Raw genomic sequence first — 41,774 nt, forward strand, 5'->3', positions numbered from 1 at the left:
CGATCGAGCAGATCGTGATGCTCTGCCACGAGATGGCCCGGCAGATCGTGCAGGATCCGATCGTGCGGGCCGGGATTCGCATCACCCTCGAGCTCAGTGCCGACGATCGTGGCCCCGCGGGCCCGTACTTGGATTGGATCGCCGCCTGTCAAGGGTTGGCGGCGCGTGCGGTCGACGAGGGCGACCTTGTGGACACTATCGACCCGCCGGCGTTCGCGCGGTTCGTCATCGGCGCGTTCACCGGGGTCCAGACCGTGTCTCAGGTCCTGACTCATCGCGTGGATCTCGAGCAGCGGGTGGACGAGATGTGGGGGTTCCTGTTGCCGGGGATCATGCCGACCGCCCGGCATCCCGGCATGATGCGGATCCGGGCTGCCCGCACCGACGTTCCCGTCACTGGATCGCCCGACCGTCAGGGGTAGTGCGCTCAGCGCCGGAACGACCGCGCATGTTCGCAGACCGATAAGTGCGCCATCGCACTCCGCCGGCGACAGCGAGCGGAACAACGATGGGATGACTTCCGGGCCGGTGTTCGTGCAGGTCTGCTCGCGTGCCGGGTGCTGGTCCGCAGGAGCGCCGCGGCCGATGTCATCGGGGAGATCATCGAGGACTATGCGGCAGTGAGGCGCACCCGGTGGTGGTGGGCACGAGTGGGCGCTGGTGCATCGGTGGGCGGTCGCGGTCGACGATGCGCCGGTTGGTCTTTTCCCGACACTGAGGGCTTGACCATCGATCCGAGTCTCCACCACCCCCACCGCGGACCGGACCGCGATGTGCCCTCTCCTCGGGGTGGGCCGGATTTCACTCGCTGCTGGTTGACCGCAACTTGTCGTTGCGGAATTGTTATCGGACCGGTATAAATATTCACATCGTGTGCTGTGTGTCGCGATTCTCTGAACAATCGAACTGGAGTTACAAAGATGGACCTTGCTTTCTTGGCCGACTTCTTCTCGAACGTCTCCACCCTTCTCGGCGTCCTCGACTTCTTCTCGGGTTCTGCTGGGTCGCTCAGCGGCTAGTAGCGCTGGCCAGTAACTGAACTGGCGCTGCGGTGGCAGAAAGGGCTCCTGAGTCTACCTGCGGCCCCTTTCGCTGTACTGGAGCTTCCGGTTGTGTCTGCGCCGCGCTCGGTTCCTCGCGGGAAATGCCGTGAATGTCATTTTCCGTGCGGATGGGCCGACCGTTCAAGATCATTTTCTGATCCGGATGCTGACCTATCTCGATTCGGTAACTCGAAACTTTGAGATCCGAATTGTGTGTGTCGTCGAGTTGGGAGAACACGGGGCTGCCCTCAGCGAGAGGTGCCTCTCGTCGCGTGGCTGCGCGCCGAGGGGTGTCACGGCGCCGATCGCGGCGGCCCTTACACCCGACGCAGCGGTGTGTGCCCTCGTGGCGGCTTAGGGCCTCGCGGTCACGGTCTACGAGGTCGCCGAACTCGACCGCGTCTCGCAGGCAGCCAGTGGCCACGTCCGGCGCCCCTGCGATGCACATCGGCACCCGCGCCCAGGGATACCAGTGCGGTCTGCACGCGTCGTCGCCGGCGGAGATTCGGCGGCACTGCTTCGGCGGGACCGCGGCGATCTTCTACGTTCGCCCGGCCGTTGCGCCCGTCCGGGGTGAACACGTCGCCGCGCAGGCGGGTGGCCAGCACGTGCGACCCTTCTTGCTTCTCGAGCCAGATTCGCAGGGACTTCACCTGACTGTAGGCCTCGTCCGCGGTGAGCTACGCGAACGGCATCTCCGCGTCGAGCGCGCGTTCGATCATGTTCTGCGCCAACACGGTTTTGGTTGGCCATTGCAGCCCTCGCACACACCCAGACTCCGCCGGCGGCGGTCACCGCGAGGGCGGTGTTTTCCCGGCTGTTGGGGATGGGTCCGGTGATGTTGCCGTCGGCGTCGCGCTGATGGTGATGGTCTGCCCGGTCTTTGCGGGCGTGGCGGTGGGGGTGGGGGTGGGGGTGGGGGTGAATGAGTTTCGCTGGGCTTGCGGTTCTGGAGCTGCGCGAGTCCATCCGAGCCATGTCGTGCTCGGACTGCGACCGGTGGCTGCACCTTCGAGGTCGCCGCCTCGAAGTGGAAACGGAGGTACAGGTAGCTGCCGCCGACAACACCACCGACTGCTTCGGCGGTGGTGTTCCCGATCTCGGATGGTGTTCGTGCAGGTCGGGTCGCGTACCGGGCCGGGTGGTGCTTATGCTCGATCTCGGGAGTTCCGCCGAGCGAAGAGGTGTGTCAGCATGGCCCGAAACAGCGGAAATCGGCCGCTCGGTGGCCCGGAGTTGACGGTCGGTGTCCGGGTGCTGGTCCGCAGGAGCGCCGGGGCCGATCTCACCGGTGAGGTGGTCGAGGACTATGCGGCTGTGACCGACCCTGGTGGCGGTGGGCATGAGTGGGCGCCGGTGCATCGGCGGGCGGTCGCGCTCGACGACGGGCGGCGGGTCTTCGCCGACACCGAAGACCTGACCATCGATCCGGGCTTCCACCGCTCCGCCCCGGACCCGAACCTGGGCCCGGATTCGGGCGTGCGGACGCCCGGCCGACACCGGGGAGAACGATCGGCGGCAGCCGCTTCGTGGCCGGTACTGGGCGGCATCAGGCATCGGCACACGAATTGCCCTAGCAGTCAGTCGATTACATGTATGACGCGGATGAGGTCCTGAAGGGGTACGTCGATCTCACCGCACGATCTGTCGGGGTATGCCTCAGTCGTGGCATAGCCGCACCGGACGTGTTTCGCGCTGTGGTGTTGTTCGGAACTGAGGCGTCTTGCCTACCGTGTCCGGTATGAGAGGTGATGAGGCGCGCGTGGCCCGGGACTTCGCGGGGTGGTTGTCGTCTTAGGGATGGACGGTCCGCACCGATACGGAGTTCGTCGACATCGTTGCCGAGAAGGACGGCCGCCAGCTCTACGCCGAGGTCAAGGGTGCGACCGCCGCGCCGGGGTTGGATGTCGATACCGCCATCGGTCAGCTGGTGAGGCGGATGCCGAGCGAACCGGATCAGTCGGTGTCGTTTGCGTTGGTCGTGCGGGACGAGCCGCGATCGGTGGACGCGGCGGTGCGGGCACCTCAGCGGATTCTCGATCTGTTGGGGATGGCGCTGTATGCGGTCGATGAGGACGGTGGGGTGCGGCAGCTCTTCGGCCGCATATGAGACTTCCCGACGCGGGCCGGGACAGCCAGCAGGGTGGCCGGTAGCATCACCTCGCCCCGCGATGGTGGGGGTAGTGCGGTGATGGGGCGGTAGCTCAGTCGGTTAGAGCCGTGGACTCATAATCCATTGGTCGCGGGTTCGAGCCCCGCCCGCCCCACCGCGTTCATCGCCGGCCCCCAACAGGCCGGTGGAGGGACGGGTCAGGCCGCCCGGATCGAGAGTGTGCGAGGCAGTGACATGGCCGTGGCGGATTCCCTGTCGGTAGGTGGTGAATCTTTCAACACGGTGCTGCAGACCGGTGACTGCCGCGGCGTGGTACCTACCCCAGGTACCGGGTGGGTGTTGTGCCCGGTGACGGTCACCTGAGCCCGGATCAGGTGGCGCTGCGTTCGGCGGGTCCCACCGCGTCGAGCACGGCGGCACGCGTCGAGACGTCGGGGGTGAGAGCTGTATCGACGGTTCCGATGGTGAGCAGCTGCCGCCACCGGGCCTCGTCGAATGGCGATGGGCGCGTATCGGACAGGAACTCCTCGACGGTGTGGACAAAGCGCAGGGGGTCGTCCCGGAAGGGGAAGTGACCGGCGCCCCGGAAGATCTCCAGCCGCGAGCCCGGCATTGCCGCGTGCGCGGTGTGGGCGTGGCTGACGGGGATGACCGTATCCCGATCTCCCCAGATGAGTTGAACAGGAAGACTTGCCGTCAGATAGCAGCGGTCGAGCATGGTCACCGTCTGTCCGCGCCAGTCGACCACCGCCCGCAGGGTGCGTAGGTAGGCCTCGTGCGCGGTGGGGTCGGGCAGTTCGGTCAAGATACGCACCAGATCCGGTGTGTCGTGCAGCGTCGCACCGGGGTGCAGGGCAGTGCCGTGCAGCCGAGTCAACACCGTTCCCACCCACCGCACCGCGGGCACCGCTCCCGGCAGGCGCAGCAATTTCAGTGCCTCATTGAGGATCGGCGTCGCCGCGAGGCGCAGGAGTGGATGAACGTCGGTGGTGATACCGCCGGCGGAAACCAGGATGAGCCGATCCACCAGCTGTGGGAACTGGTAGGCGAACTGCATCGCGATGCCGCCGCCGAGCGAATGTCCGATCACGGTGGCGTGGTCGATTCCCAGGGTCGAGAGTAGATCGCGCATGCCGTTGGCGTAGGCGGCGACCGAATAGTCGGCACGGGGTTTGTCGGAGCGACCGTGGCCGAGGAGATCGGGTGCGATCACGGTGTACTCCTCGGCGAGGTGCGGGATGATCTCGGTCCAGGTCGACGAGTTGTCGCCGATGCCGTGCAACAGCAGCAGCGCGGGACCGTCACCGGCCATGCGGAAGGCGCGCCGGTACCCGTGGATGGTGCGGAACATCATCTGCGGCTCGGCATCGGGCACCGGCCGGAGCCTGCGCATGCGACTGGGGTTCATCGCACCCTCCTCGACTGTCGCGTTCTACGTCGATCCTTCGCTGCGCACCGTCGACACCGGTGACGACACGCCCCACCCGAGGGTGTCGACATCAGGAGGGTCGTTGCCTCCTCCCGTGCCCCGACAGGCGCGAGAACGTTCGCTGGTTATTCGCGGTGGAGGCCGCGGCGTTACACCCACGTCGGCGCGATTCGGGTCGAGTGTTGTTCACTCCCGGACGGGGACCCGATCAGTCCTTGTCTGGTATGTGGGTCGGCTACCGTGGGGGTTTGTGACAGCAGGTATTCCGGGGCCGTCGGACAAGATGACGCCGAGCCCCGAGGTTGGGCTCGACTTCGCTCGGGAATGGGTGGAGTTCCTCGATCCCGACGACGCCGAGCATCTCATCGCCGCGGACATGACGTGGCTGCTCTCGCACTGGACCTGCGTGTTCGGCACCCCGTCCTGCCAGGGCATCATCGCGGGCCGACCCGACGACGGCTGCTGCTCGCACGGCGCGTTCTTCACCGACGAGGAGGATGTCGCGAGGTTGCACGAGTCGGTGAAGCTGCTCAGACCCGAGGACTGGCAGTTCATGAAGCAGGGTCTCGGGAAGAGGGGGTACATCGAGGAGGACGAGCTCGACGACGAGCCGGCGCTGAGGACCCGCCGCTACCAGGGTGCGTGCATCTTCCTCAACCGTCCCGGATTCGAGGGTGGCATCGGGTGCGCGCTGCACTCGATGGCGCTCGAGCGCGGCCTCGAGCCGCTCGAGGTCAAACCCGACGTGTGCTGGCAGCTGCCGATCCGGCGCACCCAGGAATGGGTGGAGCGACCCGACGGCGAGCAGATCCTGAAGATCACGATCACCGAGTACGACCGCCGCGGGTGGGGTGAGGGCGGCGCGGACCTGGACTGGTACTGCTCCGGCTCGCCGGACGCGCACGTCGGCGCCCGGGCGGTGTGGCAGTCGTATGCGCCGGAGCTGACCGAGTTGCTCGGCGAGGCCGCGTATCGGGAGCTGGCGCGGCTGTGTAAGCGTCGCCAGGGCCTCGGCCTGATCGCTGTGCACCCGGCGACCGCGATCGCCGAGAAGACTGCGACCCCGAGTGAAATCTCGTCAACATGAGCGGTGTCGGCGACCAGCTTCGCTGCGATGAGCGGCGCGCACCGAGGAATCGCGAACAAGGATAGGGCCAGCTGTGAGCCGACTGGGCGGCAAGCCGCCTGATAACGGTACTCGTCCCTGCGCCGGGTCGCGGGCCGGCACGGCTTACGTTTGGCGCCTCGCGGGCGAGTGCGGCGCGGCGATCGCTGTCCCCGTGTAGCGGACTCCTTGTGCGGGCTATGGTGCCTTGCGTATGCGAGAGTCCTTGCGGCTCGCGTCGTGAGAGTGCCGGCCTGGACAATCAGCAGGCCAACGACTGCAGGTAGGTCGGGAGGGCGGTGATCCGGCAAGTTGGTCCCATCGACCGGGGGCCGGCAACCTCGAAAGACACCGACGACAGTCGGCCGACACAGCCAAACCTATGCTGATGCGTCATGTCACGAGGAGTGCGGGTGAATCATGGTTCACCTCGTGGTGCAGCATGAAGGGAAACGCTCATTCGATAGTGGTGGTGAGGAACTTTATGGATGCCGTAGTCACACAGTCCGAACTCCGCGGTGCCGGTGTCACGCTCGCTGCCGACCGGTGGGATCCACCCTCACCGGGGGCCCGCGGATCGGGCGTCGACCGGAAAGGCTTGGTGCTGTTGCTGCACGGCGGCGGGCAGACCCGGCATTCCTGGCGGAACACCGGCCGCAGCCTCGCGGCGGACGGCTGGTCCGCGATCGCCGTGGACGCGCGTGGGCACGGCGACAGCCAGTGGGCACCGGACGGGGACTACGGCATCGATGCGTTGGTCGCCGACCTGACGTCGATCGTCGGCGAGCTGGGGGAGAGGCCGGTGCTCGTCGGTGCGTCGATGGGCGGTATGACGTCGTTGATCGGGCAAGGGAGAACCCGGATCTCGCTCGCGGTCTGGTCTTGGTCGATATCGCACCGAAGGTCGAAACCAGCGGTACCGCGGAGATCATGGCGTTCATGCGCAGTGGTCTCGAGGGTTTCGCGAGTCTCGAGGAGGCTGCTGCGGCGGTCGCGGCGTATACCCCGAACCGGGTTCGCAAGCCCAACCCGGACGGGTTGCGCAAGAACCTCCGCCTGCGGAATGGCCGCTGGTTCTGGCATTGGGATCCGGCGTTCCTCCGCCAGGGCGACGAACCCACCCGCCAAGCGGACTCGATCGTGCGCTACGAACGGGCACGGAAGGCTGCGGCCGCGGTCGCGGTTCCCACGATGCTCGTGCGGGGCAAGCAATCCCATGTGGTCAGCGAAGAAGGCGCCAAGGAGCTGCTCGAGCTGATCCCGACCGCCAGATTGATCGACGTCGCGGGGGCCGGTCATATGGTCGCCGGCGACGACAACGATGTCTTCAGTGGCGGATTGAAGGGATTCCTCGACGACGACGTTGTCGCAGCGCATCACTGAAGGCGCGAGACCCTCGAAGTAACCGGACATGGGCTCAACCGGCTCATCTCGGATCTGCATCCGTGCCGGTTGCATCAACCGGATTCGCTCCGGAACTGGTCGCTGTCCGACCGAATGCCCCAGGCCCCTTCCTCTCGTGCCGTGTGCCAAGTGCTCGACGTCAGCGCGAAGCCCTCTGTCGATTGCCAGGGTGATGGGACCACCTCGTTGCCACGAGCATGGGACCACCCGAAGGTGTCATCGAGCATCGACCTCGCCTTCTGAATCACCTCGCGGCGAAGAAGAGGTGGATGTATCCATGACGCAACAGGATCGGGTTCGGATCGGCGAGGAACTCGATCCTGTTGCGTAGGAAAATAGATGACGAGTACATGCTGATCCTCCTGCCCAGCTTTCGAGCCGGTCGGCCTTCTCCCTCTCCGTCTGGTCCTGTTGGACGGCCAGCGACGCCGCGTCGGCACCGACCCCGCAAACTGCTGGCACACCACGTCGACCTCTTTGCCCCATTGAGCAGTTCGCCGCCTGCAGTGTGCGACGACTGCTCCGCCAGTGGTGTTCGTCCACTCGACATGCTGCGAGGATACGAATCCGCATCTGCACCGCGGGACGTTGTCCAGCGATGACGCTTTGGGCCGTGTTACTTCTTCGGGGCCGGGGGTGCGTTCAGCAGTGTGATGAACGGATCGGCGTTGGCGGCCATGGCGCCGAGGCCGCCGATCGCGGTTCCGGCGAGGGAGGCGCCCGCGCCGACCAGTAGTGCGCCGCCGATGCATCCGGCCACGGGGCCCGCGCCGAACAGCAGTGCTGCGGGTGCGGAGATCACGGCCCCGGCCACAGCTCCGAGGAGGCAGCCGCCGACCAGACCGGTTGCCGCGCCGAGGAAGCCGCCGACGGCCGCGGTGAGGGTGATGTTGTCTTTGACTCCGGCGGTGGCGGCGGGCAGGTCGACCTGCCGCAGAGGCAGGGTGGCCGGGGTTGCGGCGGCCGGGCTGGTGTCGGTGGTGAGGGTTGCGGTGCGGCCGTTGATCTGTGCGGCGACGGGGTGCGCGAAGCCGTCGACGGCGATCGACAGTGGCACCGACTCGACGGTGACGCCGTTGGCGTCGCGGACGATCAGGTGGTTGTTCTCGTTGCTCAGTGACCCGGCCGTGGTGTCGACGATGACCTGGTCACCGTTGCGGGTGAGGTTCCACCCCACCCCGGCGACCGGGGCCGGTGCGGGATCCGCGTGGGCGGTACCGGCGACGATTCCCATCGACGCGATGGTCATGGCAGCGACGGCCATCAGTTTGGACATTCTCATGTTCGTAGATTTCCTTCTCGAGGTGTTCCAGGGACCGTACGGTCCCTGCTGTGCTGGACGAGTCCGGCGGATGACGGCAGCGTCGGTGGACGCGGCCGAAGTCGCTGAATTGCTGTCGTGGGGGTGAGGACTGTCCACTGCGCTGTGTGGCAGCGAAAAGCGGGGGGGATGGTGTTCTGTGGAACGGTGTTCCGCGGGTGGATCAGCGTTCCCAGCTGTTGGTCAGTGAGTGGGTGTGAGGGCGTCGGCCGGTGAGGGTATCGACGCGGTCGGTCGCCGCAGGTACACCGCCCAGGTGAGCACCGCACACACGATGTAGAACGCGGCGAACACCCAGAATGCGGTGGTGGCCGACTTGTGTACCCCGAGGTACGACGCGCGCAGGACGAGGTTGATTGCGACTCCGCCGAGAGCGCCGACGGCGCCGGCGATTCCGATCAGTGCTCCGGACATGGTGCGTGACCAGACGGCGGCGGTGGGTGTGTCGTGGGGGTGTAGTGCTGCGGCTTTCGCCGCGAAGATTGCCGGGATCATTTTGTAGACGGAGCCGTTGCCGATTCCGGAGATGACGAACAGCAGGATGAATCCGACGACGTAGGCGGTCATGATGGCGGTGTTCGCGGCCCCCGGGGTTGCGTCGTCGACGGTGCCGGCGACGACGAGAATACCGGCGGCTGCCATCATTGCGACGAAGCTGTAGAGGGTGATCTTGCCTCCTCCGATCTTGTCTGCGAGGCGGCCACCGAGTGGGCGGGACAGGGACCCGAGGAGCGGTCCGATGAAGGCGATCTGGGCGGCGTGCAGGGCGGCGGTGGCCTGCATTGCGGGGGTCGCCGGAGCGCCGTTGGTGAGTCCGGCGAGGAAGTTGAGTTGCAGGATCTGGCCGAAGGCGAAGCTGAATCCGATGAATGATCCGAATGTTCCGATGTAGAGGAACGAGATGATCCAGGAGTCGCGGAACTTGAGCACATCGATCAACGATCGTGCGCCGGTCTTCTGGTCGGTGAGGTTGTCCATGTAGAGGGCGGCGATGACGGCGGCGATGCCGATGAGCACCAGGTACACCGCGCAGACGATCTGCGGGCTGCGGTTGCCCCAGGTGGCGATAACGAGCAGGCCGATCAACTGGATGGCCGGGACGCCGATGTTCCCACCGCCCGCGTTCAAACCCAGGGCCCAGCCCTTGAGGCGTTGCGGGTAGAACGCGTTGATGTTGGTCATCGAGGAGGCGAAGTTCCCGCCGCCGAGGCCGGCGAACGCGGCGACGATCATGAACGTGGTGTAGGACGTTTCGGGCCTCGAGATGAAGTACAGCGTCAAGGTCATCGGCACCGCCAGGGCCAGTGCGCTGATGATGGTCCAGTTGCGGCCACCGAATGTGGCGGTGGCGAACGTGTACGGCAGGCGTAGAACTGCTCCGACCAGTGTGGGTATGGCGACGAGGAAGAACTTTCCGGCTGGATCGATGTGGTAGACCGCCGCGGGCATGAACAGCACCATCACCGACCACACCGACCACACCGAAAATCCGATGTGCTCGGCGAGGATGGAGCCGAGGAGGTTCCGTCGGGCAATGTTCTTCCCGCCCGCCTCCCACGCGGCCTCGTCCTCGGGGTCCCATTTGTCGATCCGATGCCCGATCGATACCGGGGGAGGCGATGAGTTCGAAGGGCGCTGAGATAATGTTGTCACGGCTTAGCTCCTGAGATTGAAGATTCGCATGACCATAGGGGCGGAATATGTCCGCTCGATGGCCGGTGGTGTCGGGGCGCTTACACTTTGCTCACCCGGGCAACTGCGCCGAAGACAGCATCCCGAAACAACACCGTGACCATCGGGCAACACACTCTACACATGCATATGGCCTGGTCGGGGGCATTTTCCCCGTCCGTAGACGATGCGGTCTGCCTTCGCAGCGCGGGCGGTGTCGATCGTCGCGATCTTCTTGTGGGCGTCGGCGGCGGGCCCGGGTGGTGATCATGGGCGCCAGCGCGGGACCGACGGCGACATGTCCGAGCATGGCCCGGGGCGAGGTCGGGTAGGCAGGCGAACATCATGGCAAGGTCGGGCAGGATGTTGCCGATCAACGCCTGGTCCGGGGCCTACGCCACGGATCGGCGGCGTTCGACCTTCCCGCGTCAGTCCGATCTTCCCCGGCCGTGCCCCAACAGCAGCACTGCGCCGGTGTGTGACTCGGCATCGGTCCGGAGGTCGAGGCGGACAGATGCGCGGATAATAGGACGTGGTTTCAGGCACCCGGGACAGCTCTGATGTCAAGCTGCGGAATACGATTCGTCGCAAGGCGCGGAGGTGCATATCGCCGCGATTGGTCCGCAAACGAGTCGATTCACCGTTTCCGGTGGACCGCGACAGTCTGGACTGAGGTCGGCACGCTCACTGACATCGGATCTTCGCGGGCACTGCACAACGTCGGTTCACCGCCGAGCGATGAGACGTCGTCGGCCGCGTCAACACCGCGAATGTCGAATGAGGCCCGATGTCGGCTGCGTGCGTGAGGGCGGGGGACACTCCAGCGGCCCGGCTCATCGTCCGCGGGCGGGGCCCTGGGCCATGCGGGGGAAGCGAGAAGGGCGGACAGTGTCGTGCGGGAATCGTATAGCGATGTGTGACAGAATAATTCGCCCGGGCACTTTGGCTCGCAGCTCAGCCGATCCGCTGGTGGTCGACCCGCCCGCACCGTGCACGGGCAGGTGAGCGCCGCGGTGGTTAGCCGTTCGGGTGGAAGGGTGCACCCCGTGTGCGGCGCTTACTCCGGTTCGTCCGAGGAAGGTCTGCAGGGCTGCGGTGCCGCCGAGGCTTCCGGCGAGCAATCCCAGCAGCAGTGCCACGTTGGTGTTCATGGTTCGGGGTCCTCTCGGGTGTCGGTGTCGGGGCGAACGGTGGGTTCAACGGGTTGGTTGGGGCGGGTATCGGTCGTCGGGGAACATTGCCTCGATGCGGGTCTTGATCTCGGCGGTGCTGATCGGCCCGGTGCGCGGTGCGGTGAGGTGCGGGTTCGGTGCCGCGGGGGTGGAAGTGCTCATGTAGTTCGGTTCTCCTGGTTTCGGGTGGTGTGGTGTTACAGGCCGACGGCGCGTTCGAGGGTGTCGAGTTCGGTGTCGAGGTGCCCGAGCATCGGGTTCAGGTCGGGCAGGGTGCGGCGGCAGCCGGTGAGCCCGAAGACGATCTGGTCGTCGTTGCTGGTGCAGGTGATGTTGAGGGCCTGCCCGGTGGTGGGGATCGACAGTGGGTACAGGGCGTCGAGGCGGGCCCCGTTCCAGTACAAGGGGGTTCGGGGGCCGGCGACGTTGGAGATCACCACGTTGAACGGGGGCCGGAGCGGTCCGCGCCGGCCGAGCAGCATCTCCATTCCGAGCGGGGCGGCGCCGAGGGCGCTCATCGCGAGCACCTGTGCCGGGCTCATCTCGCGCAGCGCGGCCTTGCCTTCGCGCATGCAGTCGCGGATGGTCTCGAGGCGGTGTCCGGGGTCGGGGAGGTGGGTGGCGAGGTTGCACATCAGCACCCCCACCCGATTGCCCGCACCGCCCGACACAGTGTCCTCGGGTTGGGCGGTGGGGCGCAGTGAGACGGGGACCATCGCGATCAGCGGGTCGGCCGGTAGTGCGTTGCGGGCGTGCAGGTAGCCGCGCAGCGTCCCGGCGGACATGGCCAGCACGATGTCGTTGACGGTGGCGTCGGCGTGCTTGGCCAGCAACCGGATTCGTTCGAGCGGGAAGCTGCGGGCGGCGACCTGGCGGGCGCCGCCGATCGGCCCGTTGAGCAGGGTGTGCGGGGCGGTGAGCGAGAGGGTACCGCCGGTGCCGCGGGCGGCCCGGTCGAGGGTGTTGATCGCCGCGGGTACCAAGCCGGCCACTTCTCCGGCGACGGTGCGGCCGGCGCGCACGGCCGTGCCGGCGAGATCCAACGCCGTCGTCACGCCGAGACCCGGCGCGGGGGCCATCGGTGGCATCGGTTCGGGTGGGGCGGGAACGGCGGCCAGCTGCGGTGTGGGTTGCCAGGGGGCGCGCATGTGCCGCCGGTGCGGGTCCGCGCTCAAGGATCCGGCCAGCAGGTTCATCGCGGAGGCGCCGTCGGCGAGAGCGTGGTGGATCTTGGTGTAGACCGCGTAGCGGCCGTCGGCGAGCCCCTCGATCAGATGCATCTCCCACAGGGGGCGGCTGCGGTCGAGGAGGGTGCCGTGCAGCCGCGACACCAGGGCCATCAGCTCGTCCATGCCGCCGGGCCGCGGCAAGGCGTCCCGGCGCACGTGGTGCCCGAGGTCCACCTGGTGGTCGGCGAGGGTGTCCCAGCCCCACTGCCCGAGTGAGGTCACCGACCGGCGGGCACGTCTGCGGAACAAGGTGGCCACCCTGTCGCCGGCGAGGGCGGTCTCGAACATCTCCCGCACGTCCGCGGCGAACGCCCCGTCTGGTGGGGTGAACAACGCCAGCCCGCCGACGTGCATCGGATGTTCCCGGGACTCGCCCAGCAGGAACAGTGAATCGGTCGGCGCCATCGGCAACAACATCCGCGAAGAGTCCCCTTCTCGTCCTCGGAATCGGGCCACCCGTGGTGGGCGGTCCGGGCCTGCCCCCGGAACTGTGGTGCAGGTGGGTAAAGCGGCGGCAATGTCACATTTAGGTGTGGTTTACATCACAAACCGATGTACCTGTTTACGTTCTACAGCACACCCGTCCACCGCGCTACTGGTCACATGTCCACCAATTCTTGGCTTGCGCGTCCCCTCGGCCGCATCGGCATTGCACGGTTGTTCCTCACTCCCGTCGGCAGGTGTCGGGTCAGAGATCCACCACCCGGCTCCGGCGTGACGTGTGGGTCACCGCGTGCCGTGACGAGAAGCCCTGAGACGACACTGGTGGGTTCACCTCAGAGACACCGGATTCCGAGGGGCGTCCGCCTGAACCGGAAGTCATCGTCCCAGGTGCGCCGGAATATCACTACCGACCTCGAATCCGTCGATCGCGTGCAGCGAAACTCGGCGCGTGCAGACGATCGGGTCTGCAGATCACTTCACCGCCATCGGAATACGCGACCCGGGAGTGAGAGACGATGGCGCACCTGACCGTTCCGCAGCAGGCGTTGCTGCGAGAGGGGCAGGATTGCGCGACCGCGTTGCGCCGATGGTTGGCCATTGACAGCAACAGTGCGGCGTTGATGGCGTACCTGCGCGGCGAACCGGTCGACCGGACGTGGTTGGCCACCTATCAGCGGCTCCATCGGGGAACTCGCCCGGTGCGTCGGCGACGCCGTCCGGCTGCGCCTGCGTACCGTCACCAGCGGGGCGGTGGCCCGCGCACGGCGTTCGAGGGAGGACGCGACTGTGCCGCCGGGGCCGATACCGGTAGCCGGTGACCGGAAGCGCGATGAACGACGACCAACGTGGGGCGCTCGAGGTGCGGGACAGCTGCGCGGTCCTGTGCAGCGTCATACACAACGAGCACGGCTATCTCGGCGCAGGTGTGGCACGCCACCTATGGCCAGCTTGCCGGCGAAACTCCTGGACGGTGTCGGCGCAGCGCGGAGGGTGGGTGTACCCGGCGTGTCATCTTTGACAACATGTGGAAAAGGCGACCAGCCCCGATCAGCGGGAGCGGCCGCAGCGACGCGCAGCGTACGCCGTGCGTTCGGTTACACCGAGGCTCCTCGGCGCTTGTTGACACCAACCTTCACGGCAGGCCCACCGTGGGCAGCCTCCGGGTGACGAATTGTCGAAAGTAGTCGATCTTCGGTGTGGTCACCAGCACTGGGAGCAGCAGATCCCACGCCATCGCGGTACGCGTCGGCAGGGCGGCGAGGTTGTCGGTGGGCGTCGTCAGGAGGCGTGCCCCGGCGAAGAGTTCCACCAGGAGCTGACCGACTGCGTCCGGATCAGTGTCCACGCGGAGGTCACCCTCGTCGATTGCTCGGCGGGCCAGGAGTTGGTAGGTGGATATCCAGGTCGCGAAGGTGTCCGTCTCCGAACTTCGGTAGTCGCCCATTTCGGTGATGAGGCGGAAGGTTGCCCCCATCACCGCGTCGTTGAGGGCGGCGTCGACGGTGACGAAGGAGATGCCGATCATGGCCTCGAATGCCGGCGTGGGGGAGTCGAGATACGGGGTGCACACGACGGTGAACCGCCTTGTGCCTTCCTCGATGACGGCGCGGGCGAGTTGTTCCTTGGAGGCGTAGTGAAAGTACAGCGCCCCCTTGGTGGCCAGGGCCTGGGTGAGGATCTCGCTCAGCTTCGTGTCTGCGTAGCCGCGGCGGGTGAACACCTCGGCCGCGGCATGGAGCAATGCGCGACGAGTGATTTCCGCCCGCTTCTGGGTGGCCATTCACCTGCCCTTCGAGTACCGAGATCATCGGCCGGACGGCTGTTCGTGAACCGTCCTGAATGGGATTGAACGACGCACAGCACATGCATACCCGATGTGGAGGTTCGTCGCATGGTGTTCGGTGTGCCCCTATTCTGCAAAGGCTTTCCGGCCTCGTAGAAGATGACCCGCCGCCCGGATTTCGGATTTCGTCGACAAGGCCTGCCCCAGGGGTGAGCCGGACGGGCGACGGCGTTCAGGGCGGCGGCCGGCGGCTGCACCTCAAGAACGTGGGAACTCAGGCGCAAGGTGTCGGCGCCCCGACATCGGAGGTCCCACCGATGACCCGCCCCGCGAGGGCCGGGAGCGGGACTTCGTCACACTGCTCGCGGACTACGACTGACACGACACCCTCGCCTTGGCGGAGATCGAGCAGTGGTCGCCGCACCCGAAGGATCGACGAACGGGACTTCCGGTCTTGGCCGTGGCCAAGGGGCAGGTATCAGGCGACCCAAGGCCGAAAACCGCTGTGCGCTCGGCGAGCGTGAAGGTTCGAAGGACCGCGCGCGTGGCCCGTACCCTTTCGAGCGCACAGTCCTGTTCGGCGTTCATCGACGTCGCGGCAACTGCTCCTGCGCGTTTCCGACGGCCGACATGAGGTCGCGACCCAGGCGCTGATAGGTGCGCAGCCACGCTGCGTCGACCGGTTCGTCGTGGAGGTGCGCCATCAGCGTTTCGCTGTTGTTGTCCGCATCCAGCCATCGGCGCATCTCGGTGGTCCGGTCCTGCACGGCGTGCAGCAACTGCTCCGGAACGGTCGAGTTCGTCATCGGGTGCCGTCCTCCCTTGCCGTTCACCTCAACGTTTTTCGTCGCTCATTGTGGTGCGTTGGCTGTCATGCGTTCCATCGTCGGTGGCCGCCACCGTCAGGCGTATTCGAGTGAGTCGGCCTCGTCGAGCGAGTCCCAGGCGATCTCGTAGCGCTTGCGGGTCATGTCGTCGGCGTCGGTGAGGAGCGCCTCGAACAGCGACCGGGGGTCGGCGTGCCACGACCTGGCCAGGGCCTCGATCTCACGCGGGGAGAAGAGGCCGGACCGCGCGGTGGCGGAAACCCAGTCGTCGAAGTCGCGCTCTCGGATCCGTTCGACTGCGTCGAGGTCGACCTTCCCGTCGTCGAGGTCGAACGACAACATTGCCGCGACAACGTCTCGGGGCGACTGGCTGGCGATATCGGCGGCGACCCGGACCGCGACGACGGGGTTGCGGACCAGCTGTTCTGTGGTCATGGCGATCGCACCTCCTCGGGTGGGCGCGGGTTCCGACTCACTCTGTGTGTCGATTCGTGGGGGAAGCCTTTGGGTGGCGTGTTTCTCAGCAGGGTAAGGCATCTCCGCAACGCTAGCTGTGTTGTGCGTCACATTACTGGGCGGTAGTGATCGAACCCGCAGGATGGCCTCGTCGGATGCGGCAGCGGTCGCACTGTTGGAGTATTCCCGGATGGCATGCGACCCAGCGTAACTGGACGATTGACCTAATAGCGTTTGCGCTCAACATATTCCACACTGACACCGGAGCCGACTCGGTTCCGGGGTGCTCGGGTAGTGGTGTCGGCACGAATGGTCGGGCCGCGGAGGTAGGGCAGGGAGCGGCAGGATGCGGGCATATCGACAGATGAGGCGGGCGGCCGCGGCCGCGGGTGTCGGGTTGGCCGCGGGCCTTCTTTGGGCGCCGGTCGCGGCGGCGGAGGAGGTTCCGGACCTGCCCGGGGTGAGCTCGGTACGGCAGGTCCCGGACCGGGTCGGTCCCGCCCAGAGCGAGCATCCCGATGCTGCCCGGTATGCGCGGCAGCATCCGGGATCGGTGCCGCCCGGCGTCAACGATTTCACCTGTATCCCGACCGGGGATCATCCGAGGCCCGTGGTGTTGGTGCACGGCACGGACTCGAACGCGTACTCGGACTGGGCGGCGCTCGGTCCGCGACTGGCCGGGGCGGGGTATTGCGTGTTCGCGCTGAATTACGGCGGTGCGCCCGGGGGCGACAACTACGGGACCGAGGACATGACGGTCAGCGCCGGCCAGCTGGCGCAGTTCGTGGCCGAGGTCCGCGACGCGACCGCGGCCTCCGAGGTCGACCTCGTCGGCTACTCGCAAGGGGCGACGGTGGCCCGCTATTACGTCAACCGGCTCGGTGGCGCGGCGGTGGTCGATCAGTGGGTCGGTCTCGCCTCACCGACCCACGGGGGCACCCTGTTCGGTCTCGTTCCGGTCCTCGAGCAGACACCCGGCGGCATGCAGTGGGCGAGAAGGGCAATTCCCCCGGACTTGGTCTCGCCCGCGTTGGAGCAGCAGGCCCAGGGCTCGCCGTTCCTCGCCGACCTCAATGGTGGGGGAGACACCGTTGCGGGGACCCGGTACACGACGATCGGTTCGTGGGTCGACGAGGTCATTCAGCCGGCGACCAATATCGCGTTGCGGGACGGGTCGGCGACGAACCTGATGATTGGGGATCTCTGCCCGTCCAATCAGTCCGGGCATTTCCGGATGCCTTACGACGAGTACACCCTGCAACTGGTGATGGGTGTGCTCGATCCCGCCCCGGCGGTGACACCGCCGCCGTGCACCGTGGTCCCGGCGGGCACGGGGGTACTGGAGATGATCCTCACCGAGAAGTTCTGACAGTAACGGCCTCACAAGGCCGCGAGTCGGGCTGGCGAACAGGTGTGTGGTCCTGGCTGGCTATTCGGGTGCTGGCTATTCGGGTGGGGGGGTGGCCGGCGGGTGGGCTGCGGCGATCGCGGCGACTTGTGCGCCGGAGCTGAAGTTGGCGGCGGTGCTGCAGGGCGGAGTGCCGGCGGATCTCGAGCAGATGGCCGAGGGCTGGGATTCAACCTGCACATGGGTTTCGGGGCGGGGCCCCGCCTTCGCTGCGGCGATCGGTCTCGACCGGGAGTACCCGACCCGGTTGCCGGTGTCGTCGCAGCTCAATGAGACCAGTCTGTGGTTGCAGGAATGGATGAGCAATGGGTGCAAGTCCGATGCGGCCCCTTCCCGAGCGCAGCGGTCGACAGATCTCAGCTGTTACCGAGACCGTGGTCCGCCTCACCCCGATGAGTGGCGTTCTGGCCTCGGCTGGCCGTGAGCGCCGTGCAGGCCAGGGCCGTCGAGGCGGGGCCCAGGCCCGCACGGACCCAATTCCAGCGATACCAGTCGGTCAACTCGGCGGACACGGCCTGCGGCGGGAACCCGGGGTCGAGCATGGCGAGGTTCGCGTCCACAAAATAGAGCGGTAGGAGCACAAAGGTCCCGGCCATGCACAAGGTGGCCAGCGCCCAGGCGAGCCGCCCCGGCCGGTGACGCTTGACGGCGGAGTACGTGGTAATCGCGAGCAGCAGCACCGCGGCGACCGCGAAGGGAAACACCGTCGCCCCGGTGACGGGTCCGTACACCGCGAAGTGGTGCAGGAATGCCGCCGGTTCCATCGCGCGCCAGGCCGGGACGACCACGGGGTCTGAGTGAGCAAGGCGCCGCCGGCGAAGGCCGAGGTAGCGACGACCGCGGTGATGTCGATGATGCGGGCCGCGCGCCCCTGGGTGGCGGGTCCGCGGAAGGAGAACTGCTCTTCGCCATCGGGGCCATGGGGCAACTCCAGATCTCTTGCCTCGCACAAGTTTGGCCGGCGTGGTCGGTGTGAGGATTGTCGATGACGACCAACTGGATCCGAATACGGCGACGGCCGGGTCGAGCACGCCACGTAGGTTGCGGTAGGCCTCCGGTAGGAACGTCGTCTTCGCTCGGCGTCTCCGATATTCACCCCGCATCCCGGGCCGCATATCGCACGGAAGTGCCCTGGGCGATTCACTGCAAACCAGAAAAATTGACATCCTTCCAAACTGAACGAAAGACCAATTTGGGCGAGTGATCAAAATGGAAAATGGACGACTGATCAAAATGTGTGGAAACTCCCCGGGGCGAATCGGGGCCGGGGGGTCGATCCGGCGCGGCGGGGCGCACCGGTGCACCGCGCGTGTCGCGGGCTGCGAGCACCATGTGCAGCACTGCTCCCGCGCATGGGACGGACGGACCCCGACATCGCGCAACATGGTGCGCCGTCGCGGCGATACACGGGGCGGGGTGGGGCCGGTAAAGGTTACCGATCGCGTCAACGGCCGCCAGCCCTCGGCAAACCAAGAAAGTTCGTGTGGGGCCAAATTCCCGGCGGCCGAACGATCCGTTTGGGGTATTGATGACAATTACCCGCCACGAGTAGCGTCAGAATTAGCGGCCCGGGCGGCCGCCGGAACTATCGGATGCGTGGTCGTCCGCTTCGCGTTTCACATCAGGCGCGAATCGAAGGAGTACGGCCATGATCACCTTCGCAAGTCAGAGTATCGGTTCGGAATCGGCAGGCCAGGGCATACACGTTCGGCGGCGGCCGGCGCGACGGCTCCGGGCCCCAATGTTCACACTCGGCGCCGCTGCCACCGCGATGGTCCTCATGGCCACACCCGCAGCAGCGGTTGACGTCGATACCACGACGACTGTGTCCGTGCAGGGGACCGTCGCGACCACCTGTCCGGTCACGCTGACCGCGAAGATCACGCCCGTAAACGCCGCTGGCACGGTGGAGTTCAAGGACGGCACCACCGTGATCGTTGCCGCCGCCGCCGTGACGAATGGCACCGCCACTGCCAATCACTCCTTCGGCGCGCCAGGCGCGCACGTCATCGGCGCAAAATTCAAAGGAGCGGCCGGCTTCAGAGGCTCGGAGGGCAGCACGACCGTCACCGTGGCAACGGGACTGAATCTCGGCTCGATTTGCCTTCCGATGGGCTGACCGATTCTTTGACACAATCGTCGACGCCGGTTCGGGGCCCAGGATCGCCCGTGTGCACCGGGGTCGGCCTATGTGCAACGGAGGCGGCAGTGGTGACGAGGTCGAAACCCCCACATCCGGAACTCGATAGCTGAAATTGTCCGGTGCCGTCGCCTTCTCTGCGATAGACGTTGTACAACCACCGACCATCCAGCCACGCCGCGACGGAAGTGTGACGGCCAGTACGCAACCAACGCCGTAGCGGCTGTCCGGCGCGGCGCGAACCGCTTCTGGCCACTGGGGGATCACTTCTGGTTGGAAGATGACGTGCCATGCAAGTTCGTCCAACCGGGGAAGAGCGTCACCGTCGGCGAGCATGAAGTTCGCGGCGGCGCAGAAGAGCAAAGGCCAAGGCCCCCATGAAGTCGAGGCCCACGCCTCGCTGCGGAGCACCCGAGACCGGTGTCGGACGGGTGCTGCCCATCGGTCAGGTGCACATGGTGCGTGGCACCCCATGGCGTTCGCTGTTGCGAGCCAGGGACCTTGTGACGTCTCTGTTCAGTACCTCAGTTCGAAGCGGTCTGTGCTGACGTAATCCGACGGCTCCAGGATGACCGTCCCGGCCGGACCTTGCTGCGGGACAACGAAGCTCGCGTTGTAGATCGAATTCGTTTCCCACGTGTCCAGATCAGCACCGTCCTCCTCGACGCTGAGGCAATACGATGCGTCCTCTTCCATCGCCGCTTCGTCGATCACGACACCGTCGTCGCCGCGCACTTTCCACAGGAACGTGTCGAAGATCGACGTATAGTCCGCGGGCACCGTCTCGCCGGTGCGCACAACCAAATCGACCCGGAGGAACTGCTTGTCCAGCGGACCAGCGAAAGCCGAACCGGTGCAGTCGGCCCCGGTGAGCGAGGCGAACGAGTCGACCGTGAACGTCAGTTCGACGCCATTGCTCAAGGTCAACGTGTTGGGCTGACCGACGACCATCTCGGTCGCGCGCGGCAGCAGCTGCGTCGTAGTTGTCGCGGTGGTGCCGACCGGCGGTGGGAACGGTTCGACGTCCGGCGACTGGTCATTGCCGCAGGCTGCGAGCCCGAGGACAGCGAACGAAATGACAGCAAGGGTGGTGAGGTTCTAGCTCACCGAACAAACATTTCTCGAATGGCTGAAATCGCGGACGATAATCGAGGGGGCCGCTGTTGCCGGTCCGTGTGAGCATATGCATGACGATTACGCCATTAGTCGATTCCGACTTTAGGCGGCAAAGCATCCTTATGGGCGGCGGGCAGCGTTGAGGCGTGGGCCGCTGCTCGGAACGCGGTGGCTCGGCTCCCACCTGGCGAGCCGTGGGCCACCGCCGTTCCAGGGCATATATGGCCGATCAGCCGATTCCGATACCGCCTCCGAACGTGATACTCAGCCACTTGAGGAACGCCTCGAAGGCGACGGCAAAGTCAACACCTGCAGAACCCATGATCCTTTCACTCCTTTTGCCTTTTGTCGTCGACGGGCACCGAACCCGCTTACTTCTATATCGGCTGTGGGCGCCTCCGGCGTTTCACGAAAAGGAAGATTATTTCGCCCATCAAGCTGAACGAATGCCCAATTCAATTGGACGCGCGATCAAAATGGAAATTGGACGACTGATCAAAATGTTGAAAAAACTTCGTGGGCCGATCGGCGCAACAGAGTGAGCGATCGTGGCGATACACGACGGGGAGGGGACCGACGGGGACGGCAATCGCCTACAGCGGTGGACGCCCGAGAAACAAGGAAGTTCGAGTTGCCGTATGAATGTGTTCTGGATGGTCGAGGTCCTGGTGGCCACGCTGTGCGTGATTGCGGTGTCGTTCGCCGCGGCGGTGACCGCGGATGTGGTGTCGCGACGCTCGCGCGAGCGGGTGCCGGACCGGGCCGACACGGCGGCATCACCCTCGCAGGCTCGGGTGCTCACCGCCCAGGTGGTACGCCGTGACCGGGACTGGCACCGGGTTGCGATCCGGGCGTGGGCGATCTGTGTCCTCGCCTCCGTGATCGCGGTCGCCGCCGTCGGTCTGCTGATCGTCGTGGGATAAGGGCCCCGGTGCCGACCGCCGAGCGCTTACGCTCGGCGAATGGCGAAGAAGCTGCCCGCCGATGAGCGCCGCGCCCAACTTCTCGAGGCGGCGTTGACGATCGCGGCCGAGCGGGGCGTCGACGCGCTGACCATGCGTCCACTCGCCGCCGCCGCCGGAACGTCCCTGGGGATCGTGCATTACCACTTCCACGACAAGGACACCCTCCTCACCCAACTGGGGGAGACCCAGATCTTGCAGGTCAACGAGGGGATGCGGCTGGCGTTCGGCCAGTACACCGAACCCGCCGGGTTGACCGGAATCCCGGCCCTCGAGGGACTGCTGCGCGCCGGAATCCGCGGACTGTGGCCGATCATCGAGTCCACCCCCAACCGTCAGCTGCTGACCTACGAGATCACCGCGCACGCGCTCCGCCGACGCGGCGCCGGCAACCTGGCGGCAGGGGCGATCGCCCAGCGGCAGTACCGCACCATGGACGCCGAGGCCGTCGCGTTCCTCACCCTGTGCGCACGTAGAGCCGGCGTCGCCTGGATCACCCCGGTCGATCAGGTCGCCCGGTTCGCGCTGGCGTGCATGAACGGGTTGGTGCTGCGCTGGCTCGTCGACCGGGACAGCGACGCCGCCCTGATAGCGCTCGACGACCTTGCGGCGATCCTCACCACCAAAGCCCGCTGACCCTCGGCTATGTCCTTACGGGGGTCGCCACCCGCGGACTGACCGCTCACTCTGCGAAGCGGCCTGGGGCGTCAACAACGTTGTGTCGCACAACACAATAGCAAGCAGGGCGGGAGTCCCCTGAGCAAGAGTCCACTCCACCGGCTTTCCCCCCGCGCGTGGGATGAGCGGGCGGACACGGCGCTGTCGTCTACCGTTTGGCGTAGTCGACGACGCCGGTCCACGTCTACCGTTTGGCGTAGTCGGCGACGCCGGTCCAGTCGATGACCACGCAGGGCTCATCGCCGAGAATCCAGGCGTCGTGTCCGGGCGGGCAGATCATGAGATCGCCGGGGCCGAACTCCATGTCCTGCCCGTCGTCCATGACGATCTTCATGCGACCCGAGATGACGTAACCCATGTGAGCGGCTTGGCAGCTGTCCGTCTTGGCTATCGGTTTGACGTGTTTGGACCACTTCCAGCCGGGCTGGAAGGTCGCCCTCCCCACAGCGCCGGACGGGACGTTGACGAGTTCGAGCTTGCCCATGTCGTCCTCGAAGGGGCGGGTTTCCTCGGGTGAATCGAGACTCTTGCGGATGAGACCGGACATTGTTGTCCTCCCACGTCGTTGTGGCGGCACCCACAGATGCGGTGGACCTTCGACCGGCAGATAGGGAACCGCGGACTGAAGCGAATTCCTGGCTCTTTGATTCTGGGCGTGACCCTGGTTTGCCGCAATATCGAGCGTCAGTCCGGGGGTGAGGGCAGCGGGCGCACTGAGCGAATTGCGTCTTCCCCGGAGTGCGGTGGATCCGTACGGAGGTTCACGGCCGAATGCCCTACGACGAGTACACCCTGCAACTGGTGATGGGTGTGCTCGATCCGCAAAGGCGGTGAGATCGCCGTGCACCGCGGTCGCGCGGTTGCCGGGGTACTGGAGATGATCCTCGCTGTGAAGTCCTGACTGTGATGGGGACGGCGTCAGAGGCTGACGGGCCGCGGGCGCCGCGGCGGCGCGGCTGGTGAGTGCGGACATGGAGGGATGCGGATCATGCACGCCGGTGTCCCGAGTGTTCGCTACGGGACTGTGGGTGGGGTCGCCGGGATCCCGCCGGTAACGGAGCGTGTGCCCGCGCGGATACAGTCACCGCGTCCGGAGGAGAGGGAGCAGGACTGATGCGGCGAGGTTTGCGGGGGTTGATGGCGGCGGTTCTCGGTGTCCTCTTCGTCGCGATGACGGTTCCGGTGCCGGCGACCGCGGAACCGCGGAGCCGCTGTATCCGTGGCCGGACCTGGATCCGTTCTACCTGGCTCCCCTCGATCTCGGGCCAAGCAGTCGGGCGATGTGGTTACCCGCTTCACCACGGGCCCGGCGGGCGAATGCGGCCGCGGTCTTCGGTCCGGTCGGTGAGATGGCCTGGCCTGTGGATCCCCGCCCGGAGTCTTTCGCGGTGGCGGCGAAGCGTTGCGGTATTGCGGTACAGCCGCTTCCGCGGCCGGGTCCTCGATTCGCCGACCTGACGATCAAGACCCGGCGCTCGGTAGGCGATGTGCGCGGTGCCGGACATCAGTCGTTTGCGAAGTGCCGCGTTGCCGTACGCGATGTGGGTCTTCCTCCTCAGCGCTCAGTGGTGGCGGTGGTTGATCCTGCGGATGCGGGCCGTCAGATTTCAGTGAGAAGTGACTGCCCCTGCGCGGGGCCGACGAGCACCGCACCGGGAGAGCGCCGAAGCCTGCAGCGTGGTTACGTCGCCGTGTCCTTGACGGTGTGCGTTGGCCTGCAACGAAGCGAGGATATGGCACAAACAGCCACCCTGAACGGGCCGCCGCCTCCCCTGGCCCGGCGCCGGATGCCGCCGACGGCAGATTCTACATGGGTGGCGTTGTGTTCGAACAGCACCCGTATTGCGGGGCGTATTGGTAGTAATGCCCAAAGGGGTAAAACAAATCCCCGACGGTCCGCCCCTCTCTAAATGGATGACCGCATTTGGAGCATACAGCGACCGCTCTGGGGTTCACGCGTACAACTGCCGTGTTCACCATGGTCATAATTGTCTCAACCGGCTCCCGCCCATGCTCACGTATGCCTTGTTGGATGAATTCGAATGCGCCATAGAAGTATCCGCACACCGGGCATTCAATTCGGTTGGAACACGATTGCTCCGGAATCCTGATGCCGAGGTCGCGCTCAATCTTCAACTTCTCCTCCGCAGTCACTGCGTTGACCTCTAGCTCCGACCTTCGCTCGGCAGTCCAGAACCACGAGTTGACTGCGTCGGCGTGTTCCTTCGGCATATAAAATGTCGCCGACCTGCCATTCTCTATCGCATACCGCACAACGGCCAAAATGGTGTCCCTATCCGCGGAGATCACACAGTTTCCATTCTCTACCGTGGCATCAATGCGGTCCAGCGAGGTTCGTTCCATAGGAAGCACTTCCAAGCGTGTATGAATACGTGCGCCACCCGCCCAGTGGCGGCCAGCTTGTAAGTGGGTACCGGGGCGGGTCACGCCTCGACGACATCAAGACCGGTCTGCTTTCATCCTTCTACCATTCCTGCCTTGTTGTCACTGATCGTGAGGCGCGCAAAACATTTCGATATAGGTTCGCCATCGGCTCTGACCGTGCGCCCACAACGGGTGCGCTGCCGCGACTGCGGCGCCACGCACATCCTGTTGCCCCACCGCCCTGCAGGTACGCCGGGCCGAAACCACCGAGGTGATCGGGAACGCGTTGGTCCACAAGACGGAAGGCCTGGGGTTCCGGAGCATCGCCGAGCGGATGGGCCGCCCGGAGTCGACCGTGCGCCGCTGGCTACGCCGCACTACCGGTGAGCATGTGCAGTGGCTGCATCGCCGGGTACCGAGCGGCTGGTCCTCGTCGCCCGCGAGGCGTTCGGCACCATCCGGTACGTCGGGGATCCGCTCGGGGACGCGCTATGCGTCCTGTCGGCGGCCGCGGTCGAGGATCGCCGCCGCGTCGGGTTCCCCGTTCCGCCGTGGGACCTGATCGGGATCTACACGCAGGGACGTCTGCTGTCCCCACCCCGCAGCGGCTGACAAAACCGTCCCGTCCGGTCTTGCCGTGCCCGAATGCGTCCGTCATCGTGCCAAGCATTGGAGCACCCACGGGCGTCAGTACCGTCATCGTGCCGACCAGGCCGTCACGGTGCCGACGATCGACCACATTCGCATCTGCAAACTCGATGACGCCGCCGTCGGCAGATTCAGTGACCAGCAACACCCGCCGCCCGTCGCCCGTTCCGATATCGGAGGTGGCGGGTGTTCACCCCTTGTGGGGGTACCCCGAGCCGATCTCGACGCCGATTCTGGTAATCGACTCTTTCGATTCGATGGGACGTGTGCGTGTACAAGTTCTGGAACATGGTGGCGGCGGTCTGTGGGACCGTCCTGGTGGCCGCCGCGTTCGGCCTTCTGGTGTTCGCCGTCGACCCGTCCCCGCCGCGGGTGTGGGGTCTTCTCGCCCTGATCGCATCCGCGGCCGTGTTCGCGGGACTGTTTCGGCGCGGCGAAAGCGAGTCCGATCGGGCGGTCACCCGGGCTCTCAAACGTGCAACATTGCCGCCGGACGCCGAGCCGAAGGTGTGGAACACGTTGCTCGAGCGGAGGCAGCGCCAGCTCAGATCCTCCCGTGCCGGGGCGATCGTGGTGCTTGCCCTGTTGGTACTGGCGATCGGAATGGACATTGCGGCTTTCGAGCTGTCCGACCTCGTGATTGCGGCTTTTCTGGTGGCCTATCTCGGCTGGGCGCAGCACAACCTGCGGACGGTCAGTGGATTGCTGGCCCGTCTCGGCGGGGTCGGCTCGACAGGCTGAACCTGCTGGGACGGCACTGTTTTGCTTACCGCTCGGCAAGTTCCGGACGAGTTCTCCGGACGGGGCCCTTCAGCTGAAGACTGAGCATTACTGTTCGTCCAGCGTGACAAAGCCATCCTGTCGGGCATGGATCACAAGGCCGGTCTTGTCGGGTACAGGGCGGCCCGGTGCGGCGTACTTCGCCCGGATTCGGATCAGGTGGGTGTTGATCGTCCCTAGGCTGATTCCGGGTTTGGATGCGGCTGCCTGCTTCGATTCGCTGCGCATCCACAGGCGGAGGATCTCGAGTTACCGGGGAGTGCGGAACGGTCCTCCGTGTGCCTTGTCCTTCCATGCCGCGGTCACCGCCGAGAGTCGTCATGGCGATCTCACCTTCTCGATAGTCGGCATCGGCCTTGCACTCCGGCGAGTACGCCTTCATTACCATCAGTGACATCTGTTCTGCTGAGCCGGTCACGATCGAGTGCTCACGATGTCCTCACTCGGGGGGGACCCCCGTTTCCACCACGGGGTGGGTTGGTTCCTCCCTGTGGTCGGTAGTGGCCGTCGCCTTTCAGCGGAAGCATTGTGCTGCATAGGCCTGTGAGAGTGCGGAGGCCTCTCGGAATTGAAGGAGGAGGAACGTGTTTTACAGGTTTCCGCTGGCGGCGATGTTTGCCGTGTCGTGGGGGGTGATGACCGTGATCATCTTGGCAATATTCTCCGTCGTGGGCAGTGAAGCCGCGCTGTGGGAGTCGCCGTCGTCGACGGATGTCGTTCTCGCTGTCGTGATCGGTATTTTCTTCGGTTCAGTCGTCACTTGCAGCGCACGGCGAGAGCGCCACCACTTCGGTGGAGTCGAAAACGTTGTCGCTTACCGCGACGCCCTACGCACAGGTAGCGTGCCGACGCCGATCGATGTTGTGCGGTGGACGGACTGGATCAACAAGAGCAGGGCGCGGATACGCTTTCAGCCCGCAGTCGGGGTGCTCTTCCTCGTGCTGGGGCTGCTGAACCTGTTCACTGGTCGCGTTCTCTTCCCGGCCGAGAGTGTTCAACCGTTGTGGCTCGCCGCAATGCACTTGCTCATCGCTGCAGTCATAGTGTTCGAGTGGCGCACCACCGTCGTCAGGCTGGACCGGCTGCGCGCGAGGCTCGAGCATTCTCGGCCACCGGCATAGACGCTGTCAGCACATGGTCGCACGCGCGACGGGGTGGCGGAGGGCGGAGGGCGGAGCGAAGAACAGCCTGGTAACGCCTCCAGCTGCGGGTCGACGCCGAGCGTCTTTCCGGTCTCGGCGACGGCGGTGTTGCCGGGGAACGGGGCACCGGTGTCGGGGCCGACGAGAACGAATTCTTCTTCTTCGACGCCGACTTCGGGATGGGTCCCGCCAGGGGGGCGGGTGCGTCCGGTGGGTGGCCGTGTGCGCCGTCGCACACTGGTCGATGCGCAGCATGGCCCGGAGTTGGTCTTACCGCAGACACCGATCGTCGCCCGACTGCCGGCGTCGGCATTGCAGTCGGCCGATGACCCCGGGCACGCGCACAGACAGCACCTCGACGCGCCAGACCGTGAGAGTCTGGCCGCTGCTTCCGGCCAGATTGCATGCACTACTTCGTGTTCCACGGCGCTTCGGGCCTCGAGCCGGTTGACGGACTGAGTGGCTTGGGGTGTCAAGCCCAGTGCTGCATCCACGTCGAGGAGAAGCTGACCTCATATCTGGGTGTCCGGCGTTGAAGTTCGGTCACGACCCGAACAGGGCGCGCAGTCTGCGGGTTCGGCCGCCGGTTCTACAGCAAGGGGTTCCTTCGTGGTGCTGGTTCTATCGCGGCGGGGGTGCCGATTGCTGGGGTGGCGGGAAGTTCCCTGGGCCGGGCAGCTGGGGTCCGTCGGTGCAGAATTGTCCGCTGTCGATGTGGTTCGGTGCGGCGGTTGGGGATTGGGAGTGTGGAAACTGGTTCCCGTACAAGGGGTATCGGCGACGGCGGCAGTGACGGGTCCGACGGTCGCGATTGCCACCGCGATCCGTGTCACGCCCGTCGTGGGTGGCGCGCACCGGCGTCGCCGCGGCGTGATTCGTCCGTGCAGGTGGTGGGGGTTCGTGGGGGTTGTTTTAGGGGGTGCGGTGTTGTGGTGGGTGCACGGTCGTGGGGAAGTGGTCGATGGTGTGGAGTTGGTGGATGGCCCAGATCAGGTAGAAGAGCAGTAGGAAAGGTAGTCCAGCGTCGGAGAGTTGGGGTGTGTATCCGTGGGTGATGGCGATGCCGTACCCGATTGCGACGGCGGTCAGCAGCGCGGCACTGAGCCAGGTGGACCGGAGGAGATGTCGGCGGCGTCGCGCCAGGCGGGTGTGCCCGGGTGTGGGGGTTGGGTGATCGGGGTGGGTGCCGTCGGTGAGGGCGTGGGCGACGGCGACGTCGTTGACGTCGTTGACGTGGTTGCCGCGGTGTAGCCGCAGGTAGACACCGATCCCGACCGCCACGGCCCACACGGCGGTGCCGATGCTCGCCGCCGGGTGGGTGAACGTGTCGGGGTCGGGCAGGACGAGGAGCAGGGCGGCGGTGGTGAGGATCCAGGTCGCCATGGCGGCGATCCAGGCGAGGACGATGTGCCAGAGCTGGTCCATGAAATACCTCCTTGCGACGAAATGTGCGGCTCACCGATGAGTGTTCCGCGGGTCACCGGACACGGCTAGGCCCCGCAGGGGTGAATTTCTCTCCCCCCCTTGTGCGGTGACGGGGCAGTCCTGTTCGTCTGTCGAGCGTTCTCTGGGCCGGTGGTGTGGATGTCGGCGTTGCGGCGGTGGCCGCGTTCCGCGGTGCCCGGCATCGGTGGGGTGGTGGCGCCGTTTTGCTGCTGACGGTTCGTTTGTGGGTGGTGTGTTTCTCGGCGGCGGCGCGGCGGAGGAGGTCACCGCGGTCGCCGGTGTCGGGTCTGTGTCGGTGCGGTCGTGGTGTGGGATGCGTCCTGGACGTGGATGTCGTCCCCCGAGAGGGTGGAGATCTGGGCACCTTGGGGGTGCGTTGTTGCTCCTGTGTGGTCTGGTCGTGGGGTGTGGATGTGTCGAGGATTGCGGTATCGGCATTTTTCCCGGCAGCGAGGTAGGCGAATGTACGACGATGGTGATGAACGCGAGCCCTCTTCTGGTGGGGACGACAGCATCGCGGCGCATGCTCGTTCGGCGGATTGGTCGAGGATGCGCACCGCTGTCGGTGTCGTGGTCGGAGTCTTCGCAGGAATCGGGCTGTTGTGGCCTCTGGTGTGGGGCCCGGCGTCGGATGTGCGGGGGTTCGCCGCGGTCGTCGGCGACTCGTGGGTTCTGGCCGTGGGCGTGGCGGGGTTGTCGGTTGTCGGGTTGGGCGCGGGTCTTGTGTGGTCGCGATATGCGAGCGAGAGGCTGCCCGAGGTGCCGGTGAGGTATGGACCTCGTCCCGGGGTCGGGCCCGCGCAGGCCGAGTACGTGATGCACAAGTGGATCGGGGACAGCGCGCCGGCGGCGACACTGCTCCACCTGGCCGAGCGGGGGGTAGTCCGGCTGGTGTTCGTCTCGGAGGACCTCTGGCGGATCGAGGGGATCGCGGCGCCGGGTCGGTGGGCGCGGATCGACCCGATCTCCCGGACGTTGGCTGGTGCCCTCGGAATCCGGACGCCGGGCGCGGTATTCGTCGCCGATGGCTCGGTGAGATCCGGCTACGTTCTGAAACGGGGTATGGAGGCGATGTCCGATGCGTGCCGGTCGTGGGCGGCGGAGGAGGGTCTGCTCGTGATCTCCGGCCGGACGTGGATCGGACGGGCGATGGTGTGCCTGTGCGCGGTCCTCGCGGCGGTCGGGTTCCTCGGTGTGGTCGGTCCCACGATCCTCGGTCTTCCCTTCGCCGCGTTCGTTATCGGCGCTCTCGGTGTGTTCGCGGCCGGAACGGGTCTTCGGCACACGCCGACGGGGCGACAGGTGTGGGCAGACGCTGCCGGCTTCGAACGGGTGCTGTCGGGTCGGTCGAGTGGGATCAGGTCCGCCGCGATCGGTGAGTGCTTCCTCGCCGCCGTCCCCTACGCCTTCGCGTTCGGTGTCGCCGGCCGGTGGGCGGCGACGTATCGCCGCGCGACCGGACGGCCGGCACCTGACCCCGACTGGTACCCGGCGACCACGTTGGACGACGACGCCGGTTTGTATGCGGATGTCGGATTCAACAATCTCGATGCCACGTTGTGTATGGCCCTCTATCGGCTCGAGGCAGCCGGAACCCGGCCGGATACCGGTGGAGACCACAGCTTCGGGGCGATGTGCGGTTTCTAAAGTGAGAGGGGCCGGAGCCCGACGCGCCGCCGGCAGGTGGGAGCGGCCCTTCCGGCGCATCTGGTGGGATCGCTGCGCTGAGCGCTCGCCGGTTCTGCCGTGGCGGCAGGGAATGGGCCCGCTGATCGTCGATCTTCCCCGGTCCTTGCCGCGCCGGCCCGCCGTGGACGCGGCCGCAGAGGCGCTGCGCGAATGCGGCATCAACGACGTCACGACGCGAAGTGCGCACCACCGCACCCACGGGAGCGGACCTGATCCGACAGTTCACCTTCACCGACTGGACCACGCGCAGGTGTGCGCGCCTGCGTGAGACCGAGTTGTGGGAGCGCCTGGACGCCCCCGACCGGGCAGCGCTGCTGAACATTGCCGTCGGTAGTGCCCCGCCGCGCATCTGACCGACACCGTGCTCCGCACCATGAATGACTCACGCCGGTAACGCATCGGACGTCGAGTGAGCGTCCGGTTTCACATGCCCGGCCGGTCTGACGCCCTGTTCGGCGGGAACTCTGCTGTCGATATCGATGTTTCGTCCGAGATCGGCTCCGCTTGGGCGCCGGTCCGACAGGGGGTGGAGGGCCCGGTGTTCTGCCCGCGGCTTACGACGACCGCTGCCGGACATCACATGGTTCCGGCGGGCGGTCGAGAGCGGTGATGAATTCCTTTATGCATCAGATGAACTCAGGGACATCCCGGACCTGTGTGTGCCGGGAAATCGGCCGAAGAGAGCAGTCCACGAACTGCGACGAGCCGAGGTCACGAAATCCGACAGGGTTCGCGGCCTCGTTTTCATGGTCTGGGACGGTCGAGAGCTGATGGTTGGACTTACCGTAACTAGCGTGAGTAGGGCATACATTGTCGAGTGTTCCTCGTTCGGCTCCGCTGGGCTGGGCACCCGGTCGCCGGAGGGAGGGTTCGGGCGAAGAACGCCCTCTTGGTTGGCGGGAGGCGTGAAGGGTCGAGTGTCACACCGCCGCACTGGAACTATCCGAGCTTCGCTGAGACATGCTTTGATGCAACAGATTGCATTCAGTGTGATCCGCGTAGTGGTGGCCTCCGGTGCCGGTGCCGGTGCCGGTGCCGGAGTCGCCGAGCAGTACGACCGGTTCCCCGGCGTCGAGGTAGCCGCCGGCTGCGAGGTGACCGAGGGCGGCTCCCGGGCACGAGATCGACGTCGAAGTCGGCGAGCCGTTTGATGCGCGGGAACTTCGCGTCGTTGAGGCGGCGGGTCCGGCGGCGTTCGGTGTCGTCGGTCTCGGAGGCCAGGACTTCGGCGAGAACGCCACGTGTGATTGTTGTTCGCGGGCAGCGATTTCGGCGTGCCGGACCGCTTCGGTGCGGATGGTCGGCAAATGCAGCTCGCGGGTGGCCGCGACGATCACGGCCTGGGCTGCGGTGTCGGAAGAAACCATGTCGGCTCTAAAGTTTCCGGTGAGCAGGATGTCGTAGGCGGTCAACGACGGAACGGGCCGGTCGTGTGCTCGGTGTCGGTGAGCCGGATCGAGGTGATGCGGGTGGGCCCCGGATCAGGGGGTGTTCGGCGAGTTGGTGCTCGAGGCCGTCGCGCATGTCGGAGGCGCTGACGGCGGCGAGGTGAGGATGCGGGTGCCGGTGGAGGTGCTGTCGGCGAGCAGGGGTGAGCAGGAGGTGTTCGGTGGCGATGGTGTATCTGATGGACCGTGAGGCCGACGTACCGGGTCTGAGGCCGATGCCGCAGTCCCGGCGGTGTCCGGTGTGACGGACGTCGCCTTTGTACGACGAGCGCAGGCCGTGCGGTTGAGTGCCGAAACCTTGGTGGTCGGTGACGGCACCCGAGGGGGTGGTCTGATCTCAACCCTGTGGCGGAAGACCGGCGACCCTGCGAACGAGCAGGGTGGGAGGTGGCCGAAAAACCCCGGCACCGCCGGGGCCACGACACCAGAAAGGTTCCCAGCATGAAGATTCAGGCACTCCGGACGGCTGTGATCGCCACGACGACACCGTTCCTGCTCCTGGCGGGATTCGGCGCAGCCCACGCGGCCCCCGGGCCCTCGAATCCGGCGGAGTTCAACCATTGCGAGGCGCAGACGCTCGTGTACGACCCGAGCTGCGACGTCGCGCAGCCGGACGGAGAGCTCACGCTTCCGGAAGGTGAGTTTGATCCCTGCGATGCGCAGACGTTGGTGTACGACCCGAGTTGCGACGTCGCGCAGCCGGACGGAGAGCTCACGCTTCCGGAAGGTGAGTTTGATCCCTGCGCGGCGCAGACGTTGGTGTACGACCCGAGCTGCGACGTGACGTCGGGGAACGAGGTGATCGGTGGTGATGGTCCTCCCGCTCCGTGAGGACAGGATTGAAGCGATGATCGCAGTGGGAATCCGCGGGCATGGACACGGCGGAGCGGACTGTGCCGGATTGCCCCGATGAGCTCGGCGTCGACGCGCCCGCTCGGTGTGGAACATGGAACTACGCCGTCGAACCCACCCGACACCGGCGCCGATGCTCCGGTCCGGTGATCTGACGGGCGGGCGGCTCGAGCGGCTGCCCGCCCCGTGGGGCTGTCACGGTGACCGCATCGGCGTTGTCGGCGATATGGTCGTCGCGACTCTCGCCGCCTGTCGGGCCGCGGAGCCGCTCGGCAGCGCCCCGCTCATCGGGTGAGGTGATTGTGCGTACCGCGGATGGGTTTGCCCAGCACACGTCGGAGTGCGATGACCGGGAGAGTGCCTGCACCGGCCTACGTGTGACCGCTGCTGCGGCCCACGCCAGAACTGGCAGTCGGATGCCGGGGTGCCCCTTTCGGCCGAACACCGACTGTCGCGTCGCCGCCACCGCAAGCACCGCGATCGCGGCCAGGCGAAGAAAGCACGTGGGGCCAGCATCCTGGCCATCGCCGCCAGGACCGTCGCGGCGCTGAAAACGATGGTCCGACCGACCGTGCACTGCTGCGATGACCGCCTCGGATGGTCTGCGTCCAGCGGCCCGTTCATCCGTGGAAACCCAGGGGACCGGGAGTTACTCGGAGTCGATCGCCAGGCCCCCGAGCGCGTCGGCCACGGTGAGCACATGCACCGAGACATCGGTGCCTGACGGGATCATGGAGATGTCTGTCGGCGCGCGAGTATTTGCACGCAGGGGTGGACGTCAACCGTGCCAGCAACTCCCGTCGTTCGCCAACGCGACCGCTCCGGCGGGCGCGCGGCGGGCGTTCACAGGGCCTGGGATGCGTCGACAAGATGGCGACCGGGCGGACAGGGAATCGGTCGTTGGGTGGATCGCTATGCGGGCCGAGCACCTGGAGTACGAAGGCCTCGACTTCGTCGTCGGCCCGGTCGATTTCGTCCACGTCGTCAGGAATGTCGCATTCGGGTGAGGAGTGAGTTGTGGTGCGTCACGGTGCTTCCCATTCCCGCTTCGGTTCTTACCGCCTCGCGGCTGCGGGCGGGTCATATTTTGGTAGGCTCGCTCCTCTGCGGTTCGGTGGGTTACTTACTGCCCAGACTGCAGTTCAGGCCCCACCCGTAGGCGCGGTCGAGTTCGTGTTGGCTGCCGTTGATGTACCGGACTTCGCGGGTGACGGTGATTTCGTGTCCGGTGTTCTGCACCAAGGCGATGGCGCAGATCGGTGCGTTGTTGTTCGGTGAGTCCAACCGCACCTCAACCTGGGGGCCAGAGGTGGGGTAGAGGGTGACGACACCGTCGACGGCCGCCCAGTTCGGTGCGCCTTCGTAGATCATCGCGAACACCAGGATTCGCCGGAACATTTCCGGGCGGGCGAGGTTGATCTGCATGTTCTCGCCGCCGACGTTGGTGCCGGTGCGGTCGTCGCCGTCGAGCTGGATGAACGGGTGAGTATTGAGGGCGCCGAAGCTATTACCCAGGGCCTGGACAACACCTTTCGAGCCGTCCGCGAGTTCGTACAGGCAGCGGAGGTCGAGATCGACTCCGCCCGCCGGTGCGGCCGCGGCCGCCAACTTGGCGAAGAAGCCCTTCTTCGGCTGCGGTGCGCCCGTGGACCAGTTCAGGTTGACCCGCATGGCGCCCTGCTGCTCGCCTGCTTTGGTGAGGCTGACGGTGGGAGCGGCTTTTGACAGCGTCACCTTGCTCAGGTTGACACCGCCCTGTGGTGCCCCCGGTGGAGGGTCTGGTGTAGTCGATCGCCATGGTGGCTCCTTGATCTCGGGGTCGGGGTCAGCCGACGGGGACCGATTCGGCCTGGTCGTCGTGGTCGTCAACGGCGATCGGTTCGGGGTTCCGGCGGTTGCGGATGATGCTGGAGATGAAGGCGGCGCCGATGAGGGCGACGCCGACGAGTCCGGTGATGTTCTCGTTGACGTGGTAGCCGATGGACACCAGCAGGATCACGGCCAGTGCGCCGATGGCCCAGTGGGCGCCGTGCTCGAGGTAGATGTAGTCCGACAGGGTGCCCTTGCGGACCAGGAACACCGTGATGGACCGGACGAACATCGCGCCGACGAAGCCGAGGCCGAGGGCGATGATGATCGGGTCGGAGGTGATCGCGAAGGCGCCGATCACGCCGTCGAAGGAGAACGACGCGTCGAGGACCTCGAGGTAGAGGAACAGGAAGAACCCGGCCTTGCCGGTGGCCTTCGCCAGTTGGGTGGGTCCGCCGGATTTGGTGGTCTCGGAGTCCTCGTCACCCTCTTCGGTGTTGAACAGTTCGCCGAGTCCGTTGACGGCGATGTAGGTGATCATGCCGAGGACGCCGGCGATCATCACCGTGGAGACGGTGTCGTCGGGGGCGATGTAGGCGGCGGTGATCAGCAGCAGGGCGCCGGCGATGATGACGGCCAGCTGGTCGAGTTTGCCGATGCGGGCGAGGGGCTTCTCCAGCCAGGACAGCCAGGTGATCTCCCGCTCTTCCAGGATGAAGCCGAGGAACAGCATCAGCAGGAACATGCCGCCGAACGCCGCGATCTGCGGATGCGCGTCGGTGAGCAGGGTTTCGTAGCTGGGGCTGCCGTCGGGGAAGTACGCGGCGTCGTCGGCAGGCGGGTTGAGGGCCAGGTCGAGGGCGGCGACGGGGCCGAGGCCGGAGGCGAGCCACACGATGACGAGGGGGAAGACCAGACGCATACCGAACACCGCGATGACGATGCCGACGGTGAGGAAGATCTTCTGCCAGAACTCGCTCATCCGGCGGAGCACGGTGGCGTTGATGACGGCGTTGTCGAACGACAGCGAGATCTCGAGGATCGACAGGATCACCACGAGGAGGACGGCCTGGGGGCCTCCGTAGAGCGCCGCAATGATGATGGAAATCACCGTCAGGGCGAAGGAGAGACCGAATATGCGCAGAACCACGAAGCGTGGCCTTTCTCTAGTGGGCATGCAGGTGCTACCGCAGGGGGACGGGCGGGGGTTGGAAGGGCTTGTCGTCCAGATGGAGTGGAAGGCCGAGATCAGTCACCACATGGTGAATATGCGTCCGGGACACAGCGCGGTGACGCCCAGTACCCTTGCCCGGGACGATGCGGCGCGGGCGCCATCGACGTCGCCGCTGCACCACCGCGGGAATACTTTCCGCGCGTCACCGAACACGAGAAGGCGAGAGCCGGAAGAAGCCCAGCGCCGCGACCGCACACCCGACGATCAGGGTGGGGCGGCGGGAACTGGGGCGACGGTGGTTCCTCGAGCTCGGTTGGGCCATGAACCCTCCTGGGGCACTCGGTATGTGGGGTGATCGCCCTGTCCACTGTCGTCCGCTGATGCCACGCGAACATCCCCTTCACCGGTGGGACAGTCCCACCCTGCGGATCGCAATACCTTGGGACGGTGCGATTTCGGTGCAGTTCACCGGGTGGGGTCGAGTCCAACCCTGAGGGGGATGAGACGACCCCGCTCGAACCGGCAATGTTGACGGCATCCGAAGCACCACCCCCTCATCCCATACCGGAGGAACACCATGTCGAACACCACCAAGCGCTCCAAGACCACTGTCCGCGCCGTCCTCGTCGGCGCCGTAGCAATCCCGATGCTCATCCTCGGCGCGGGAGCCGCATCCGCAGCGCCGTTCAACTTCGGCAACGACAACAGCGGCGGCAACGGCGGCGGCAACGGCGGACTCAACCTCGGACTGCAGAACAACCAGCAGGGCGGCAAGGGCGGCGGCAACGTCGCGCCCGGCCCCGGCGGCATCCCCGCCGGACCGTTCAACTTCGGCAACGACAACAGCGGCGGCAACGGCGGCGGCAACGGCGGACTCAACCTCGGGCTGCAGAACAACCAGCAGGGCGGTGCCGGCGGCGGCAACGTCGGATAGCCGTCGCGGAAGGGTGAGTGACCAACACTCACCCCTTTCCGTTCCGAGCCGCGCACTCGTGTGCCACGCCTGATCCACGCGGTGTCCCGGCGACCATGCTGGGCTGAACATGGATGCGGCTGCGGCTGCGGCTGCGACGGTCGACAACCGGTCAGGTAGGCGGCGACGCCCGTCCGGCCGCCGCCGTTCGTCACCGACCACGACCTGCCCTCCGTGCTCCTATGCCCGGTGGGCAGGTCGCCGCCGTGTTCGACGCCGCCGGACGAGCCTGGGGCGGACGCCTACCCATCGGGCATCGATCTGATCTGGCACAGCAACTCTTCGCAGAGTGTGGGTGCCCCGACTCCGACAGGACTACTGAAGGCGGGGCGCAACACGGCACCCGAGGTGTCGGATGGGTGCGGCCGTCTCGTCGACAGCTCGCAACACCGAGCCCGCGGATCCACCGGTCGAAACAACGAGGATCCGCCGAATACCGCCCGCCGGCGTCCACCAGCCCGTCGGCAAGCCGGCGAGCACGCCCACCGGCACGATCGCCGTTCCTCGGGTGCGCTGTGCGGGTGTTCCCCGGGTCCGGGTGTGCGGTTCAATGGAAAGGTCGCGAAGGCGGTGCGGACGAGATGAACAATGTGCTCGAACCCGGGTCGACGTTCGCCGGGTACACCATAGAACGCGTTCTCGGGCGAGGTGGAATGGGGACGGTCTACCTCGCCCAGCACCCGACGCTACGCCGAAAAGTCGCCCTCAAGCTGCTCGACTCCTCCTGGGTCGACGATGACTACGTTCGGAGCCGATTCGAATCCGAAGCCGACCACGTCGCTCAACTCGAGCACTCCAACATCGTGACCGTCTACGACCGGGGCCGGATCGGCAACCGGCTGTGGATCTCCATGCAATACGTTCCCGGTATCGATGCCAGGGCGGCGGTCTCCGCCGGACCCATCGACATCGTGCGAGCAGTGCACATCGTCACCGAGACCGGGCGAGCGCTCGACTATGCACATCGCGCGGGGATCCTGCACCGCGACGTGAAACCGGCAAACATCCTCCTCGCTCCCGGTGAGCCCGAACGCGTGCTCCTCACCGACTTCGGCACCGCCAAGGCATTCGACGAAACCCACCACCTCACGAAAACGGGAATGCTCGTAGCCACGCTGCACTACGCCGCACCCGAGCAGATCACCGGCGAGGAACTCGACGAACGCGTCGACATCTACGCACTCGGCTGCACGCTCTATCACCTGCTGACCGGCGAACCCCCCTATCAGGGCACCGCCGCATCCACCGTCATGCACGGCCACCTCAACGGCGCCATCCCCAGGCCGAGCACCCGCCGCGGCGACCTGCCCGGCGACTTCGACATCGTCATCGCCAAGGCGCTCGCCAAACATCGCGAGAACCGCTACCCCACCTGCCAAGCACTCAGCGACGACGCCGGCATCGCCCAGCGGGCAACGCCGGACGTCGAGACCCGACCTGCCCACCCGGCCCCCGGCGCCGAACACATGTTCACTCGATCACCCGGCCCGGGCCCCTCCGACGATGTCGATCACCTCGCAAGGACCGACTCCACCGGCTGGTGGCGCCGGCGTTCGTCGGTCCTGGCCGCACTACTCGTGGTGGTCATATCCGCGGCCACCACGGCGTATCTCGTGTGGCCGTCGCCGCAGGACACGAACCAAATGGTGGTGCCGTTCAGCGACCTCAGCGACCCCTTCGGCGTGGCGGTCGACGCAGACGGACACGTCTACGTCAGCGACTACCAGCGGGACCAGGTCCTGAGGTACGACGCCGACACACACACCACCACAACACTGCCGTTCACCGGGCTGTCCCGTCCCATGGGGATCGCCATCAACGCAGAAGGCACCCTTTACGTTGCGGACTCCGCCAACAACCGAGTCGTCGCCCTCGAGTCCGGATCTGATCAACAACGGGAACTGCCGTTCACCGATCTCAACGTTCCGATCGCGGTCGCAGTACACGGCTACGGTGACCTCTACGTCGCCGATGCACTCAACAACCGCGTGGTGGTTCTCCCACACGCATCGAATACACCGACCGACCTTCCATTCCCGGTCGTCATCGGTCCCTACTCCGTGGCCGCCAACGACCAGGGCGATGTGTATGTGACGACCGCGAATAGCCAGGTCAGCGTGCTCAGATCAGCCACGAACACGGTGTCGGTTCTTCCATTCGACAACCTCGACGGGGCCGACGGCATTGCGGTCGGCCCCGACGACGCCGTATACGTCAGCGACAACCAAAACGACCGAGTCGTGATGCTGCCCGCCGGCTCCCAGGAGCAGACCGTGCTGCCGTTCACCGGTCTCAGCGCGCCGGTAGGAATCGCGATCGGCAACGGCGGCGAGGTCTATGTCGTCGACGGCGACAACAAGCGCGTGGTCACGCTGCCGACCACTTGAGAACCAGCGAGCCCTGAGCACCTCGATGTCAACGCGGTGACCACCAGGGCCATCGCGCGGCCCGCTGGCGACCGCCGGTCCGATCAATCGGACTTCCCGCGGCACGCCTCCTCGAGAGGGTTCCCGGGGGTGGGTGGACTGCACACCCCAGGGGGATTCGTGGAGCTCTGGGGGAGCGGAGACTGAAATCGTCTCGCAGGTATCCCGCCACACCAACCAACATCCAGGAGTACTTCTCGTGTCGTTCCCCGAGTCCCTCGCTTTCGGAATGCTCTTCGCAGCCACCTGTCTCGTTGTGGGCAAATTATATGGGCACTGGCGGCTACGCACCGGACAGTTCCAGCCCGAAGAATTCCTCGTACGCAACGCGATTGAGCATGGCGTTCCACTGCCTGACGATGCAGACGGAGAGGTCGTTCAGGAGCTGTTGCGCCGACGAAGCCGAGCGCAGAAACGGTCGCTCGTCATCTCTGCCCTCGGCGCCGGGTTGTGGTCGGTTGGCCTCGTGCTGGGGATCCTCGAGGAGGGCGCGGACAGCATCGGCTGGACTGAGGTCATGTACGTCGCTTTCCTGCCTTGGTCGCTGTGGGATACCGCCCGTCGCCTCACTCGGATCCGCGCGTTGCTCGCACAGGTTGATGCCCTACGCCGTTCAGGCAGACCTGCCCACAGCAGCGCACATTCTGCAGATACGGTACGTGTCCATCGCCGCTCCGCGAGCTGAGCGGACTGCCCAGTCGTGCACGCGATAGGACGCTGTCCACCCCGGTCTCCCGTCGGTGTCCGCGGTCCCCGGCGTCCGCCGCACCCTTGAGGAGATGGTTCCGCGTGCGGCGGTGTAAGCCGACAGCACATCACCACGGCGGCGCCGTGGTGATGTCCTCAGACTGCGGCGGACCCACCCTCTACGGGCAAGGTCACACCGGTGATGAACCGTGTTTCTTGAGAAGCGAACACCAACGCGTTGGAGACGTCGACCGGTCCGACCCCAGGGTTGAGGAAGGCCAACAGTGCGGGTCGCAGCGAATCCTCGTATGTCGGATCTCGCGTCCGGTAGGAGCAGCCACCAGACGGCGCCGTTGAGGATCAGACCGGTGTTGCAGGTCGCCGGTGCGGCACCAACGGACGCGGAGGGAGTGCGGCACCGCAAGTCTGCCCTGCCTGCGAACATCGATTCTTCCGTGGTGAGGGGTGCGCATCAGTCCGATGACGATGTGCATCGATACCGTGTGACCGAACCCGGCGAGGCCTCCGACACGGGCTCCGAGGAGGTGGTGACGACGGAACCACACCCGTCCCCACGGAAATAGGCTGCGGCACAGCGGCTGTGAAGCCGCAGACGCCGGTCACGTTGACATCGACGCCCTCGCGCCGTCCATCGGCCGATGCCGCGGATCTCATCGCCGAATGGGGAGAACCCGCGTTGGCTGCACCGATGCGCGGGCGACCGAACTCGGCGACCGCGCAGGCGAGGCATACCTCAGGTGCGCCGAAGTCGCGGACATGAATGGTGCAAGCGATGATTCGGCGCACCCGAGCCTTTCAACGATCGAACCGGATCCGCGAAATCCCTCCTCGATAGCGCCTGGTGGAACGGGGAGGTTCGCCCGACCTCGCCACACACCTCGACCGCGATGATGTCAGCGCCCTTCTCGGTGAGCCGTTTCGGTGTGGCTGCGGCGGCGGCCGCGCGCTGCCCCGGTGACGAGCGCGGCCGTCTGCCCGGCCGCGACCAGTCGGCTCGCTGTCGTCGGAGAAGATCACCCGGGCATTCGATGATCTGGCTGCCGACACCGCCACCCGGTCACGTTCCGGAGCCCGATGTGCACCGGCGAGAAGCTGTCGGTGCGTCTGGTTCTCACCACAGCGGCCGAGCAATCGGAGGCCGGTGACCTGGCACGTGGTGAGCGATCTCCCGGTGCACCATGGGATGGAGACTCGGTCGCGCCGGCGGATGCTGGTCGACGACCACGACACGCTCACCCTCGACGGCGAAGTTCCGATCGCCGACGGGTCGTCGGTCCGGCTGAATGGTTCGTGCCGGTCGATGTGAGCCGGGCCGGTGACCCGATCGTGGGCACCAGTTCTGAACATTCCGCTCTTTCCAGGTCCGGCAGCCCGCCACGAGTGGTGACCGTTCGGCGATGGTGACCTCGCCGCCGCCGCCGGTTGTAGGTGGCGTGGCTGCCCATCTGCTCGCGGTGGTCAACGTCGGCTGTGTCGGCCGATCCTGCACAAGCTCGGCGACGTGCGCGGTGCGGATCGGTGTCGATGCGTCGGCCCGTACCGGGTGGGTGACGGCTACCGGCGGCCAACTCAGTACGAGCAGTTCCGCGAACGAGGGGATGGCCCAGGAATGTGGCGAACGGTGACCATGGCAGTCGGCTCTGCCGTGGGGTGAAGGATGATCACTCCTGAGGGGGAGGTGCGGCCAGGTGCTGGCGAGACAGTATTGGTGGCATAGAAAGCAAGACGGGCTTTCATCGACTACAACGGAGGATTCACCTATGTCGTACCACCCCACCCAGCTCACGGTCCGCGTTTTCATCGCCGGCGGGGCCGCGGTCACAGCACTGATGTTCGGCGCCGGGGCAGCGTCTGCGACGCCAACCCCGGTCGATGTGCCGGTCAATGTCGTGAATGACAATGGCGGCGGTGCCGGTGGCGGCAACGGTGGGATCAATATCGGTCTGGAGAACAACCAGCAGGGCGGCGCCGGTGGCGGCAACCAAGTTCCGGG

38 protein-coding genes, 1 tRNA gene and 5 pseudogenes are annotated in these 41,774 nt (G+C 66.1%); 27 read left to right on the forward strand and 17 right to left on the reverse strand.

Annotated elements, in window-relative coordinates; all coding sequences use genetic code 11:
• Positions 1–422 (forward strand): TetR/AcrR family transcriptional regulator (locus QM806_RS27385; protein WP_502943893.1); only part of this gene is annotated, 422 nt, incomplete at its 5' end.
• 1,019 nt (positions 423–1,441) lie between these two features.
• Here QM806_RS27385 and QM806_RS27395 read toward each other — a convergent pair.
• A pseudogene (locus QM806_RS27395) lies at positions 1,442–1,789 on the reverse strand (IS701 family transposase); the annotation flags it as partial.
• Positions 1,790–2,237: 448 nt separating this feature from the next.
• Between QM806_RS27395 and QM806_RS27400 the strand changes: the two are divergent.
• The 3 genes and pseudogenes from QM806_RS27400 to QM806_RS27410 form a co-directional block, all read left to right on the forward strand.
• Positions 2,238–2,552, forward strand: a pseudogene (locus QM806_RS27400) (hypothetical protein); the annotation flags it as partial.
• Positions 2,553–2,877: 325 nt separating this feature from the next.
• Positions 2,878–3,153 (forward strand): hypothetical protein, encoded by a 276-nt coding sequence (locus QM806_RS27405; protein WP_283293591.1) that lies wholly within the window; start codon positions 2,878–2,880, stop codon positions 3,151–3,153.
• An 83-nt stretch (positions 3,154–3,236) separates the two neighbouring features.
• Positions 3,237–3,310 (forward strand) — tRNA-Ile (locus tag QM806_RS27410).
• A 216-nt stretch (positions 3,311–3,526) separates the two neighbouring features.
• On the opposite strand, the gene QM806_RS27415 is transcribed toward QM806_RS27410, so the two are convergent.
• Positions 3,527–4,564, reverse strand: coding sequence for an alpha/beta fold hydrolase (locus tag QM806_RS27415; RefSeq protein WP_283293385.1), 1,038 nt, complete (start codon positions 4,562–4,564; stop codon positions 3,527–3,529).
• Between the two features lie 304 nt (positions 4,565–4,868).
• Between QM806_RS27415 and QM806_RS27420 the strand changes: the two genes are divergently transcribed.
• The 3 genes from QM806_RS27420 to QM806_RS41790 all read left to right on the forward strand — a co-directional run bounded on the left by QM806_RS27420 (position 4,869) and on the right by QM806_RS41790 (position 7,073).
• Positions 4,869–5,672, forward strand: coding sequence for a DUF3109 family protein (locus QM806_RS27420; protein ID WP_283293593.1), 804 nt, complete (start codon positions 4,869–4,871; stop codon positions 5,670–5,672).
• A 502-nt stretch (positions 5,673–6,174) separates the two neighbouring features.
• Positions 6,175–6,948 carry an alpha/beta fold hydrolase gene (locus QM806_RS27425; protein ID WP_502943903.1) on the forward strand — a complete coding sequence of 258 codons (774 nt, stop codon included), beginning with the start codon at positions 6,175–6,177 and terminating at the stop codon, positions 6,946–6,948.
• Complete coding sequence (locus QM806_RS41790) at positions 6,909–7,073, forward strand: alpha/beta fold hydrolase (protein ID WP_502943894.1); 165 nt, start codon at positions 6,909–6,911, stop codon at positions 7,071–7,073. The genes QM806_RS27425 and QM806_RS41790 overlap by 40 nt, the downstream gene beginning before the upstream one ends.
• Positions 7,074–7,710: 637 nt before the next feature.
• Here QM806_RS41790 and QM806_RS27430 read toward each other — a convergent pair.
• From QM806_RS27430 to QM806_RS27445, 4 genes are all read right to left on the reverse strand, one after another.
• Positions 7,711–8,376: a DUF8020 domain-containing protein gene (locus QM806_RS27430; protein ID WP_283293386.1), complete on the reverse strand. Its 666-nt coding sequence runs from the start codon at positions 8,374–8,376 to the stop codon at positions 7,711–7,713.
• 222 nt (positions 8,377–8,598) lie between these two features.
• On the reverse strand, positions 8,599–10,017 hold the full coding sequence (locus QM806_RS27435) for a nitrate/nitrite transporter (protein ID WP_502943905.1): 1,419 nt from the start codon (positions 10,015–10,017) through the stop codon (positions 8,599–8,601).
• Positions 10,018–11,282: 1,265 nt separating this feature from the next.
• Complete coding sequence (locus tag QM806_RS27440) at positions 11,283–11,420, reverse strand: hypothetical protein (RefSeq protein ID WP_271212485.1); 138 nt, start codon at positions 11,418–11,420, stop codon at positions 11,283–11,285.
• Between the two features lie 35 nt (positions 11,421–11,455).
• Positions 11,456–12,904: a WS/DGAT/MGAT family O-acyltransferase gene (locus tag QM806_RS27445; protein WP_283293389.1), complete on the reverse strand. Its 1,449-nt coding sequence runs from the start codon at positions 12,902–12,904 to the stop codon at positions 11,456–11,458.
• A gap of 542 nt (positions 12,905–13,446) precedes the next feature.
• Between QM806_RS27445 and QM806_RS27450 the strand changes: the two genes are divergently transcribed.
• The gene (locus tag QM806_RS27450) at positions 13,447–13,749 is read left to right on the forward strand and encodes a hypothetical protein (RefSeq protein ID WP_283293392.1); all 303 of its coding nucleotides are present in this window, start codon (positions 13,447–13,449) and stop codon (positions 13,747–13,749) included.
• Positions 13,750–14,063: 314 nt separating this feature from the next.
• Here QM806_RS27450 and QM806_RS27455 read toward each other — a convergent pair whose 3' ends face one another.
• The 3 genes from QM806_RS27455 to QM806_RS27465 form a co-directional block, all read right to left on the reverse strand.
• Positions 14,064–14,711, reverse strand: coding sequence for a ScbR family autoregulator-binding transcription factor (locus QM806_RS27455; protein ID WP_283293394.1), 648 nt, complete (start codon positions 14,709–14,711; stop codon positions 14,064–14,066).
• A gap of 587 nt (positions 14,712–15,298) precedes the next feature.
• Positions 15,299–15,520, reverse strand: coding sequence for a hypothetical protein (locus QM806_RS27460; RefSeq protein ID WP_502943895.1), 222 nt, complete (start codon positions 15,518–15,520; stop codon positions 15,299–15,301).
• Between the two features lie 96 nt (positions 15,521–15,616).
• Positions 15,617–15,976, reverse strand: a complete 360-nt coding sequence (locus tag QM806_RS27465) for a hypothetical protein (protein WP_283293398.1) — start codon at positions 15,974–15,976, stop codon at positions 15,617–15,619.
• 367 nt (positions 15,977–16,343) lie between these two features.
• Between QM806_RS27465 and QM806_RS27470 the strand changes: the two genes are divergently transcribed.
• Positions 16,344–17,366, forward strand: coding sequence for an esterase/lipase family protein (locus tag QM806_RS27470; protein ID WP_283293401.1), 1,023 nt, complete (start codon positions 16,344–16,346; stop codon positions 17,364–17,366).
• Between the two features lie 46 nt (positions 17,367–17,412).
• Positions 17,413–17,829 carry a lipase family protein gene (locus tag QM806_RS27475; RefSeq protein ID WP_283293404.1) on the forward strand — a complete coding sequence of 139 codons (417 nt, stop codon included), beginning with the start codon at positions 17,413–17,415 and terminating at the stop codon, positions 17,827–17,829.
• On the opposite strand, the gene QM806_RS27480 is transcribed toward QM806_RS27475, so the two are convergent.
• Positions 17,762–18,193, reverse strand: coding sequence for an anthrone oxygenase family protein (locus QM806_RS27480; RefSeq protein WP_283293406.1), 432 nt, complete (start codon positions 18,191–18,193; stop codon positions 17,762–17,764). The genes QM806_RS27475 and QM806_RS27480 overlap by 68 nt on opposite strands.
• A gap of 860 nt (positions 18,194–19,053) precedes the next feature.
• Here QM806_RS27480 and QM806_RS27485 point away from each other — a divergent pair.
• Positions 19,054–19,524: an Ig-like domain-containing protein gene (locus tag QM806_RS27485; protein ID WP_283293409.1), complete on the forward strand. Its 471-nt coding sequence runs from the start codon at positions 19,054–19,056 to the stop codon at positions 19,522–19,524.
• Between the two features lie 537 nt (positions 19,525–20,061).
• Here the strand turns inward: QM806_RS27485 and QM806_RS27490 are convergent.
• The gene (locus tag QM806_RS27490; protein ID WP_283293411.1) at positions 20,062–20,466 is read right to left on the reverse strand and encodes a hypothetical protein; all 405 of its coding nucleotides are present in this window, start codon (positions 20,464–20,466) and stop codon (positions 20,062–20,064) included.
• Positions 20,467–21,299: 833 nt separating this feature from the next.
• On the opposite strand from QM806_RS27490, the gene QM806_RS27495 reads away from it, so the two are divergent.
• The gene (locus tag QM806_RS27495; protein ID WP_283293413.1) at positions 21,300–21,584 is read left to right on the forward strand and encodes a hypothetical protein; all 285 of its coding nucleotides are present in this window, start codon (positions 21,300–21,302) and stop codon (positions 21,582–21,584) included.
• Between the two features lie 39 nt (positions 21,585–21,623).
• Complete coding sequence (locus QM806_RS27500) at positions 21,624–22,259, forward strand: TetR/AcrR family transcriptional regulator (RefSeq protein WP_283293415.1); 636 nt, start codon at positions 21,624–21,626, stop codon at positions 22,257–22,259.
• Between the two features lie 226 nt (positions 22,260–22,485).
• Here QM806_RS27500 and QM806_RS27505 read toward each other — a convergent pair whose 3' ends face one another.
• Complete coding sequence (locus QM806_RS27505; protein ID WP_283293416.1) at positions 22,486–22,848, reverse strand: cupin domain-containing protein; 363 nt, start codon at positions 22,846–22,848, stop codon at positions 22,486–22,488.
• Positions 22,849–24,957: 2,109 nt separating this feature from the next.
• On the opposite strand from QM806_RS27505, the pseudogene QM806_RS27510 reads away from it, so the two are divergent.
• The 4 genes and pseudogenes from QM806_RS27510 to QM806_RS27525 all read left to right on the forward strand — a co-directional run.
• Positions 24,958–25,023, forward strand: a pseudogene (locus QM806_RS27510) (helix-turn-helix domain-containing protein); the annotation flags it as partial.
• A 59-nt stretch (positions 25,024–25,082) separates the two neighbouring features.
• Positions 25,083–25,298, forward strand: coding sequence for a hypothetical protein (locus QM806_RS27515; protein WP_271212496.1), 216 nt, complete (start codon positions 25,083–25,085; stop codon positions 25,296–25,298).
• 306 nt (positions 25,299–25,604) lie between these two features.
• Positions 25,605–26,075, forward strand: coding sequence for a hypothetical protein (locus tag QM806_RS27520; RefSeq protein ID WP_283293418.1), 471 nt, complete (start codon positions 25,605–25,607; stop codon positions 26,073–26,075).
• Positions 26,076–26,698: 623 nt separating this feature from the next.
• On the forward strand, positions 26,699–27,235 hold the full coding sequence (locus QM806_RS27525; protein WP_283293612.1) for a hypothetical protein: 537 nt from the start codon (positions 26,699–26,701) through the stop codon (positions 27,233–27,235).
• Between the two features lie 933 nt (positions 27,236–28,168).
• Here the strand turns inward: QM806_RS27525 and QM806_RS27535 are convergent.
• Entirely contained in the window at positions 28,169–28,681 is a 513-nt protein-coding gene (locus QM806_RS27535) for a hypothetical protein (RefSeq protein ID WP_283293420.1), read from the reverse strand.
• Between the two features lie 570 nt (positions 28,682–29,251).
• On the opposite strand from QM806_RS27535, the gene QM806_RS27540 reads away from it, so the two are divergent.
• Positions 29,252–30,349 (forward strand): DUF2207 family protein, encoded by a 1,098-nt coding sequence (locus QM806_RS27540; protein WP_283293422.1) that lies wholly within the window; start codon positions 29,252–29,254, stop codon positions 30,347–30,349.
• Positions 30,350–30,570: 221 nt separating this feature from the next.
• Positions 30,571–30,744 (forward strand): hypothetical protein, encoded by a 174-nt coding sequence (locus tag QM806_RS27545; protein ID WP_283293424.1) that lies wholly within the window; start codon positions 30,571–30,573, stop codon positions 30,742–30,744.
• Between the two features lie 567 nt (positions 30,745–31,311).
• Here QM806_RS27545 and QM806_RS27550 read toward each other — a convergent pair.
• The gene (locus tag QM806_RS27550; RefSeq protein ID WP_283293426.1) at positions 31,312–31,803 is read right to left on the reverse strand and encodes a hypothetical protein; all 492 of its coding nucleotides are present in this window, start codon (positions 31,801–31,803) and stop codon (positions 31,312–31,314) included.
• 477 nt (positions 31,804–32,280) lie between these two features.
• On the opposite strand from QM806_RS27550, the gene QM806_RS27555 reads away from it, so the two are divergent.
• The 3 genes from QM806_RS27555 (at position 32,281) to QM806_RS27565 (ending at position 33,415) form a co-directional block, all read left to right on the forward strand.
• Complete coding sequence (locus QM806_RS27555; RefSeq protein ID WP_283293427.1) at positions 32,281–32,670, forward strand: hypothetical protein; 390 nt, start codon at positions 32,281–32,283, stop codon at positions 32,668–32,670.
• Positions 32,671–32,785: 115 nt separating this feature from the next.
• Positions 32,786–32,986: a hypothetical protein gene (locus tag QM806_RS27560; RefSeq protein WP_271212503.1), complete on the forward strand. Its 201-nt coding sequence runs from the start codon at positions 32,786–32,788 to the stop codon at positions 32,984–32,986.
• Positions 32,987–33,115: 129 nt separating this feature from the next.
• Positions 33,116–33,415 carry a hypothetical protein gene (locus QM806_RS27565; RefSeq protein ID WP_283293430.1) on the forward strand — a complete coding sequence of 100 codons (300 nt, stop codon included), beginning with the start codon at positions 33,116–33,118 and terminating at the stop codon, positions 33,413–33,415.
• A gap of 395 nt (positions 33,416–33,810) precedes the next feature.
• Here the strand turns inward: QM806_RS27565 and QM806_RS27570 are convergent.
• From QM806_RS27570 to QM806_RS41470, 3 genes and pseudogenes are all read right to left on the reverse strand, one after another.
• Positions 33,811–34,489 (reverse strand): annotated as a pseudogene (locus QM806_RS27570) (TerD family protein).
• A 27-nt stretch (positions 34,490–34,516) separates the two neighbouring features.
• Positions 34,517–35,650, reverse strand: a complete 1,134-nt coding sequence (locus tag QM806_RS27575) for a DUF475 domain-containing protein (protein ID WP_283293432.1) — start codon at positions 35,648–35,650, stop codon at positions 34,517–34,519.
• A 102-nt stretch (positions 35,651–35,752) separates the two neighbouring features.
• The gene (locus tag QM806_RS41470; protein WP_333782185.1) at positions 35,753–35,929 is read right to left on the reverse strand and encodes a CD225/dispanin family protein; all 177 of its coding nucleotides are present in this window, start codon (positions 35,927–35,929) and stop codon (positions 35,753–35,755) included.
• 322 nt (positions 35,930–36,251) lie between these two features.
• Between QM806_RS41470 and QM806_RS27580 the strand changes: the two genes are divergently transcribed.
• From QM806_RS27580 to QM806_RS27600, 5 genes and pseudogenes are all read left to right on the forward strand, one after another.
• The gene (locus QM806_RS27580) at positions 36,252–36,608 is read left to right on the forward strand and encodes a hypothetical protein (protein ID WP_271212506.1); all 357 of its coding nucleotides are present in this window, start codon (positions 36,252–36,254) and stop codon (positions 36,606–36,608) included.
• A gap of 620 nt (positions 36,609–37,228) precedes the next feature.
• Entirely contained in the window at positions 37,229–39,034 is a 1,806-nt protein-coding gene (locus QM806_RS27585; RefSeq protein ID WP_271212507.1) for a serine/threonine-protein kinase PknD, read from the forward strand.
• A 238-nt stretch (positions 39,035–39,272) separates the two neighbouring features.
• Positions 39,273–39,758: a hypothetical protein gene (locus tag QM806_RS27590; RefSeq protein WP_271212508.1), complete on the forward strand. Its 486-nt coding sequence runs from the start codon at positions 39,273–39,275 to the stop codon at positions 39,756–39,758.
• 1,164 nt (positions 39,759–40,922) lie between these two features.
• Complete coding sequence (locus QM806_RS27595) at positions 40,923–41,087, forward strand: hypothetical protein (protein ID WP_283293436.1); 165 nt, start codon at positions 40,923–40,925, stop codon at positions 41,085–41,087.
• A gap of 454 nt (positions 41,088–41,541) precedes the next feature.
• Positions 41,542–41,774: pseudogene (locus QM806_RS27600) on the forward strand (hypothetical protein); the annotation flags it as partial.

Origin of the sequence: Rhodococcus sp. IEGM 1351 (assembly GCF_030056875.1) — a bacterium.
Taxonomy (GTDB): domain Bacteria; phylum Actinomycetota; class Actinomycetes; order Mycobacteriales; family Mycobacteriaceae; genus Rhodococcus_F; species Rhodococcus_F opacus.

What these genes read in the sequence shown, in the direction of transcription:
- QM806_RS27415 (WP_283293385.1), bottom strand. Translation starts at nt 4,564, where the DNA reads ATGAACCCCAGTCGCATGCGCAGGCTCCGGCCGGTGCCCGATGCCGAG.
- QM806_RS27420 (WP_283293593.1), top strand. Translation starts at nt 4,869, where the DNA reads ATGACGCCGAGCCCCGAGGTTGGGCTCGACTTCGCTCGGGAATGGGTG.
- QM806_RS27425 (WP_502943903.1), top strand. Translation starts at nt 6,175, where the DNA reads ATGGATGCCGTAGTCACACAGTCCGAACTCCGCGGTGCCGGTGTCACG.
- QM806_RS27430 (WP_283293386.1), bottom strand. Translation starts at nt 8,376, where the DNA reads ATGAGAATGTCCAAACTGATGGCCGTCGCTGCCATGACCATCGCGTCG.
- QM806_RS27440 (WP_271212485.1), bottom strand. Translation starts at nt 11,420, where the DNA reads ATGAGCACTTCCACCCCCGCGGCACCGAACCCGCACCTCACCGCACCG.
- QM806_RS27445 (WP_283293389.1), bottom strand. Translation starts at nt 12,904, where the DNA reads ATGTTGTTGCCGATGGCGCCGACCGATTCACTGTTCCTGCTGGGCGAG.
- QM806_RS27450 (WP_283293392.1), top strand. Translation starts at nt 13,447, where the DNA reads ATGGCGCACCTGACCGTTCCGCAGCAGGCGTTGCTGCGAGAGGGGCAG.
- QM806_RS27455 (WP_283293394.1), bottom strand. Translation starts at nt 14,711, where the DNA reads ATGGCCACCCAGAAGCGGGCGGAAATCACTCGTCGCGCATTGCTCCAT.
- QM806_RS27460 (WP_502943895.1), bottom strand. Translation starts at nt 15,520, where the DNA reads ATGACGAACTCGACCGTTCCGGAGCAGTTGCTGCACGCCGTGCAGGAC.
- QM806_RS27465 (WP_283293398.1), bottom strand. Translation starts at nt 15,976, where the DNA reads ATGACCACAGAACAGCTGGTCCGCAACCCCGTCGTCGCGGTCCGGGTC.
- QM806_RS27470 (WP_283293401.1), top strand. Translation starts at nt 16,344, where the DNA reads ATGCGGGCATATCGACAGATGAGGCGGGCGGCCGCGGCCGCGGGTGTC.
- QM806_RS27485 (WP_283293409.1), top strand. Translation starts at nt 19,054, where the DNA reads ATGATCACCTTCGCAAGTCAGAGTATCGGTTCGGAATCGGCAGGCCAG.
- QM806_RS27495 (WP_283293413.1), top strand. Translation starts at nt 21,300, where the DNA reads ATGAATGTGTTCTGGATGGTCGAGGTCCTGGTGGCCACGCTGTGCGTG.
- QM806_RS27500 (WP_283293415.1), top strand. Translation starts at nt 21,624, where the DNA reads ATGGCGAAGAAGCTGCCCGCCGATGAGCGCCGCGCCCAACTTCTCGAG.
- QM806_RS27505 (WP_283293416.1), bottom strand. Translation starts at nt 22,848, where the DNA reads ATGTCCGGTCTCATCCGCAAGAGTCTCGATTCACCCGAGGAAACCCGC.
- QM806_RS27535 (WP_283293420.1), bottom strand. Translation starts at nt 28,681, where the DNA reads ATGGACCAGCTCTGGCACATCGTCCTCGCCTGGATCGCCGCCATGGCG.
- QM806_RS27540 (WP_283293422.1), top strand. Translation starts at nt 29,252, where the DNA reads ATGCGCACCGCTGTCGGTGTCGTGGTCGGAGTCTTCGCAGGAATCGGG.
- QM806_RS27555 (WP_283293427.1), top strand. Translation starts at nt 32,281, where the DNA reads ATGAAGATTCAGGCACTCCGGACGGCTGTGATCGCCACGACGACACCG.
- QM806_RS27560 (WP_271212503.1), top strand. Translation starts at nt 32,786, where the DNA reads ATGGAACTACGCCGTCGAACCCACCCGACACCGGCGCCGATGCTCCGG.
- QM806_RS27580 (WP_271212506.1), top strand. Translation starts at nt 36,252, where the DNA reads ATGTCGAACACCACCAAGCGCTCCAAGACCACTGTCCGCGCCGTCCTC.
- QM806_RS27585 (WP_271212507.1), top strand. Translation starts at nt 37,229, where the DNA reads ATGAACAATGTGCTCGAACCCGGGTCGACGTTCGCCGGGTACACCATA.